Here is a 56,856-nt window from a genome sequence, read left to right on the forward strand (position 1 = left end):
CGGCTCGGACTCGACGACGCTGTCGAGCGCTGGCTGCCGAACATGGTGCGGGGCAACGGAAACGACGGCAGAACCGTGACCGTGCGGCAACTTGTGCAGCACCGCAGCGGTATTCACGACGGCCTCCCCACATACGACACCGCGGATCGATATCTCGCCGATCGGTACCGGACCCGGACGCCGCGGGAGGTAGTGGATTCCGCGATGCGCTATCCGCCGGATTTCCCGCCGGGGACCGATTGGGGTTACAGCAATACGAACTATCTGCTGCTCGGGATGATCATCGAGCGCATTACCGGTCGGCCGTGGTACGCGGAGCTCGGTTCGCGAATCCTGACGCCACTCGGGCTGCGGCATACGATCTGGCCCGGAGATTCGCCGGACCTGCCGACGCCGCATGCGCGCGGCTACCAGCAGTTCGACGCCGATGGTCCACTCGTGGACGTAACCGAGCTGATCGATGCCGACGCATCGGGCGGCCTCGTCTCGACGTCTGCCGATGTGGGCGTCTTCTTGCGGGCACTGATGTCAGGGCGACTACTCGGCGAGGCACAGCTCGAAGAAATGAAGCGATCGGTCCCGGTGCGCGCCGACATTCAACGCATCTGGCCCGGTGCCCGTTACGGATTGGGGCTGTTCGGTGTGCCGCTGTCGTGCGGTGGTGTCTACTGGATGCACAACGGTGGCCAACTCGGCTTCATCACCGAGAACGGAGTTTCCGACGACGGTCATCGGAGCGCGGTGGTATCGCTGTCGACCGCATTGGCCGTCACCGAACCGCTCGAGCGCAGTGCGGCGTTCAAGGCGCAGCGCGGCGCGACGGTCCTCGTCGATCACGCCCTGTGCGGGCAGTAGACCCGGATTCCGTCATCCCGGCGGATGCGCTCGGACCATCGTGTCGGCGGTATGCGGTGATGGATAGCCGAGGCGACCCCGGGTGGTCAGCAGCACGACGATGGCCACGGCTCCGTAGCCGATCGCGCTCGCCAGGAGGATGTCACGGGATCTGTCGAGGTCGGGAAAGATCTCCGGCCACACCACGGACAGTAGATTGTTGTTGCTGGTGTGGATGAGTACGGCTACCGGCAGGCTTTCCCGCGTGTGGTTGAAGACCCAGGTGATGAGGATGCTGAGTTCGATGCCAACCACGGTGAATACCGCGATTGTCGGTAAGTCGTTGCGGCGCAGTGCCCAATCGGTGACGAAGAGCGGTAGGTGCCATCCCGACCAGAGCACACCCAGAACGAGCGTGCCGGTCAGCGGTCCCCGCCGTTGTTGTAGACGCGGTAGCGCGAAGTCACGCCAGCCCGGTTCCTCGGCGACCCCGGTCGTCAGCACCTGCACGAGCATCATCAGCAGATAGAGCGGCGAATAGAACAGCGCCGCCGCTACGTGCGTTCCCCGCAGACCCGATACCGCACCCGGCAGCACCAGCGTGCCCGCGACCAGAATCGCCGGCACTCCGGCCAACGCCAGTGCGTACCAACGACACCCGACCCGCCAGCGAGTCAGCCGGGCCCGCCATCGGCGCAGGCCGGTCCGGCCCTCGGTCATGGAGGTGATCAAGAACGCGGAGCCCAGCGGCCCCAGATAGGCGCCCGGCAGTAAGCCGCCGAGCTCCTCGTCCCCGAGAATCCGTGGAAAATGGACCGACCATATCCCCAAACCATTGCCGGACAACACATATGGGATCCACAACAACCAGCTCACTCCGTACGTCAGCCCGAAGAAGCACAGCAGATCGTGACGGCGCATGAATCCCGCGAATCCGTGATTGCCCATATTCGAATCCCCCTTGTCCTCCCCGAAACGTAGACACGTGCTGACCGGCTTGTCGCGACACTCGTTTCACCAGATGACCCACTTTTTCGCGGCTGCCGAGTGCGCGGTCGCGTACCGGATACTGATCCGGTGTCGATGCGTGAATCGGCCGAATCCGCGGACCGATGGCGGCAATCCGCGCGCGATGCATCTGGGGGGCGCCGTTGGTAGCGGGAATGGAAAGCGCGTCCCGGGCCGCTCATCCGGCGCTGCGGCATGTGGTGTCCGGATACTCCGGCTACCGGTTTCGCGGCGGCACCATCGCGGCGGCCCGGCGTTTGATTCCCGACCGGTCGATCACGCTGGTGATCAGTCTGGCCAACCCCTTACGGGTTCTCGACGGCTCCGCACCTTCCGCGGTATGTGCCCGGGCGCCGGTGCACGGACTGCGGATGGCGCCATTGCTGATCGCGAACGACCTTCAGCAGTACGCGTTCGAGCTCCGGCTGCATCCGATGGCGCTGCCCGCGTTATTCGGTCTACCCGCCGCCGAAATCACCGGTGCCGTGGTCGATTTGGCTGATCTCCCGGTGCCGTTGGCCGGATCTCTCCCGGAACGGCTTGCCGCGCAGCCCGATTGGGATGCTCAATTCGATGTGCTCGATACCTGTCTGCTGACGGCGTTGCGCGAGCACCAGGTCGTCCCCGAACTCGCCTGGTCGTGGCGCCGGATCGTCCACACCCGCGGTAAGGTCGGAATCGAACAGTTGGCGACCGAAATAGGGTGGAGCAGAAGGTATCTCACCCGTCGCTTCCGCAATGAGGTCGGCCTCGGTCCGAAGCAGCTGTCCCGACTGGTCCGTTTCGAACACTGCGCCGGAATGCTGCGCGCCACACCGGGTGGCCCGATTTCGGATATCGCGGCGGCCGGCGGTTACAGCGATCACGCGCATATGAGCAACGAATGGCGAGCGCTCGCCGGATGCGCACCCACCGAATATCTGGGCATGCTGACCGGAAGCTGCGGCGGTCCGGCCGAAATCGCGTAGCGCCAGCCCTGCTACCTGCGGAGATTCCTTTTACTCAAGACATCGCGGCGCATGACCGGCACCGTCGTCCGGGTGAGTGAACTTCCGTTATCGCCGATGGGCGAACTCGATGACGCCGAGCTCTGTGACGCAGGGGCCGGTGACCGTACGGTGGTCGGTCGCGCGGTGCGCATTCTCGATGCGGTGGCAACGGGCACCCCTCCGGTATCGCTCGCCCGGCTGACGATCCGCACCGGCCTGCCAAAGGCGACGGTGCGGCGAATCGCCAACGGGTTGGCGCGGCGCGGGATGCTCACCGCGACATCGATGGGTTACCGTATCGGCCCGCGACTGCTGTGGCAGGGCATGAGATCCCGGGACCGGCAGCGCGAAACCATTACCGTGCAACCGTATTTGCAGGAGTTGTATGCCTGTTCCGACGCGCAAATCGCATGGTACGCCATCCGCTGTCACGGTGAACTGGCCATCGCGGCAACCGCTTTCGGGCTGGCCGACCGTGCGATCGTCCAGGCGACGTCCCGGCTCGACCTTTCCGCTTTCGGCCCGAGCCTCGTGCTGACCGCCGCGGGGCGACTGCACATCGCCCACGACGACGAGCTCATCGACCGGATATCCACGACCAGTTGTCCGCCGCTGACGAACCATTCGGTCACCGACCCGAAACGGCTACGCGCCCTGCTCGACGCGGCGCGCGCAACCGGATCGGCGCTGGAATACGAACAGGTGTTGCGCGGTTGGAGCTGTGCCGCGGAGGCGGTGTACGACACATCCGGCGACCTCATCGGGGTGCTCGGGGTGCTCGGCCGGGGCTTCAGCGTGGCCCGGCGCGGACTGCGCCCCAAAATCCACCGGCTCGTGACCGAGCTCCAGACAGAGCTGACAGGATTGCGGCCATGAGGATTTCGGTGCTCGACCATTCACCGGTCGCATCGGGGGCGACCGCCGCCGATGCGTTGGCCAACACCGTCGCCCTGGCCAGGCACGCCGATCGCCTCGGCTACCACCGGTTCTGGCTCGCCGAGCATCACGGATTGCCCTCACACGCCGGCCCGGCGCCCGAGATCATGATCGGGCGGGTCGCGGCCGAAACCTCCGGTATCCGAATCGGATCCGGCGGCATACTGCTTACGCTTTACAGTCCGTTGAAGGTCGCGGAGGTGTTCCGGACGCTGCACGCGCTCTATCCGGGGCGCATCGATCTGGGGATCGGGCGATCGACCGGGGCGTTGCCCCTGGAGGTCCGCGCCCTCGGCCGCGATCCGGACCGGCCGCCCACCGAAGCCGAATTCCAGTCCCAGCTGAGCGAATTACTCGGTTTCCTGAGTGACAGCCTGCCCGCCGACCACCCATACGAACCGATCGTGGTCATGCCCGCGACACCGGACGCACCGCCGGTCTGGTTGCTCGGATCGAGCCCGGCCAGCGCGATCATGGCCGCCCGCAACGGATTACCGTACTCCTACGCACACTTCATCAACCCCGCCGCCACCGAGACCGCGCTGGACGCATACCGCCGCGAATTCGCGTCCGCCGCATCCGGAACCACGCCGCGTGTACTCCTCGGTGTCGGAATATATTGCGCGGAAACCGAATCCGAAGCCCACCGGCTGTACGCCAGCCACCGCGCGCTGCGTGGCCGGATGGTCCGGTCGCGGTTCGCGCCGGTCCCCGACCCCGATACCGCGCTCGCGGAACTGGCGTCGGCGCCCGACCTGTTGGCCGACGACGAATCACCCTGGCCCCGTTGCCTCGTCGGCACCCCGGACCAGATCCGCGCGCTGATCATCAAGATGACAGCGGAACTGTCCGTCGACGAACTGATCGTCATGTCGATCGTCCACGATCACGCGGCGCGCGTCCGGTCGTACGAATTACTGGCCGAAGCAATGGAACTCACGCCCCGGGCCTGAGCTTCAGCCCGCACGGAGTCACGCACCCGCGAGCGGCAGGAATGTCAGTTCGGCCGACCCGCACCGCAATCGCGGTTGAACGCGGTGGGCTCATAGGAGACACGATCGTCACGGATGAAGCCGGTGTGCTTGTTGCCGTGGTCGTACAGCATGATCCAGCGCGTATTGTCGACGCGCACATAGCACGCCGCCGACAGCTCGTGCGCATTGAAGGCCTGCCCCTGATTGCATCCCTCCCAAGGGCATTGGTAAATGATCTCCGAATCCTGTTGGGTCAGGCGCACATTGTTGCCGATCCCCGGCTGTGAACCATCACCGTCGCATGGGCCGGGCGGCGCAGTTCCTTCGATGAAGCCCTCGTGGCTGTTGGCCGTGTTGTAGACCCAGTACCACATGTTCTCGCTCGTGCGGACGAGACAGAAGAGATGCAGCCAGTCGCCCTGGTGGGTCTGCCCTACATTGCAGTTGTTGGCCGGACACTGATGGATCGGCCAATCGCTCAGCATCTGGTACCACACATCCTGGGTCTGGGCGTGCGCCGGTGCGATCGACGTCCCCAGCACGGTGACGGTGGCGATCAGCAATGAGCGCACGATTCCTGGTCTGTACATTGCTTGCCTCCCACTGCCGCTCGCGAATTCGTCAACCAGCATGCGGTAACTGTGGGGCGCGACACTCCGCAGTGAATTCTCCGCTGCTTTCGATCTATTGACCGACCTGCGGCCACAAACCACTGACCTAGCGAAAGAGTAACCGTGTCGGATTTCGACCGCATCTATGACCACGTCCGGGAAATGAACAGAGATTGGAACCGGACCGTACAAAATATCCGTGACGGACGACCAGAATTATCCGACCGGCTGTATCGACTCGAGATCACCGGCGCGGATACGAGGTTCGGAACCGTCGAGATCGATGGCCGCGGAATCCTGCGATCCATCGATCTCGATGCGCACCGGGCAGCCGGTGTCTATGAGGCCGATGTGATCGGATCCGTGATAATCGCCGCCAACGCCGCGCTCGAGCGGGCTCGTTCGGCCGATGGGGCAGGTGGCGACCGATGACCGACTTTCGCGTCGTACCCAGAGCGTTGCGCAGACGGTCCGACGCAATCGTCGAATGCTCGAACCGATACGGCACCGCGGTCGGGCTGATCGCGTCGAAAAGTATGGGTGACAAAGTGCTGGGGAGGTTCGGTGAGGGCATTCCAGCGATTTTCAACGAGGCGGCCCGAAGCGTGGTAGAAGCGCTTGGCAAGAGTGGGGAAGCTGTGCATTCCGCCGGTGTCGGTATCGGTGAATGCGCGAATATTTACGAGCGGATGGATGCCGAGTTCTACCGTCGGTTCGGATATCTGGCCGAGAAATAGAGGTGAGCGAAAATGGGTGGTAAGACCGCCAAGGGGTATCCGGTACCGGTCGAGCGCAATCCCGACGATCTGCCGGCCCAGCAGGTCTTTCCGTGGGATCAGGCGGCGGCTGTCGTCACCGCCGGCGATCGGATGGATATGCCGATAGTGCGAACTTATGTCGATATGATCCAAGATATGCTGGGCCACCCGGGGGCCGTCGCGAGTATTCGGGACAGTTGGCAGGATGCGGTCGGTCATCTCACCAAGGCCACGGACGGCGGCGCCGGCGGCAACAGCTTGCCGACCACGATGGCGGATCTCGGTTTCTATTGGGATGGGCGTGGCTTCAATGCCGCCAAAGAATATGTAACCTATGTTACCTCCACCACGAAGGAGGTGACGGACATCATTGTCAAGATTGCCAAGGAGATCGATAAATTCAGGTCCCAGATCATGAATTGCTATGGTCAGGCGATCGAGCATATCGCGAATTGTGCGGCGATTGTCGTCAGGCTCGCCGGAGATGTGATCACCGATTTCTTTACGGCGAATTTTTCCGGTATATGCACCGCTCTCGTCGACGCGCTCACGGAGTTCATCAAAGAAGCCGGGAAGGTGATCAGGGATATCATTGGATACCGGAGTGACGCCGAGACGGCGGTCAATAATCTGAAAACCGACGCGAAGAATCTCAGAACCGTCGCACCGATCGCCGAGAGCGCTCTCCAGAGCCGGAACTGGAGTCCGAAGCCGGCCGGCTAGTGGCGGGCGCCGCCGAACCGGAGTGCGCCCCAGCTCGCCGATCACGCCGAGTGACCACCACGATCCGGGGAACAGCGATACATCTGTCCGATGCGCGGGCAGAATGTTACTGTCGGTTGTGTCAACGCCCGTTCACAGAATGTGAGTGTTTTGTTGGGTCGGATCAGCGGCGTCTTGTGTGTTCTGGCGCTCGTGACAGGTGTTTGCGGCTGGGGTGCGGCTACGTCCACTGCGGATCCGGCCAGCGAAACATTCACTCTCCCATTGGTTTCCGATGCGGCGAAGAGTCTCGCATCGGGGCTGCATCTGTCAGTGTCCATCGCCGGCGGCTCGGACAAGATCGTCGAGGTCGACACCGGGTCGCGGGGCGTGGTGGTGGCTCGCTCGGCGATCGGATCCCAAGCCGTCGATACCGGGCAGAAGGGTTGGCTCGAATACACCAGTGACGGGCTGATTCTTTCCGGAGAGTACTTCCTCGCTCCCATCACGTTCCACACCGCTCGAGCGACGGTGGAGACGATTCCCGTGCGCGTCCTAGGTGTCGAATCAAGCAGCTGCGACAGCAAATATCCGCACTGCACACCCGACGCGAACATCGACCACATCGGCATGCTCGGCGTCGGCTACGGCGAGTATGCCAAGACCAGCGATACTCCCACGACCGAAGTCAATCCATTCCTGGAGTTGCGGGCCATGCAGTCGGGCGCTGCCCGACGCGGCTATGTCATTACGCGCAACGGCATCACGCTCGGCCCAACGGCGGACGACCTGGCCTCGTTCAGGCAGATCGCTCTGCCGAAGGACGGGCCGTCGGCGGGTCCGGCGGGTTTGCCCGGCAGTTGGGGACCTGCGCCAGGGTGTTTCGCCCTGCCCGAGAACGGCAACGAAAAGCGCTGCGGGACAGTCCTGTTCGATACCGGAATCGGCACGATGATCGTCGGCCTCGATGCCGCCCAGCGACCGTCGACCATGCACGACACCATTCCGAACGGCACGCGGATCCATATCGGCACACCGGACTTCACCGACCCCGCACTCGACTATTCCATCACCACCGGCGCGGCCGACGATCCTCTTGCCCCACAGGGCAATCCGGCCGCCCGCTGGTCGCGATCGGGCCCCTTCGTCAATACCGGCCGACATGTACTCGCCGGTTACGACTACCTTTTCGACGCCGACGCCGGACGCATCGGCTTCCGGAAGGATCCGGGCTGAGCCTGTTCGGTCGACGACGATCTCGAGCGGCATCGAGTGCTGATAGCGGCAGACCGGAACCGCTTTCCGACAGTCCTGGCGGAAACCGGTGCGTCCAGTTTCGTCCGGTAGCGTGGTCCGAAGGGATCATTGCTGCGGCCTTGGAGGTTCGATGCGGGCGACGTGGAACGGCGTGGTGTTGGCCGAGAGCGATGACACCGTGGTGGTGGAGGGGAACCACTACTTTCCGGTGGAGTCGTTGCGGAAGGAGTATTTCCTGGCCAGCGATACGCACACGGTGTGTCCGTGGAAGGGCGTCGCGTCGTACTACACCGTCGCGGTGGAGGGCGCGAAGAATCCGGATGCCGCGTGGTACTACCCGGATCCGAAGCCCGAGGCGGAAATGGTGCGGGACCGGGTCGCGTTCTGGCGCGGCGTCGTGATCGGCTAGCTCCGGATGCGGCATCCGGCCAGCCCGATCCTGAACGCGCTCACCTATCTGCCGGAAAAGCTGATCGTGCAGGATCCGTCGCTGCTCGGCATGGACTTTCGCGAGCTGAGCATGCGCACCACCGACGGGGAGATCGTGCACGGCTGGTGGCTGCCCGCGCGAAACCCGGTGGGGCACATCCTGTTCGCGCACGGTAACGCGGGCAATATCGGCGACCGGGTGCCGATTCTCGCGCTGCTGGTACAGGCCGGATTCGATGTGCTCGCCTTCGACTACCGCGGCTACGGGCGCAGCACCGGCAGGCCCACCGAGGCGGGCACCTATCTGGATTCCCGTGCGGCACTGCACACCCTGCGCGAGCGGCCGGGCGTCGATCCGAAACGCATTGTGTACCTGGGTAAATCGCTGGGCGGCGGAGTGATGACCGAATTGGCGGTCGCCGAACCGCCCGCCGCGCTGATCCTGATGTCCACCTTCACCGGCATCAGGGACGCCGCGCGCTCGGTGTATCCGTTCCTGCCTTCGCCGTTCGTGCCCGATGCCTATCCGAGCCTGCGCCGGATCCGGCGGCTGCGCGCACCGGTGCTGATCATGCACGGCGATCAGGACGAACTGCTGCCGCTGCGCCATGCCGAACGGCTGTACGCCGCCGCCCCCGAGCCGAGGAAACTGGTGGTGTTCCCCGGCGCGGGCCACAACGACATCATCGCGACGGCGGCCTCGGCGTGGCTGGCGCTGATCCGGGACTGGACCGCGCAGTACCTCGGAAGGGCGTGACCGCGGGTCGGATATTTCGGCCGACCCCTCGATTTCCTGGTCTGGCAACGACATTCATCTCCCGATTAGGCTCGGTGCCGCAGCCTGGTCAACCGGACTCGACGCGGTGGGCTGCGAACATGCCGAACGGGAGGGGATGGCGATGACCGAGATCAAGCGGCTCTGGTCGGGTGCTGCGGTACTGGCAGCGGCAATAGGAATTACGGTCGCGACGGCGGCGTCCGCCGCGGCAGGCGTGACGGATCCGCTGGATCCACGGGTGCTGCCGCATTCGGCGCCGACGAACGGCGTCTACGCCATCGGTTGCTGGACCACGTTCGCCCCACCGTCCCCGCAAGGAGGACGCCTGGTGCACTACTACGCGAACTGCGCAGCGGGCGGAGTTCGCGTCTGCCCGGCCGTCGACTACCAAGGCCATCGCACCATCTATTCGCAAGAGGCCACGAGCACCGGCGGATACGACGGCGTGGCCGATGGCTCGGACACGGTTGAATGGGTCTACAACGAGACCCTTCCGGCCGACGCCGCGTACACAACCGTTTCTTGCTGACTCCTATAGCGCTGGCTGACGACCCGCCCGCCGCTGCGTAGCTTGGAAGGGAACCGTGCGGCGATATCCGCACGGCCCGCAATCGAGCGGAACGAGGCAGGGGCATGAGTGATACCAGCGAGATAACCTCCCAGCTAGCCGCATTACCCGATGCCGAACTGGCGGCCGTGCTGTTCACCGCCACCTCGGGGCGTCCGGCGTTCTGGGCGGTGCGCGCCGCGCTGTCGGAATTGGCCGGCGTCGGCGGCCATGTGCACACGGGTGAGTATGTGACTCCGGACACGTCGAGGCCGCCGGGTGTCGCGCCGGAGCCGAGCCCGCCGGCATCGGGGCAGGTGGGCGGGGTCGTTCCGGTGGTCGGTGTGCCGACTTCCGAAGGGCTGGGCGGATATTCGGCGGGCGGTGTCCCTACTTTCGAGTCAGTTCGCGATAAGGTCGAGCGACGCTTCGGCACCGCGCAGGGAATGGGCGAGCTCGACCGGCAGACCCCCGTGGGCCGCAGTGCCGACGAACAGTGGCAGGCGCGGGAGCAGGCGGCCCGCGAGCGTCTGGAACAGATTCGGAAGTCGGTGCACGGCAAGGATATCGGCGCCACCGAACCGTAATCTGGCCGGGCGCGCCGGATTACGAGGTGGGATTTATGAGCACTGCATCGACGGGTGGGCGCGAACCCCGCGAGATTGCCGAACGGCTGCTGGACGCCCAGGTGGAGTTCATCATCGGCGAGGTCACCGGGGACCGCTTCGCCGAGGTGGTCGCCCGGGACGTGGCCCAGACCATCGAGGTGGCCGACACCCTGATCTTCCGCGACGTGGTGCGGGTGGATCAGGCCAAACAAACCGTGGCCACCATCATCGATCTGATCGGCGGCAGCCCGGTGCTCGCGGATATGGCCGGGGTTTTCGCCGACGCGATCTACGACAACATCGCGGCGAACAACGAGTACACGCTGGGCCAGGTGGTCGACCGGGAGCCGGTGGAGGCCCTGCTGGAGAAGATCTTCGGCATGCATCAGGCCCAGGAGCGGATTCTGGACCGGCTCACCGAGAGCCCGCTGGTCGCCACCGTCGCCTCGAAATTCGTCGATAAGCTGATCTCCGATTTCATGGAGGCGAACAAGCAGATCGCCGGCAAGATCCCGGGCGTATCGTCGCTGATCTCGATGGGGCAGAGCGCGGCGAAGACCGCGCGCAAGGCCACCGAGAGCACCTTCATCGGCGATATGGCCGGTAAGGGCGCGCTGTTCGCGCTCAAGCGCACCAACAATGCCATCCGGGAGATGTTGCGGGACGCGCCGGTGCACGACGCGGCGATGGAGTTCTGGGATCTGCACGCCGACGAGCCGGTGAGCGGCCTGCGGGACTACCTGTCCCAGCGGGATCTGCGCGAACTGGTGCTCATCTGCTATGAGATCGCCGTCACCACAAGGGAAAAGGAATTCCTCGGCGTGCTCGTCGACGAATGCGTCGAGGTGTTCTTCGCCAAGTACGGTGACTACACCCTCGGTGCCATGCTGCCCGAGCTGGGGCTGACCGGCGAGGATATCGGGGCGGAGATCCTGCGTTACGGTCCCGCGGTGGTCGAGGGCGCCAAGCGGAACGGCGTGCTGGCCAAGCTGATTCGGGAGCGGCTGGAGCCGTTCTACTACTCCGAGGCCGTGCTCGGCATCCTCGGCGGGGCCTGAGCGATCGGTCGCGACGATCACCCGCCGCCGAATCCCGTTCGGCGGCGGGTGATTTCGTGTGTCCACGATGTTTCGGTAACGGTTCGGTAGCGGGTCACGGATAGCTGGAAACTGACCAGTCGGTTGCTGATTGTTTCAATCCGATTGAAAAGTATGAACAAAGGCTTATATGTCCGGTTCTCGAGTTGACGGGGGAACGGGCATATGGGATTTTGCTCCGTGACTTCCCGTGCGCTCGTCGTGGAGCTGTCACGGCTGGCTTTTCGGAGGAGTAGCAGGTTCGTGCCACAACGTCTACGGCAACAGAAGTCCGGGGACATAACCGTTCTCGAGCCTGCGGCCTCCCCAGGGCCCAAGCGAGTATCGGCGGGTAGCGTGCTGCGACCCCGCACGATCGCGGGTCAGCTGGCCCGAATCCTGGTGCTGGCGCTCGCGCTCGCGCTGGTGCTGCTCACGGTGACGGTCTACAACGAGTATTCCGACTATCGCGAGGCCGACAACGCGGTGAGCGGTGTCTCGCTCGCGCTGACCGCGCAGGACCTCATCCACGAGGTGCAGCGCGAACGCGGGCTCAGCAGCGGTCTGCTCGGCGGCGACAACCGGATGCAGCAGCCGCTCATCGAATCCCGCGGCCGGGTCGACCAGCGGCTGGAAGAGCTGCGCAAGGCCGCGTCCGGCGGTACGCCCGGTTCGGATCAGGTGAACACCGCGCTCACCCAGTTCAATGTGCTGAAGAGCACTCGGGCCCAGGTGGATTCGCGCCGCACCAGCAGGCAGGCGTCCTTCCAGGCGTACACCGACGCGATCGGCGCGCTGAACAACCTGAACCTGGGTCTCGACCAGGCGAGCGACAATTCGGTCCGGCGTGGGCTGCAGGCGCTGTACGCGCTCGGCACCGCGAAGGAGCAGGCGGCGCAGGAGCGCGGCTTCCTCGCGGGTATCTTCGCCTCCGAGGGCTTCAACGGCGGGGAATACCTGCAGTTCATGGAGATTCGCGCGGCGAAGCTTTCGGCGCTGGCCAGCTTCGCGCAGTACGCGACCAAGAGCGAGCGGGCCCAGCTCGACGTCTCGACGCTGAGCGATAACGCGACGAAGGCCGAACAGGCCGAGAACGTCGCCCTCACCTCCAGCGAGGGGCAGCTGGCGCGCCGGGTCGACTCGATGGCCTGGTTCAACCAGATGACCGGCGTCATCGACAATCAGCGCGCGGTGCAGCAGACCGTCGGCAACGACGTGAAGACGCGCGCCGACGATCTGCGCGGCACCGCGCTGTTCAACCTCATCGCCTTCCTCATCGGCGCCGGTCTCGCGATCATCGCGATGATCGTGCTGGTGGTGATCTCGGTGCGCGGTATCCAGCGCCCGCTGGCCATCGTCGCGACCGAGGCCGAGGACGTGGCCGAGCGGCGACTGCCCGAGGTCATCGACGCGTGGCTGAAATCCGGTGACAGCTACCCGGATCCGCCCGCGCCGGTGCGCACCCCGGCGGGTTCCAGCGTCGAGATCGAAGCCGTGGCGAGCGCACTGGACAACGTGCAGACCACCGCGTTCGAACTCGCCTCGCAGCAGGCGCTGATCCGGCGCAACACCACCGAATCCATGGCGAACCTGGCCCGGCGCAACCAGAACCTGGTGCGCCGCCAGCTGAACCTGATCTCCGAATTCGAGCGCGAGGAACTCGATCCGAAGGGTCTGGCCAAGCTGTTCGAGCTGGACCACCTCGCGACCCGCATGCGCCGCAACGCCGAAAGCCTGCTGGTGCTCACCGGTGAGGGCAGCCCGCGGCGGTGGGCCCAGCCGATCCCGCTGACCGACGTGATCCGGGCCGGCCTTTCCGAGGTCGACGACTACCGCCGGGTCGCGCTGCGCCGGGTGGACGACGTCGAGATCCAGGGCGCGGTGGTCAGCGAGCTGGCCCACCTGTTCGCCGAGCTCATCGAGAACGCGCTCGCCTTCTCGCCGCCGGATCTGGAGGTCGAGATCTACGGCCGCAAGGTGCCGGGCGGCTATCTGCTCGCGGTGGTCGACCACGGTGTCGGCATGCCGCCGGACCAGCTGGCGACGGCCAACGCCAGGCTGCGCGGCGAGCAGGACTTCATCGTTTCGCCGTCGCGTTACCTCGGCCACTACGTGGTCGGCCGGCTGGCGCAGCGGCTCGGCGTCGAGGTCGAGCTGAACGTCTCGCCGGTCAGCGGCATCGTGGCCCGGGTCTTCATGCCGACCGCGGTGCTCGCCGTGGATCAGGATCCGTTGGCGCCCAAGCAGACCGCGGTGTCGGCGGGGCCGTCGCCCGCGCTGCCGTCGCCGCCTCCGCCGAAGGTCGCCCGTCCCGCCGAGCCGTCGTACTCCGAGCCCGCGCTCGCGGTGCGCGGTGACGCGGTCGAGGTGCACGAGGTGCCGGGCCTGGCCGGGGCCACCGGACCGGCAGGCGGTTCGGTGCGCAACGGACACGATCCCGAATTCGTCCGTGCCGCAGAGCATTCCGGCGCATACCCGATCGTTCCGGAGCGCCGCACCCCGGCGCATGCCGCGCACCGCGACGAACCCGGCTACGAAACCGGCGAGCTGCCAAGGCTTTCGGATTCGGCCTTCGACACCTCGGCGTACTCGCATTTCGTCTCGCCGGTCGATCCGCCGACCGGCGCGCAACCGGTGCTGCCGAACGACAGTTCGCAGTGGCGCATCCCGCAGTCGGACAGCGCGACGGCAAGATCGGGTGTAAATTCATCGAACGACATGGGGGTGCAGCGCACCCGCAACGGACTCGTCAAGCGCAACAAGCGATCTCGCGGCTCCGGACCGGACACCGAGGTCTCCGGGACGACCCGCCCGGCCGCGTCGGGGGCGCACGCGGATCGCGGGCCAGCTCCCGATCGCACACCGAACGACGTCCGCAGCATGCTCTCGTCCTTCCGGGCCGGTCATGAGCGTGGTGGGACCACCCCAGACACCGACAGCAGCGCCACGGATTTGGCGCAGAACTGGCCCGAGCCGTGATCGCAGGAGGAGAATCGGTGACCCCCCATTTACAGAGTGCCGACCCGCACACGTTCAACTGGTTGCTCGCCAACTTCGTGCGCAACACCGACGGTGTCCGCGACACCGTCGCCGTCTCCTCCGACGGGCTGCTGATCGCCATGTCCGAGGGTTTGGACCGCACCGGCGCGGACCGGCTGGCCGCCATGGTGTCCGGCCTGGCCAGCCTGGCCAAGAGCGCATCGCGCAGCTATCAGTTCGACGGGCTGAAGCTGATCATGATCGAGATGAAGCGCGGCTTCCTGCTGGTCTCCGCGCTCGGTGACGGCAGCTGCCTCGGCGTGATCGCCGACGGCGGTTGCGATGTCGGGCTGGTCGGCTACGAGATGGCCGTGCTCGCCGAACGGGCCGGTGCGCTGCTCGATCCGGCGCTGATCTCGGAACTGAGAGAGACGTTACGCAGATGAGAGATCCAGACCGGCCACGGACGCCGGATCCGCGGATGATCCCCCCGCCGCCGCGTTTCGGCTGGTTCGGCGGCGATCAGCCGGTGCAGCGCAACGAGGAGCCGGAACCGGTCGACGATCCCGCCGACCGGTTCGTCCGGCCCTTCGTCGTGACGGCAGGCCGCACCATCCCGCTGATGGACGGGTTGCGGATCGAAACCCTGGTGCACGCGCCGCCCGCGGCGCTGTCGGCACCGCTGCAGTTCGAGCAGCGGACCGTGGTGCAGCTGTGCCAGAAACCGCATTCCATCGCCGAAATCGGTACGGCGCTTCATGTTCCGGTCGGCGTCGCGAAAGTGATCGTGAGCGATCTCGCGGCGGCCGGGCACGTGACGGTGCGCGACGCGCCGGAGCTATCCACCGCAGCCATCGAGAGGATCAGGGACCTTGTACGGGCACTCTGAATATCGCACGCCCGAGGTCGAACGCCCCATGCCTTCTTCGGTGAAGATCGTGGTGAGCGGGGGTTTCGGCGTCGGGAAGACGACATTCATCGGGGCCATCTCCGAGATCGAGCCGCTGGTCACCGAGGCGGCGATGACCGAGGTCGCGCTCGGCATCGACAATCCGGGCAGGCGCGCCGAGAAGACCGAGACGACGGTCGCGCTCGACTTCGGTCGTATCACCCTGGACAGCTCGCTGATCATGTACCTGTTCGGCACGCCGGGCCAGGACCGGTTCGTCTTCCTGTGGGACGACCTGGTGGACGGCGCGCTCGGCGCGGTGATCGTGGTGGACACCAGCCGGGTGGAGGACTGCTACCCGGTGCTCGACTACTTCGAGGAGAAGAACACCCCGTTCGTGGTGGTGGTCAACCGTTTCGACGGTATGGCCCAGTTCGACCTGAACGAGGTGCGCGAGGCGCTCGATCTCGACGAGTGGATCCCGGTGCTGGATTGCGATGCCCGGCAACGGGAATCGGTGAAGGATGTGCTGGTCGCGCTGCTGGAACAGGTGCTGTTCCACCGGCTCTCGGCCGAACACCGGGTCGTCAGCTAGTGCGGGGGTGACGGCGGATTCGGTAGCGCCGCCGTCACTTTCGTCGAAGCCTCGTGGCGTTTCGGCGCTATACGCTGGGCGCGGTGGGTGAACAGAAGGCGCGGATGCTCCGCGGGGAGTTGTACCGGGACAGCGATCCGGAGTTGGTGGCCGAGCGGCTGCGTGCGCAGGAGTTGTGCGACGAGTTCAACCGGTTGGGGCCGGCGGAGACCGAGCGGCGCGATGCCGTATTGCGGGGCCTGCTGGGCAAATTGGGTGACGGATCGTGGATCATGCCCCGATTCCAGTGCGACTACGGGTATCTCATCGAGATCGGGTCGAACAGTTTCCTCAATTACGATGCGATCCTGATGGATTGCGCGCCGATCGTCATCGGTGACGACGTATCGATCGGGCCGCGCTGTCAGCTGCTCACCGCGCTGCATCCGCTGGCGGAGCACGAGTTGCGCAGGCAGCGTTGGGAGTCGGCGGCGCCGATCCGGATCGGGAACAACGTGTGGTTCGGCGGCGGGGTGATCGTCTGTCCCGGGGTGACCGTCGGCGACGATACGGTGGTCGGCGCGGGCAGCGTGGTGACAAGGGACCTTCCGCCCCGAACATTTGCTGCGGGTAATCCGGCGCGGGTGCTGCGGGAGCTGTGAACCGGCGGATTGTCATAGCTCGCGGATAGCCTGGGGCCATGCTCACCACCCTCGCCGTGCAGAACTATCGGTCGTTGCGGCAGTTGGTGGTGCCGCTCGGGCAGTTGACGGTCGTCACCGGGGCGAACGGCAGCGGTAAATCGAGTATGTACCGGGTGCTGCGGCTGCTGGCGAACTGCGCCGGGAACGGCGCGGTGGCCACGCTGGCCCGGGAGGGTGGGCTGGATTCCACGCTGTGGGCCGGGCCCGGCCGTACGGCGCGCAACGAATCGCTCGGGCTCCGGGTGGGTTTCGGCGGCGAGGACTTCGGTTACGCGGTCGATCTCGGAATTCCGGTCCCGACCAGCGACGGGGTCGGCCTGCCGTCGATGTTCAACCGGGATCCGGAGATCAAGGCCGAGGCGGTGTGGGCCGGTCCGGTGCTGCGGCCGTCGACGCTGCTGGCCGAGCGCGGCGGGCCGGTGGTCCGGTTGCGCGGCGGTGAGGGCGGCTGGTCGATGGTGCCGCATCCGATGAAGTCGTTCGACAGCATGCTCAGCGAACTCGCCGACCCGCAGAATGCACCCGACCTGCTGGTGCTGCGGGAACGGATGCGTTCATGGCGCTTCTACGATCATCTGCGCACCGATGCCGACGCGCCGGCCCGCTCGCCGCAGGTCGGCACCCGCACCATGGCGCTGGCGCACGACGGCGCGGATCTGGCCGCCGCATTGCAGACCATCCGCGAGATCGGTGATGCCGACGGCATGCGGCAGGCGATCGATAACGCGTTTCCGGGCAGCGAGGTCGATATCGTCAACCAGGACGGCCGGTTCGCGGTGGCCCTGCATCAGCCGGGTCTGCACCGCCCGCTGGAGAGCGCCGAATTATCCGATGGCACACTGCGATACCTGCTGCTGGTCGCCGCGCTGTGCACACCCCGCCCGCCCGAGTTGCTGGTACTGAACGAGCCGGAGACCAGCCTGCATCCGGAATTGCTGATTCCGCTCGGCATACTCATCGCCGCGGCGGCCCGCGAGACACAGATCGTGGTGGTGACGCATTCGCAGCCGTTGATCAACGCGATGGCGCACGGCGAGGTCGAACCGCACACCGTCGAACTCGTCAAGGAGAACGGCGCGACAACCGTTGCCGACCAAGGAATTCTGGACGCGCCCGCATGGCATTGGCCAAAGCGATAGCCGGATGTGGGCGGGGTCGCATACCAAGCGTGGCGGGCCCGCAATAGGGTCTGTTACATGGGCGAATCGAGAATCGAGACCGAGCAGGACGCGATCCGGCCGCTGCGCGACGATATCCGCTTCCTCGGCGGCGTACTCGGCGACACCATCCGCGACCACGAGGGCCCCGAGGTATTCGACCTGATCGAGCGGGTGCGGATCGAGGCGTTCCGGGTGCGCCGGGAGGAGGTCGGGCGCAGCGCGGTGGCGCGAATGCTCGACGGCGTCGATATCGCGGTCGCGCTGCCGCTGATCCGCGCGTTCAGCCATTTCGTGCTGCTGGCGAATCTGGCCGAGGACATCCAGCGCGACCGCAGGCGGGCCGCGCACATCGCCGCGGGAGAGCCGCCGCAGGATTCCTCGCTGGCCGCCACCTACCGCAAACTCGACGCGGCCGAACTCGACGGCGATGCGGTGGCCGATCTGCTCACCGACGCACTGGTGTCGCCGGTGATCACCGCGCACCCCACCGAGACCCGCCGCCGCAGCGTCTTCGACGTGCAGACCAGGATCACCGAGCTGATGCGGCAGCGCCAGCGGTATCCGGAGGGCGAGCGCGACGAGCTGGAATCGCGGATCCGCGGGCAGGTGCTGACGCTGTGGCGAACGGCGCTGATCCGGTTGGCGCGCTTGCGGATCCAGGACGAGATCGCCGTTGGGCTGCGCTACTACGATCTCACGCTGCTCGAGGTGATCCCGCGGATCAACGCCGAGGTGCGCGCGGCGCTGCGGTCCCGCTGGCCCGGCGTGGAGCTGCTGCCGCGGCCGATACTGCGGCCCGGCTCCTGGATCGGCGGTGACCGTGACGGAAACCCGTATGTGACACCCGAAGTGGTGCGGCAGGCCGCGTATTCCGCATCGGCGGTGGCATTCGGGCACTATCTGCACGAGCTGGTCGAGCTGGAGAAATCGCTGGCGCTGTCGGCGCGTCTGGTGCCGGTGACGCTCGAGGTCGCGGCGCTGGCGGCCGCCGGATACACCGATCCGGCGCCGCACGCGGACGAACCGTATCGCCGTGCGCTGCACGGGATCCGGTCGAAGTTGACGGCGACGGCGCAGCGGGCGCTCGGCGGCATCCCGATGCCGGGAGCCGAGCGCACCGGCGGCGGAAAGGGTTTCGTCGTGCCGACGACAGGTTCCGGTGGCCTGCCGGACGCGCCTGCCGCCCAACCGTATTCGGATCCGCAGGCGCTGCTCGACGACCTGGACGCGATCGACGCCTCGCTGCGGGCCAGCGGTGACGGCCTGCTCGCCGACGATCGCCTTGCGGCACTGCGGCATTCGATCGAAACCTTCGGCTTCCACCTGCAGAGCCTCGATATGCGGCAGAACTCGGAGGTGCACGAGCAGGTCGTGGCCGAGCTGCTGGCCTGGGCGGGCGTGCACGACGACTACGCCGGACTGCCGGAAGCGCAACGGGTGGAACTGCTTTCGAACGAGCTGCGCACTCGTCGCCCACTGCTCGGTCCGCACGCCCGGCTCAGCGAGCTGGCGGCCAAGGAACTCGGCATCGTCCGCGCCGCGAAGGAGGTGGTGGACACCCTCGGCGCCGCCGCGGTGCCGAACTACATCATCAGCATGTGCACCTCGGTCAGCGACATGCTGGAGGCCGCACTGCTGTTGAAGGAGGGCGGGCTGCTCGATCCGGGCAGCGGGCCGGACGCGTCGCCGAGCTGTCCGGTCGGCATCGTGCCGCTCTTCGAAACCATCGAGGATCTCCGTGCGGGCGCCGCGACGCTGGCCGCGACACTCGAGCTGCCGGTGTATCGAGATCTGGTGGCGGCCAAGGGAATGCGTCAAGAGGTGATGCTCGGCTACTCCGATTCCAACAAGGACGGTGGCTATCTGGCCGCCAACTGGGCGCTGTACCGGGCCGAACTGGATCTGGTGGAGATGGCCCGCAAGATCGGCCTTCGGCTGCGGCTGTTCCACGGTCGCGGCGGTACGGTCGGTCGCGGCGGCGGACGCAGCTACGACGCCATCCTGGCGCAACCCGCCGGGGCGGTACGCGGATCGCTGCGGCTCACCGAACAGGGTGAGGTGATCGCCGCCAAATACGCCGAACCCGGTGCGGCACTTCGCAATCTGGAATCGCTGATCGCGGGGACACTGGAATCGACACTGCTCGACGTCGAGGGTCTCGGCGCGGACGCCGAACCGTCCTACGAGCTGATGGACGAGCTGGCCGCCCGCGCCCGCGCCGCATACGCCCGCCTGGTGCACGAAACACCCGGATTCGTCGAGTATTTCCGGCAGTCCACCCCGGTGGCCGAGGTCGGCGACCTCAATATCGGCAGCCGCCCGGCCTCCCGCAAACCCACCAGTTCGGTATCCGATCTGCGCGCCATTCCGTGGGTGATGGCCTGGAGTCAGGCCAGGGTGATGCTGCCCGGCTGGTACGGCACCGGAACCGCGCTCGAGGAGTGGGTCGGCGGCGATCCGGAGCGGCTGGCCCGGCTGTCCGAGCTGTACCGCCGCTGGCCGTTTTTCCGCACCGTGCTCTCGAACCTGGCGCAGGTGATGGCGAAATCCGACCTCGACATCGCCGCCCGCTACGCCGAACTGGTCGACGATATCGCCTTGCGCGAGCACATCTTCGGCATGATCCGCGACGAACACGCCCGCACCGTCCGCATGCACGCCGCCATCACCGGCAACGACCACCTCCTCGCCGACAACCCATCCCTCGCCGAATCCATCCACAACCGCTTCCCCTACCTGGAACCCCTGAACCAAATGCAGGTGGAGCTGTTGAAACGACTCCGCGCGGGAGACGATTCGGAACTGGTCAAGCGCGGAATCCTACTGACCATGAACGGTTTGGCCACGGCCCTGCGCAATTCCGGTTAGCAGCAAGGGTTTTCGCATGGTGGTAGCCCTGCTCCACAGCGGGCTACCACCGTTCAGCCACAAGGGCTGAACTCGCCGTGACCGGTCTCGTCTCGTCGCTCGCGCAGGACCCGGCCCGGCTGTCGTCGCGCCAATGTCGAGGGTTCGGGTTCATCGTCGCTGGTCATCGCATCTCGTTGTGAAATGAGTGGAATGGCATCTTGAATCGAATAAATCCCGAATCAGGTGCGACTCGCATCTTGGGGCTTTGCACAGCTTCGGAGGCCATCACCATGATCGCGATGCTGGGCAGCGGGTACTCCACGAGATGTTGCACCGGCGAGTCACCCTGGGGCCCATCGTTTTTCACCTTCAATCTCATCGACGGTCGTTTCTGTGGAGACCAGACCTCCCCGAGGGTGTGGATCTGTCGGCGGAACTGTTGCACCTGAACATCGAGATCGTTCCCGTGGGCGGCGAGATCTCGTTGCTGTCGCCCATGACGCCGCGACCGGATACCGGCGCTGGATCATCCCGCCACGGGACAAATTTCGCCCCTTAGGAATTGTCGTACTCGACGCCGCACGCTTGTGCCGGGCATGAGCGCCATGGTGGTGACCGGTCTGGTTCCTTCGAAACATCAACTGCTGCAAGCATGTCGAGGCGAGGTCTCCGGCGAGCACCCGATGCTGGGATGCGCACGTGAGCTCACCGACCTACACGAGCGAACATTGGCGGGCCGCTCGCGCAACCCGCGCCGACCGCGACGCCATCGACGAAATCGACTCTCGCCGTGTAACTTTGATGCGTGAACTCGATCGATGGGTCAGTGCTAATCTCCCACCGAGGCATGGGTGATCACATGTACACACGGAAGCGCTGGCTGCCGTCGTGGACCGTCGTGGCGAAATTCATCGCTCGCGCGTACGCCGCATTGGCAAGCCGCGTGGAGCGGGAGCTCGGCGATGCGTGGGAACGACTCGCGGAGCTGACCGTCGGTTACGCAGATTTGGTGGCCGAGATGAGTGCGGGGCGTCGGCGGTTGCGCGGAGGGCCGTGATCAGCGCTCGGTCGAAATGTCGGCGGAAGGTGCTTCCAGCCCGTAATATTAGCGCCAACAGTGCGCGAGTTGTTTAGTTTTGCGCAGGTAGCGGGGGTTTGTGCATCGCGCTGCGTATGGCTGTGGATATCAGTAAGGGGTCTGATGACTGGCAGGGTGGGGAGATCGCGATATTCGCTGGTCCGGCGATCGATGCCCGCCCAGCGTTCGGGCTCGGCTTCTGGTGGGTGGACTACCCGGATAGCCGCTACTGCGCCAAAACCGGAGACCCGATCATTGCCAGGCCGATCGACCAGGTGGCCATGGTCTCCGAAATCAACCGCCTCACCACCCTCACCCAACGCTTTTACCGCGAGAATCAACAGCATGATGAATACCTGCGGCGCCACAAATTAGGAAAGTGACAAAGTGACTACAACACTGATTGGTATCGGCCTATTCGAGATGACTCTCGACGATGGTCGACTGCCAACGCGGATCGATGTGAACGGCAGCCTGCATGCCCAGCTGGAATCATGTAACTTTTCCGCCGCTGCAATGACCGGCTACTACAATGCCCTATGGAAGCATGACGCGGCTGTGATCGCAACTGGCAACTTTTCCGCCCTGAGTGTCCGCCCATCCAGGCGTGCAGAGATGATCGCGCTACTCAACTCGAAGTCCCTGGCGGAATATGAATTGATCGAACGAGCCGCACAAGGGTACTGCGAGTTCATCGGCACTGGGCCTACAACAGATTTCGAATTGCCATCGGTAACTGTCACTGCAAATATGTCGCGCCTGCTCGACATCAAGATCGATGTTAGGTGGGCGGCATCTACTCAACCGTCGTATATCGGCTACGACATCATCGAGTGCGCAAATCAAGTTCGCCGACAGCGTCCGCGCTTCGATGAGGATGGCTCTTGGGCGCAGCGTGATGATGAGGAGCTCGAACACGAGCTCAACGAATATAGGAACTACTTGACGAGGAACCCTCAATGACAGAGTTGCAGGTCGACTTGGATCATCTTCGTGCTGCCGCAAAGGCGTGGCGTGATGCGAGCCGAGCGCTCGGTGAAGGCGCTGAGCTGGCGCAGAAGCTCAAGGACGAACACCGGGATGTGAACTGGTCTGTCTTCGAGTCTATCTGGCATGCGCATATTATCGCAGCGAAGTACATGAACGAAAGGCTGACGGAGGGAAAGAACGAAGCGTATTCGATCGGCTCTGTCCTGCTTCATGTCGCCAATGTATACCATGAAAAAGATAAGCGATTTGCAAATACCTTGATAAAGCTCGAAGGGGTGTAGCAATGGGCGCAAACAAGACCCTCGATGATATCAATGAGGTGATACAAAAATTTGCGGACAAGGTTGAGGATCTGCGGAAACAGCCCGATAAGGTCGAAGATGCCTTCAATAAAGCGGCGGTAATCGCTGCGGCGCAAGAAGCAAACGGAGCTTTTCCAGGTCTCGGTGCAGTAGTGGGCGGTGCTTATGGAAAAATTACGCACAATGACCTGACTGGTAATATGCAAAGGAATAAGGAAGAAATCAAACAAAAGATTCGTGATCTTCTCGAGGACCTTCACGATGCCATTGAGGCTACCAAGGCGCCGATCGCAATGCTGCAAACCAGCGGAGAGTGGCTGGATCTCAAGGGCACGATAGGTGCGGCGCAGAACGATGAGATCAATAGTGGCAACCTGACCGGCTATTGGAAAGGAACGTCCGCCGATCGGTATCTGAACAAGCGTCTTATCCAGGACACTGCCATGGATTCGGTGAAAACGATCTGTGACACACTGAATTCGAGTCTCGTAGCGGCTTCCAATGCGGCCTGGCAGTACTATACTGATCTTGCTGCCCAATTGACCAGTTTCCTGGCGTCCCTAGGGGCGGCTCTCGTCAAGATTGCTACCTACTTCTCGGCTCCTTGGGGAATTTCGGATGTGATAGACCTGATCAAAGTTGTTTCTAATAATTTCGTTACATATGCTAAAAATCTTACTGTAGCCCTAAGGGCTGAGGTTGATAGCATAAATAAAGTCTATGCCGCGATAAGTAACCCAAAAGGGATCTACAATAACAAATGGCCGCAAAGCGCATCCACGGAATTCGATGCCAATGATCCTACTCCAGCATGGACGGCGGCGGAATGAGGAAACTGCTCGGACCCGTTCTGGTTCTGGTATCGGTGACTTTGTTGTCTGGTTGCAGGTCGCCGGGAACGAACTCGCCTGCCGATAAGTCCGAAGTTCGGCAGAGTAACCATACTATTCAGGAGCTTTGTGACTTTCCGAAGAAATTCTACACGGACCAATTTCGGGTCGACAAGTTGCAGGTCGAAGTTATAGCTACGAAACCTGTGACCGAAAAGATCGGAGCCGGAAACGGATGCGACTATCATCCTGCCGACTCTGATTACGAATATCTTGGATATATATCCCTTGATGCGCCATCGGCGACGTGGAGTCCGTCCTCAACGCCATCACCGACTGCAACCTTTCCGGCACGGGTGTTGGTCGTCGACGGTATCTCGATCATTGCAACTCCGAGCCCTGCAAAGACAGTGCCGCCCGGTACAACAACCTCAGCTCAATATGTGTTGCTTACGGCAACCATCGATGGATGGCGGGGAGAGTTCGAATTCATTGGCCGCGATGATCGGACAACGGAGACCGGTGCGCGAGTACTGGTGGGCATGATTCGATCCCTGAAGAACTGATCCAGAACCTATGTTTCGCAACTTCCGGTAGACGGGGCTAGCAGGTGATGCCTGCTACCGCAATCATTGCGATTTCTACCCCGTCGATGAGCGTGGCCGAACGGCGTGGTTTGGACTAAAGGATCTTGCGCTGCGAGCTCAACCGGGCGTGCAGTGCAAGATGCTCAGAAATGGTCAAGTGAGGAACCGTGTTGATCATGAACAGTTTGGCCACGGCCTTGCGCAATTCGGGTTAGCACGGGGCCTCTCGGCGGTCTTGATGCCGGGCATCAACTGCGACATCGCATGGACGATTGAAGGAATGTCGGTATGGCAGAACAGAACACCGATCGCCCGCTGTGCCCGCAGTGCGGCATGGCGATGACGCCTATCGAGTACGGCAAGGCCACATATGCCGCGTACGAGAGTGCCGAACGGGGCGAAATCATCTTGGGCGGTTGTGTGGTGAGCCCGGACTCCCCGGACTGGGGATGCAGGATGTGTCGCACGGATGCGGACGACGCCGACGTCCCCAGCTTCATGCGCGGGCGATCAGGGTGAATCCCGGACCGGAGACCCGTGCTTGCGGCGCTTATCGGCCACAGGTGAGCTCGACGGCTGGCCTCGAACCCGGGCAGCGAGTGATCACCGATGCGCATCGACGCCTCGCGGAGGTGTTCGCCGCGGTTGATTCTCCCCGGTGGTCCGAGCGTGCTGTTTCCGCATGCCTGAGTTGGCTCATGACCAGCACCGCCACCGAGGGGTGGCGCATCGCCGTCGAGGATGCGTGGATCGAGGATGAGTGGACGTTCGTTGTCGTCTACCGATCCCCGTATTTCGATGGCCGCCTGGCGTTGCGAAGGTCGACTTACGATCCTGCTGACGACACCTTCGCGAGTATGTATTCCCCGCGGCTGCCCACTGCGCCGAATCCGGTGGATTACGGTCGCGACGTTGCCGACTACGACATCGGTGAACCGCTCGGATCCGTGCGGGACCACCTGCGAGTCGACGACAACGGAATGCATTGGTGGGGAAGCACTCCGACGCCGCCTACCGGAGGTCATGCGTCGAGGTGATGCCACTCGGGGAATACGGCCTTGTCGGCCAGCGGTTGCGGCACATCCGGCGCGCGTGCGGCTTGGGCGTGCGTTGGGCCGTCGGGCCGGATAGTGTTGCCGGACAACCGATCAGTGGAACCGAACTATGAAAAATGCGCAGTACGAAGGGCTGAGCCGACGTCAGTTCTTGGGGGGAGCGGCGGTGGTGGCGGCGAGCCTGTCAGGTGGTCGGGCGGCCGTCGAATCCGCGCAGACCCTGCCTGATTTCGCCCGCTGGCTCGGGCGGGCGGCGCAGGTGACGATCACCCGCGATGACTGGGGGATCGCGCATATCTATGGCAGGACCGATGCCGATGCGGTGTTCGGGATGATGTATGCCCAGGCCGAGGACGATTTCAACCGGATCGAAACCAACTATCTGACCAACCTCGGCCGGCTCGCCGAGGCCGATGGCGAGGGTGCGATCTGGCAGGACCTGCGCCAGCGGCTGTTCATCGATCCCGAGGCGCTGAAGAACGATCTCTATCCGAGTTGCCCGGCCTGGTTACGCGAGCTGATGGAGGCTTGGGCGGACGGGCTGAACTATTACCTCGCGACGCACCCTGATGTACATCCGCGCGTGATAACGAGATTCGAGCCGTGGATGGCGCTGAGCTTCACCGAGGGCAGTATCGGCGGCGACATCACGCGAGCGTCGCTCACCCGGCTGCAGGCCTTCTACGAGAACCGAACGGCGCCCACCGATGCGGGCCCCGGGCTGCCGCGCGAACCCACGGGCTCGAACGGCATCGCGATCGCGCCGAGCCGCACGCAGGACGGCAATGCGCTGCTGCTGATCAACCCGCACACCACTTTCTACTTCCGCTCGGAACAACAGGTGACCAGCGGTGAAGGGCTCAACGCCTACGGTGCGGCCACCTGGGGGCAGTTCTTCATCTACCAGGGCTTCAACGAGCACACGGGCTGGATGCACACCTCGACCGGCGCCGATAACGTCGACGAGTTCGCCGAGACGATCGTGACAGCGGCGGATGGCGGCCTTTCCTACCGGTACGGCGCCGAGTCGCGGCCGGTGACCACGAAGACGATCACCCTGACCTATCGCACGGCCGACGGCGGGCAGGCCGATCGCAGTTTCACCACCTTCGCGACGCATCACGGACCGATAGTTGGTGAGGCGGACGGCAAATGGATCGCGTTCGCGCTGATGAACAAGCCCGTGGCGGCGCTGCAGCAAAGCTACTTGCGCACCAAGGCAAGGGATTACGCGGAATATCTTCGGGTGGCGGAATTCAAGGCCAACAGCTCGAACAACACGATATTCGCGGATTCGAGGGGCACTATCGCCTTCCTGATGCCGCAGTTCATGCCGATCCGTGACGACCGCTTCGACTATCGCAAGCCCGTCGACGGCAGCGATCCGGCGACCGACTGGCAGGGGCTGCACGATCTCGCGGACATGCCGCAGGCGGTGAATCCGCGCAACGGTTGGGTGTTCAACACGAACAACTGGCCCTGGACCTGCGCGGGCCCGGCGAGTCCCGAATCCACCAAGTATCCGCGGTATTTCGATCAGGTCGGCGAGACCGAACGCGGGCCGCATGCTGTCGAGCTGCTGAGCGCGCAGCAGGTCTTCACCCCACAGACGTTGCGCGACACCGCCTTTGATTCCCATATCCCCGCCTTCGCCCCCGATGCGGGTAACGGGGAGCCGGTGCACGGGCTCATACAGCAGCTCGTCGCGGCGTGGGACCAACTGCCCGAGGGCAATTCGCGGAAGGCGAAGCTCGCCGACCCGATCGGCCTGCTGCGCGGCTGGGACTATCGGTGGGGCACGGATTCGACCGCGACTTCGCTGGCCATATTCTGCGCCGAGGGGCCGCGCGGCACCGATGAGCAGCGACTCGCATCGCTGGAGGCGGCGATGGAGCGGCTCACGCGCGATTTCGGCAGCTGGCAGGTGCCCTGGGGCGAGATCAACCGCTTTCAGCGCCTCGACGACGCGATCGACCAGACCTTCGACGATGAGAAGCCGAGCACCCCGGTGCCTTTCGTCTCCGCGACGTGGGGGTCCCTCGCCTCGTACGGTGCGAAGCGCCAACCGACACCGGACGGTGGCACAACCAAGCGCTACTACGGCACCAGCGGCAATACCTTCGTCGCGGTCGTGGAATTCGGGCCGAGGCTGCGTGCCATGGCGGTGCGAGAGGGCGGCCAGAGCGGCCACCCCGACTCGCCACACTTCACCGACCAGGTCGAACGCTACGCGAGCGGCAACCTCCGGCCCGTCTATTTCTACCCTGAGGACCTCGACGGCCACATCGAGCGGAGCTACCGCCCGGGCATGTGATCGAACGCCGAAAAGCCGACGGGGGCCGCCCGGAGAAACCTACTCCGCGACGATGGCGACGGCGTCGATTTCGACGAGCATTTCGGCACGCGGGAGGCCGGTGAAAACTGTTGTGCGGCAGGGGAGTACGTCGCCGGTGGTGTTGGCGGCGACGAATTCGCCGTATGCGTCGTTCATGGCGGCGAAGTCGTCGCGGGTGGTGAGGTAGACGCGCAGCATCACGATATCGTCGAAGGTGGCGCCGGACGCCTCGACGATCGCCTTGACGTTCTGGAGGGTCCGGATCGTCTGTGCCGCAACGTCACCGGGGAACAGGTACTGGTTGGTGGCGGGATCCACCGGACCCTGACCGGAGACCTGGACGAATGGGCCCTTGCGCACACCCTGGGAGAACGTGTGCGCGGGTGCGGGCGCGAGTTCGGTACGGACAGCGATCTTTTCCGACATGGTCAGCCTTTCGTGTTGGTGTCCCGGCCTGCGGTCCAGCCGAGTTCGATGGAGATGGCGTCGGCGGCCGCGCGCACCTGGGGGAGTGCGGCGAGCACCTGGTCGTGGTCGAGCAGCATGTCCGGCACCGACATGGACACCGCCGCGATCACCGCGCCGGTGCCGTTGCGCACCGGGACGCCGATGCAGTTGACGAAGGTCTCGTGCTCCTCGTGATCCTCCGCATAACCTTGTGCGGCAACCATTTCCAGCTCCGCCAGATATCGCTCGGGGGTCCGGATGGTGCGCTCGGTGAACGGGTGATAGTCGATCCGGTCGGCGATGGCCCTGCGCTCGGCGGGCGGTTGCGCCGCGACGAGCACCTTGCCGACGGCCGTGCAGTGCAGCGGAGCGGGCCGCCCGATCCTGGAATACATTCGCACGCTGTGGATCGCATCGATCTTGTCGATGTAGATGACATCGCCGGATTCGTAGGTGGCCAGATGGATGGTCTGCCCGGTCTGGGCGTTCAGCTTGGCCAGATGCGGGCGGGCGAGCGCGCGGACATCGCGGTGCTCCAGCGCCTGATTCGCCAGTTCGAACAGCCGGGAGCCGAGTGCGTAGCGATGCTGGCTGTCGTGGGTGACGAAGCGCTCGGACTCCATGGTCTGCAGCAGCCGCAGCACGGTGGATTTGTGGACGCCGAGTTGGGCGGCGAGCTGATCCAGCGACTGGGTGTCCGTGCCCAGTGAGACGAGGATGGTGAGTGCGCGCAGCAGACTTTGACTCATATCTCAGCCTTATCGCATGCCGGGTCGGAAAGCACGGCGCCACCCGTTACGGCGGCGGCGTAATCGATACTGGTCCATTGCTTTTCGTCGACGGCCGCCAGCGCGGCCAGCACTTCCGGCGCGGGTAGCCTCGCGGCGTCTCCGGTTCCGGTGAGCGCCGCCGCCGCGCACAGGTGGCCGTAGCGCAGGCGCTGTTCGAGCGGACGGCCGTGCAGCAGTGCGGCGAGGTAACCGCCGGCGAAGGCATCGCCCGCGCCGATCCGCTCGGCCACCTCCACCCGCAGTGCGGGCACCGAAACGCGCTGTGCGCCTTCGTATCCGATAACGGCGTTGGCGTCGTCCTTGATGACGAGGCTGCCCGGTTCCGGGAACAGCGCGCGCAGCCGGTCCGGATCGTCGGTGCCGAATACCTCGCCCGCCTCGTCGGTGCCGATGAACACCACATCGCTGCCGCGCACCTGGCGGGCCAGTACATCGGCGGCCTGCTCGCGGCGGCCCGCCCACAGACGCGGCCGGTAGTTGAGGTCGAAGCTCACCAGCCTGCCGCGGCGCGGGAGGGCGATGAGCGCGTCGGTGAGTTCGGTGGCCGAGGCCGAAAGCGCCGTGGTGATACCGCTGAAATGCACCAGGTGGCAGCGGTCGAGCAGGTGCGCGGCGGCGGGTGCGGCCAAATCGGCGGCGGACAGCGCGCTGGCCGCGGATCCGGTGCGGTAGTACAGCATTCGGCTCTGCTGCTCGGCCAGATCGGTGGCCTTGCCGGAGCCGCTGCCGCGCTCTTTGACGTACACCGCGGTGGCGCGGGCCGGATCGGTGACCACCGCGGAGACGTCGACGCCCTGTGCCGCGAGATTTCCGACGAGGTACCGGCCGAAGCCGTCGTCGCCGACCCGGGAGATCCAGGCGGTCTCGACGCCGAGCTGGGCCAGGACGGCGGCGACATTGGCCTCCGCGCCGCCCGCCGTGCGCTCGAAGGTCTCGGAATCCTCCAGCGGGCCGGGATGCGCCACCAGCACCGCGAGGCCCTCGCCCACGGTCACCGCGATCCGTCTCTCGGACCCGTCGACGTCGCCGCCTGCCATCCCCGGGGGCCGTAGCGACGTATGCCGCGTCACACCGAACTCCTTCCGTCGCTTGCGGTAATCGGACAGTACGTGCAGAATAACCACACCAAACACGATGTGCAACACTGATTGCATATTGTGCAATGCAAGGAGGCTATAGCTCGGCGGGTGTATATCCGCGGGAAGGATCGGCCGTGGCGATCGACAAGGAAGTCGTTGCAGCACTGGACAGTCGGACGCTGGGTCCGGAGCACAAGGGGCTCCCGCCCGCGGCCTGGGGTCGCACCGTGCGCGAATTCCTGGCCACGGCACCGCATTTGGCTGATCTGGTCACCCCGGTATTCACCATCGACCGGGCCGCCGTCGCAAATAATGTCGCGGTATACGCGGATTGGACGCGGGCCAATGGCGTCCGGCTCGCACCGCACGGGAAAACCACCATGGCACCGCAACTTTGGGCCCAGCAGCTGGACGCGGGCGCCTGGGGTATCGCCCTGGCCACACCCTGGCAGGTGCAGGTGGCCCGCTCCTTCGGGGTGCGGCGCGTCCTGCTGGCCAACGCGCTGGTCGACCCGGTCGGATTGCGTTGGGTGGCAGCGGAATCGGCGCGCGATCCGGAATTCGAATTCGTGAGCTGGGTGGACTCGGTCGATACCGTGCGATGGATGGACCAGCACCTGGGCGATACTTCGTCCCGGGTGCGGGTGCTCGTGGAACTCGGTGGGCCGCACGGCCGTACGGGTGCGCGCAGCGTCGAGTCCGCGCTCGAGGTGGCCGGGGCGGTCACCGAATCCGCGCGGCTGGAGCTGGCCGGGATCGCGGGCTACGAGGGTGCGCTCGGCCACGACCGCGGTACCGCCGCGATCGACACCATCCGCCACTACCTCGGCGAAATGGCGCGCCTGCACCGCGAACTCGCGGCGCGCGGCTGGTACGGCGCGGCCGCCGTCGTCACCGCGGGCGGCAGCTCCTATCCGGACCTGGTGGTACAGGGTTTGGCGGAACTGGCCGACGAGGAAGGCGCACAGGGCGTTCCGACCACGGTGGTGCTGCGCTCCGGCGCGTACATCATCCACGACGACGGCTTCTACGCCGGTATCTCGCCGCTGGCCGGACGGCTGCGCTCGGCCATGCACGGCTGGGCCCGCACGGTCTCCCGGCCCGAGCCGGAACTCGCGCTGCTCGACGCGGGAAAGCGCGACTTTCCGTTCGACGAGGGTCTGCCCGCGCCGCAGCTGCTCGTGGGAGCTGGAACGGCGGGGCTGAATCCGGCCGCGACCGTGAGCGCGCTCAACGATCAGCACACCTTTCTGCGGCTGCCGGGTGGTGACGCCGCCGACGTTCCGATAGGCAGCGTGCTGCGACTCGGACTTTCGCATCCGTGTACCGCCTTCGACAAATGGCGGCTCATCCCGGTCATCGATGACGCGAGCGCCGCGGATCCGCGCGTCGTCGACCTCGTGCACACCTTCTTCTGAGCCGGAATGCCATGACCGACCTATTGATTCGCGATATCGACATCATCGACGGTACCGGTGCGCCCGGATTCCGCGGCGATGTGCGCGTGAGCGGCGACCGGATCGCCGAGCTCGCCGCACCCGGAACCTTGGACGCCGCAGGGCGATCCGTCGTCGCGGCGCCGCCGGGAACCGTGCTCGCCCCCGGCTTCATCGATATGCACGCGCATTCCGACCTGCACCTGCTCACCGAACCCGGGCATCTGCCGAAGATCAGCCAGGGCGTCACCACCGAGGTGATCGGGCAGGACGGACTGTCCTACGCACCCATCGATGCGGCGGCGCTCGCCGTGCTGCGCCGCCAGATCGCCGGGTGGAACGGCAATCCCGCCGGACTCGACTTCTCCTGGCGCACCGTCGCCGAATACCTGGACCGGCTCGACGAGGGCATCACCCCGAACGCGGCCTACCTGGTACCGCAGGGCACATTGCGCCTGATGGTGGTGGGCCCCGAGCAGCGTCCGGCGACGACGGCCGAAATCGACCGCATGCGTGAGCTTTTGGCGCAGGGACTGCGCGACGGCGCGGTCGGCATGTCCAGCGGGCTCACCTATACCCCCGGAATGTACGCCGACACCGGCGAATTGGCCGCGCTGTGCGAGGTGGTGGCCGAATACGGCGGCTTCTACGCCCCGCACACCCGCTCGTACGGCAAGGGCGCGCTGGACGCGTACGCCGAAATGATCGGGCTGGCCCGCGCGACCGGCTGCGCACTGCACCTGACCCACGCCACCATGAACTTCGGCGTGAACCGCGGGCGCGCACCGGAATTCCTCGCGCTGCTGGCGGCGGCCCGCGCCGACGGCTGCGATATCACCCTCGACACCTACCCGTATCTGCCCGGCTCCACCACACTTTCGGCGCTGCTGCCGAGCTGGGCGATGTCCGGCGGCCCGGACGCCGCGCTGGCCCGGCTCGCCGATCCGGCCGAGCGTGCGCGAATCACCCTGGACGTCAACGTGAACGGATCGGACGGCTGCCACGGGGTGACCGTCGAATGGGACACCATCCAGATCAGCGGCGTCGGTAATGACGAGTTGCGCTCCGCCGTCGGCAAGACCGTCGCGGAGCTGGCGGCCGAGCGCGGGGCCGAACCGGTGGCGATCTTCTTCGACCTGCTGCGCCGGGATCAGTTGGCCACCACCATCCTTCAGCACGTCGGCCACGAGGAGAACGTGCGCGCCATCATGGCCGACCCCGGCCATATGGGCGGCAGCGACGCGCTGCTGGTCGGCGACCGGCCGCACCCGCGGGCGTGGGGCACCTTTCCCCGCTACCTCGCGCGGTACGTGCGCGAACTCGGCGTGCTCGGGCTGGCGGAATGCGTGCACCATCTGACCGGCCGCCCCGCCCGACGACTCCGGCTGCGCGAGCGCGGGCTGATCCGCGCCGGATACGCGGCCGATCTCGTGCTGTTCGATCCGGCGACGATCACCGACACCGCCACCTTCGAGAATCCGAAACAGCGGGCGCGCGGTATCGCGCACGTCCTGGTCAACGGCCGGTTCGCCATCGAAAACGGCACGCCGACCGGCATTCTGGCAGGCCGCTCGCTGCGTATGGACGCCTCGCGAAAGGAGACCAGATGACCGCCGGAACGACGGCGCTGGACATCATCCGCGCCGACCGGGTGCTGACCGTGGTCCGCGCCCCGCACATCCCGGATCCGGTCGCGCTCGCGGAAGCTTTGGCGCACTCCGGGATTCGCACCCTGGAACTCACCTTCACCACGCCGGGCGTGCTGGACTACCTGAAGCGGGCGGGCGCGGCGGCCGATGCGCTGCTCGGCGTCGGCACCGTGCTCACCGGTGAGCAGGCCCGCGCGGCCATCGACAACGGCGCACGGTTCCTGGTCACCCCAGGGCTGCGGGCCGAGGTGGCCGAGGTCGCCGTCGCCCGCGAAATCCCGGTCATCATGGGCGCTTTCACGCCCACCGAGGTGCTGCAGGCGCTCGATCTCGGCGCGGCCGCGGTGAAGATCTTCCCGGCCCGCGCGCTCGGGCCCGGATACCTGAAGGACCTGCGCGGGCCCTTCCCTGATGTGGCGCTCATCCCCTCGGGTGGCGTCAACGCGGGCAATGCCGCCGACTTCCTCGCCAACGGGGCGGTCGCCGTCACCGCGGGCACCGATGTCGTGGCGCCCGCCGATGTCGCCGCGGGCCGATGGTCCGATATCGCCTCGCGCGCGGCCGCTTTCGTTCGATCCATGAAGTAAGGGGTACCCGATGGGGACCACTGTCGACTGGCTGCGCACCTCGACCCCCGGGTTGCTTGTGCTCTGCGGGCTGGCGATCGCCGTACTGCTGCTGGCCATCATCAAGATCAAGCTCGAGCCGTTCATCGCGCTGCTGCTGACCGGTCTCGCGCTCGCGCTGGCCGCCGGGCTACCGGTGAACAAGATCGTCGGCACGGCGATCAAGAGCGGGGATTCGCTGCTGGAGACCGGCTTCGGCGGCATCCTCGGCCATATCGCCGTGATCATCGGCCTCGGCACGGTGCTCGGCGCCATCCTCGAAAGGTCCGGCGGCGCCGATGTTCTCACCGGCAAGCTGCTGAACCTGTTCGGGCCCAAGGGCGCTCCGATCGCGATGGGTCTGCTCGGTCTCATCTTCGGCATTCCGGTGTTCTTCGACATCGGCATCTTCGTGCTGGCCCCGCTGATCTACGTGGCGGCCAAGCGCGGCGGGCGCTCGCTGGTGCTCTACGCCATGCCGATGCTGGCCGGCCTGTCGATGACGCACGCCTTCCTGCCGCCGCATCCGGGTCCGGTGGCCATCGGCGGCCTGCTCGAGGTGAGCCTCGGCTGGCTGATCCTGATGGGATTCATCTGCGGCATACCGGGATTCATCGCGGCAGGCCTGGTGTGGGGCGCCTGGATCGGCAAGCGGATCCAGGTCGAGGTGCCCGAGGAATTCCTGGTGCGCAAGGAGGGCAACGGTGAGGGGCCCGGCGCGGCGACCGCGCCGACGCGGACCGCCGAACGCGGCGCGCCCTCGGTGTGGACCATCGGCGGGATCATCGCGGTGCCGCTGGTGCTCATCCTCGGCGCCACCTTCGGAACTCAACTGCTGGACAAGAATTCGCGGCTGCTGCAGGTGCTGACCTTCCTCGGCACCCCGGCGGTGGCGCTGCTCATCGCGGTGCTCATCGCCTTCTACCTGCTCGGCGTGCGGCGCGGCTCCAGCGTGCAGGAGTTGAGCGCGCTCACCGCCGAATCGCTGCGGCCCGTCGGCATGCTGCTGCTGGTGGTCGGTGCGGGCGCCTTCTTCGGAAAGATCATCGCCGCAACGGGTATCGGCACCGCGCTCGCGAATACCATGTCGGACGCCGGACTTCCGGTGATGCTGCTCGCCTACCTCATCAGCTGCGGGCTGCGCATCGCGCAGGGGTCGGCGACGGTGGCCATCGTGACCACCGGTGGTATCGTCGCGCCGCTGGTGGCCGGGCACGGCTACTCGCAGGCCTCGATCGCCTTGATCGCCATGGCGATCGCGGCCGGTTCGATCATCCTCAGCCACGTCAACGACGGCGGATTCTGGATCATCCAGAAATACTTCAACCTGACGGTCAAACAGACGCTGCAGAGCTGGACCGTGCTCGAAACGGTGCTGTCCGTCGTGAGCTTCGCGGTGGCCGCCGTGCTGTTCGCGATCGTCAGCTGAGCAGCGCCCGGACCATCCGGGTCACCGCATCGGCGACGTCGAAATCCGTTGTCGGGCTGGTGAGCTGGTGCAGGATCATGCCGTCCAGATAATCGATCAACTGTTTGGCGGCGATGCGGGGCTCGGCGACGCCGAATTCGCCGAGCAATGCCGCCGCCCAGTCGACGATGCGCTCGTGCCCGCGCCGCAGTGCGAGCAGCGGCTCGGGCATCTGCCGTACCTCGAGCAGCAGCGCGTAGCGGGCCAGGGTTCTGGCCTGATTCGCGCCGATCATATCCTCGGCGAAAGTGGTTGCGGCGTGCGCTAATTGATCGACGGTGTGCGGAGCGGGCGCATTGCCGTCCACCTCCCAGTAGGCGTAGTCGTACTGCTCCAGCCGTTCCACGATGCCGATGAGCAGCGCCTCGCGGGTGCGGAAATAGTTCGACGTAGACCCGGCGGGCAGGCCCGCGAGTTCGTCGACGGCGCGATGGGTGAGGGCGCGCGGACCCCTGGTGCCGAGGAGTTCGATCGCGGCGTCCAGGGCGATGTCGCGTTTGGTCGGCATCCACCGATACTACATAAGTAGTGATCCGTACTACAGATGTAGTAATGCGATGCTCGCGCGAGTAGCGTCGGCGGCAGGAGCGAGTTCACCGGGAGGGTGCGATGCCGAAGGCGATAATCGTCGGTGCTGGGATCGGTGGCTTGGCCACCGCTGTCGCGTTCATCAGACAGGGCTGGGATGTGGAGGTGCTGGAGCGGGCGCCGCGGATCCGCGAGGTCGGTGCGGGATTGTCGGTGTGGCCCAACGGACTTCGCGCGCTGGCCGCGCTCGGACTCGCGGATGCGGTGCCCGCGCGGGAGTCCGGCTCGGCGGGGATCCGGGATACCGACGGGCACTGGCTCAGCCGGTCGGACGTGGCACTGTTCAGATCGAAGTACGGCCTGCCGCAGATGATGCACCGCGCCGAGCTGCACGAGGTCTTGCGCGCCGCCGTACCGGAATCCGTACTGCGCACGGGAATCACGGTGACGCGGGCGCATCCCGACGGCACCGTGGAACATTCCGCGGGCACCTCGGCAGGCGAGGTGATCGTCGGCGCGGACGGTATCCGGAGCGCGGTTCGGCGCGCGGTGTGCGGTGTGATCGAGCCCCGCTACAGCGGCTATGTGACATGGCGGATGGTGGTCACGCCGACCGAGCCGGTGGGTGAGATAGCCGAGATCTGGGGCACCGGTGAGCGATTCGGCTATGGCGTGCTGCACGATGGCCGGGTTTACTGCTTCGCCGTAGCGAATAAGGCGGCGGGCTCCGAGGATGGCGGGCTCGGCGAGCTCCGGCGGCGCTTCGCCGACTGGCCCGCGCCGGTGCCCGCGCTGGTCGCGGCGGCCACCGAGGAAGACCTGCTCAAACACGAGATCTACGATCTGCCCGCGCTGAAAACATATGTGGCCGAACGCATCGCGCTCGTCGGCGATGCGGCGCACGCGATGACGCCGAATCTCGGGCAGGGCGCCTGTCAGGCGCTGGAGGACGCGGTGGTACTGGCACGGATCGCGGCCGAGGGGAACGGACTGGCGCGATACGACGCCGAACGCGTGCGGCGCACGCAGATGATTCGTGTTCGTTCGCGACAGATCGGAGCCATCGCGCAGTTGTCCTGGCGGCCCGCGGTCGCGGTGCGCAATGCGGTGATGCGGCGGTTGCCTGCCGAGGCCCAGGCGAAAACGGCGGCGGCAGTGCTGGATTGGCAGCCCTGAGGGGGCCGGAGTGAAGGTGCCGGGCGCTCACGATTGGGTCAGCGCTGCGGTACGTCCGGCGGCACGTTCCGCACCGCGGCCGCGCAGCGGTCCGCATGCGTCCGCAGCGCCGTCGCCAATTCCGGTGGGCCGCTTACCATTTCGAAGTCGAGATCCACCGAGGTGATCATCCACACCAGCGACCACGGCGTATCCGCGCCGACGCGCAGCAGACAACCGTGTTCGTCGATCGCCTCCAACACACCGGTGCCCGGCCAGACGCGTTCGGCGGCCGCCTCGGCCGATACCGGCAGCCGAACGGTCGCCTGGAACGGCCAGGCGTGTACCGAGAGCCTGCGCGAAAGATATTCCGCCACATCACCTTCGGGAATCTCCCTGGGCGAGAAGCGGGGTCCGGTCGGTACCTTCGGCGTCATCCGGTCGACGCGGAAGGTGCGCCAATCGGCGCGGTCGGTATCCCACGCGACCAGATACCACTGGCGGTCGAAGTTGACGAGGTGGTGCGGTTCCACTGTGCGCCTTGCGGTTCGGCCGTTGTGGTCGCGATAGTCGAAGCGGAGTCGCTCGTGCCGCCGCACCGTCTCGGCGATCGCCATCAGCACCTCGGCGTCCACCGCGGCTCCCGGCGCCGCGACCCGGACGGTCGCCGCCCGCAACGTCTGGACCCGATGGCGCAGGCGCGGCGGCAATACCTGTTCGAGTTTGGTCAGCGCGCGCAGCGACGCCTCCTCGATGCCGGTCGAGCCGCCGGACGCGCCGCGCAGCCCGACCGCCACCGCGACTGCCTCCTCGTCGTCCAGGAGCAGTGGCGGCAGCGCCGCGCCCGCGCCCAGCCGGTAGCCCGCCGTGCCCTGGGTCGCGTGCACCGGATAGCCCAGGTCGCGCAGGCGGTCGATATCCCGGCGCACGGTGCGACCGGTGACGCCGAGCCGCTCGGCCAGCTCCGCACCGGACCAATCGCGATGCGTCTGAAGTAGGGCGAGCAGTTTGAGCAGTCGCGCGGAGGTCTCCAACACGATCTCGATCCTGCCAAACCTCAGGTGGCGAACCCGCTGTCACGTAGACAGAGGAAGAAATACCCCTCGAAGCCGTCACCGCGGCTCGGATCGCCCTGGCCGCCGCAGATCGCCCACTGGTGGCGCACGTTGGTGGGCAGCACCAGCAGTCGCGACGCGGCGTCGGCGAACTTCCGCAACTCGCCGATGGTGTGCACCGCTCCCTGCGAATCGCGTAGGGAGAACGCGGCGAAACCGGATACCTCGACCGCCGAAACTCCGTTCATCGGCACTGTCTTGGCAGGCGTATCCGCCAGCGCGACGGTCACCGTGGAAGCCGTTCCGGCATCGGTGAATACGATGCCGGACCGACTGGTCAGCGGTGAGCTCGCGGGTGTCACCGCGAGCCCGGGCGGGGTCGCCGGATAGGTGCTCCGGTCGCGCGGGTGGGCCGGATCGGGCGGCACCTGGAATGCCCAACCGTAGATCGAGCCCGGCGTGCGGCCGGTGAAGAAGGCCACCTCGCCGGGCCTGCACCAGACCCGCGGCGGCGGATTCTTCGCCGGATCCTGATCCGCCTTGGCCAGCTTGTCCGGCCAACCGGCGTCGACGGCGGTGGCCAGGGCGAGCGCCTGGCGTAGGTGCAACGCGCCGGTCATGCGGATGACCCGGGTGTGGTCGCGATCCAGCCAGTCCCGGACCGTCCGCGGGTCTCGCACCAAGGTGTCGATATCGTTCGCGTCGAACAGGTAGAGCTCCGAACACCGCCCTCGCACGGTTGGATCCAGCCACGCACGGATCGCCGTGCCGCCGCCGAGACTGAAGCCGGCGATGCCGAGCCGTCCGACGGAGACACCCAGCTGATTCGCCGTTCCGATAATGCCGCGTGAATATGCGGCCAGCACAAGGCTTTCCAGCAGCTTCGGCAGTTGGCTCGTGCCGGCGGGTCCGTAGTTGCCCTGGCTCGGCCACGGAAATACCGACAGCACCCGTTTTCCGCTGCGCGCGAGCTGTTCTTGCAGGCCGATCGCCGGAAAGCTGTGCCAGAAGGGTGGATTCGGTGTCGCGAAGAACGGCGCGAACACCGGTGGGTCGACGAAGTACCGGCCGATGCGCCCGCTCACCGGTGTCTGCTCGACCCGGCTGTAGGTGGTGCCCGTGCTCGGCCGGAAAAACGTGAGCACATCGAACTTCCGCGCCGTCAGCGCGTCGATATCCGGTACCGCGGCATGCTTGGGCGCCGGGTTGAACGGATTGGCAGGCTGTGTCGAGACCTTCGGTGGGACCAGCATGAACCATGTCTTCGGCGTCGGCGCACGGGTTAATTCGAAGGCGTAGCAAAGACATCCGTGATGCGGGTCGTCGCGTCCCGGATTCCGCGGGTCGGCCAGGTGCGGCCGGTTGTACTCCTCGAACGAGCCGGGCTGGCTCGCCACCACCGAGGTCATATCGACGAAGGTGAGGTCGAGCCGCAGCCGCACCACCCCGCCCGCATCCGGTGCCAGACCGCCGGTCAGCCTCGGATGCAGGCGGTGCGTCCAAAGCACCGCGCCGTTGGTCGCGGCGAACGCCGCCACGAGCGCGCCCGCGGCGGTGATCGTGAAGCCTTGCGTTATCAGCTCGACCACGGTGCTCCGATCCGGTGCGAGCACCTCGACGGTCACCGTGAAATCGCCCGCACCCGGTAACGGCAGCCGGAACTCGTCGCCGCCGACGCTACCGGCCTGCGTGTCGGCGGACGCGCGCACCCGCTGCTTGAAAGCCGGATCGGTATCCGCCTGGTGCAACCGAATACGTAACTCTGACATGGTAATTCGCTACAGCTGCCGGCCGGACTTCGGGTCGTAGGCCACCTCGACCGCCACGATCTGATCGGTGGGCAGCACCTCCACCCACTGGTCGAATATCTGCAACGGCGCCGGCGGCCGGAATCCACCGTCCAACGGATCGAATCCGGTCTGGAAGACCTTTTCCGCGGCCAGTGTGCTGCCGATATCGGTGTTCGTGGCCTGTAGCCGTGTGGCCACCTCGGTCAACACCTGGCCGATTGTCTTACCGTTGAAGTCGGGCGGATCGCCCGGCTGCACCTGGTACGGCTGGTCCAGTGCCGCCTCGCCCTCGACGTTCGATTTCCGCAACCAATCCAACGCCTCCAGTTCGTGTCCGGGCCGGATCGGCAGCACCACCTTGACCCAGGCGGCATTGAGGAATTCGTTGCGGCGTTCGTCGCCGTCCGCCTGTATCAGCCAGCCCAGCGAACTGCCCATGGGAGCGGGTTGCGTTTCCTCGGTGATGAGATAGTTGACGCGGAATTCGTCGGCGATGCCCGCGGTATCGCTGCGAGCCGAATTCTCCTTGCCGGTATGGGAATACCAGCTCACCACCGTCTCGCCGTGGACCGGGTCCGTCTGGTTCGGATCGGCCGTGAATACCGCGGGCGGCACCGGATAGCGCCCGACGGTATTCGACACCGGTGGGTCGACCGGATAGTCGGGACGCCAGAAGTCCGGCGCCACGAAGTACAACATCTCGTCGACGTCGAACAGCTGGCGAATCGTCTCGGCGCCGAAATGCGGGTTGTCCTTGAACAATTGGATCTTCTTGATCAGCTCGCCGAACACCGCCTCGCGCTCCTCCTTGCGCAGATCGTCGGCCGAGCGGGTGCGGGTACCGCTGAGCAGCCGCAACCGGTCGCGGACCGCGTTCGCGTATTCCTTGCGCTCGAGCTCGGCGACGGCGGCGTTGTAATCCGCCAGCTGGCGTTCGAACTCCGCCTGCGCCGGATCGACGGCCGGCGGATTCCAGAACAAGGTGAAATTCAGCGTAATGGTCCCGCCGCCACCGAAATTCACCTGATCGGCCTGCACTCGAAACGCGCCGGAGGCGGCGTCCTCGACCACGATCTGATTCGCTGGGGCGACGAACAGCGCGTCCTCTCCGGTATGCGTCTTGGCCGAGACCAGGAAGATGCTCGTCAGCTGATAGCCCGGCGCGGGCGGCGACGCGGTGAAATGCGCTGTCGCGATGATGTGATCGTCGTTGTCGTCGCTGTTCATCTCGTCGGTGGTACCCGCGCGCGTGTAATTGACATCATTGTGCGGCGCGTTCGTCGTGCCGGGAAAACGGCGAATGGGAAAGACACCGGGGAACGCGGTATGCAATTGCTGCAGCGGCGTCGGCGGTTCCGGCTTGTGCAATGAGGTCAGATCCGGGGCGGGCACCACATGCACCATTTCACCGAGGCCGAGCAGCCGTCCCGGCGCGGTGGTGATCGCGCCCGGCGTCGCGGTGTTCGGGCCGGACCCCAGGAAGACCTGCCAGCTCAATTGACTGCCGATGTGCTGCAACTGCACGCCGACCTTGCGCATCTTCCTGCGCAGTTCGTAGTTCACCAGTCGGTCGGTGGTGTTCTGCACGACGTAGCGCCTGCTGGAGGTGTCCGTCGATTCCGTCACCGTCTTGAATGTCGTCTTGAAATTCCGGACGATCTCGCTGGTCACCTTCGAGCTCTGCGCCCGAGTTTGCTTGTGCGACTGTTCCGCCGCCTTTTTGGTGGTATTCGTGGATTCGAAACTGGTGCTGACGTCACCGTGATAGATGCCGGCGAAATTCGCGCCCGCCTTCGCACTCGCGCCCAGCTTGGTATCGTTCGCGTTCTCCTCCTTGACGGCGTCGGCGATATCGGTCTGATCGGTCAGCGACTCCTCCGACTTGCGGGTCGTCTGGACCGATTGTTCCGCGGACTGCTCGACCAAGGTGCGTCGCGTGCTGGTCTCGACCACCTCGACGGTGCCGCCGGGGCTGAGCCACAAATGTCCGGCGGGCGGTCCGAGGAAGGTATCGAATTCGAAGAAGTATTCGCGGAACAGATCCACCACACCGACCGGTGACAGAATCCCGGCGGTCGACGGCGGCGCGTCCGCGGGAGCGGGTGCGAACATCTGTGTGCTCTGTGCGCCCTGCCAGCCCTTGAGCGGCTGGTATACGCCGAAAATCTCGGCGGCGTAGGGAAAGGTGCCGGTGAAATCGGCGAGCGGGCGTCCCGTGAAGACCTGGCTCGATCCGGCGGGCGCGGGCATTATCTGAGTATTCGCGACCGCCGCACCCGCGGTGAGTGCGAATGGCAGCACCGTCCAGCCGTCACCGTTGCCCGAACTCATCAGCAGTAGTTCGCGGTTTTCCTGCGTGGCCGGTGCGACGAACGAAATCGTCTGGGTGAGTGAAAGGGGTTGAGTGAGCACCTTTCCCGCGAATTGGCGGGTGACACCGGGGTCGATCTCCAGGAACGCGCCGTTGAGCGCGGGAATATTCGGGAATTTACGCGGGTCCTGGATCTCGATATCGGCGGGCAATGCCAGCGCTATGCGCTTGGTGGCGGACAGATCCAGCGGTGACGATGCCTGCACGGTATACGTCCAAACCTGAAGTCCGGCATTCGGACCGGTTGCCGCAACCGGCTGGCGGTCGGTGAAGGTTACGACGATGGACATGATGAATCTCCTGATCCGGCGCGCGATCTCGGGCCAGTGGCTCGCGCTGCGAGCCGAAGAGTTTTATATGTGTTCGTATGCCAGGCTAGGTCGTCGTCGAATATGCTCTCGTGCTTCAGTCCATTCAGTGGACCGCTATTTGTGGGAACCGATTCGCAACCACCGTGACGATATTTCGATCCTGACTTCGGTCATGGCGTCGGGATGCGTGCTCATCCGTCCTGGCATGGGTCGTGATCTCGAAGTTTGCGAGTTAGGAACGAGACTGTCCTAAGCGGAGTCTAGCGTCGTACTCATGAGCAACGAGAACATCCGACCCTTCCGCATCGAGATCCCACAGGCCCGGCTGGACGACCTGCGCGCACGGCTCGGCGGTGTCCGCTGGCCGGATGAATTGCCCGGCGTCGGTTGGGATTACGGTATGCCGGTGTCGTATCTGCGTTCGCTGGCCGAATATTGGCGCGATCAATACGACTGGCGTGCCGTGGAAAAGGAACTCAACGAGCTACCGCAGTTCGTCACCGAAATAGACGGGCAGCGAATGCATTTCGTACACGTGCGGTCGCCGGAACCGGATGCGTTACCGCTGGTGCTGAGCCACGGCTGGGGGAGCACCTTCACCGAATTCCTGGAGGTCATCGGTCCGCTGAGCGATCCGCGCGGGCACGGCGGTGATCCGAAAGACGCCTTCCACCTGGTGATTCCATCACTTCCCGGCTTCGCCTTCTCCGGTCCGACGCATCGTGCCGGGCACGCGGGCACGGAGAACGGTGCGCGGCTGATCGCGCAGCTGATGACCCGGCTCGGCTATGAGCGTTACGGTGCGCAGGGTGGCGACGCCGGGCAGTTCGTCTGCGCCGAACTCGGGCGGATCGCGCCGGACCGGGTCGCGGGCATCCACCTCAACGGCCCGATAACGTTGCCGTCCTGGGACGGCGATGAATCCGATACGGAATACAGCGAATCCGACCTCGAGCGGCTGGCCGAACTCAACGGCTCGAACAGTCAGACGAGATACGACTACGCGATGGTGCATTCCGGGCACCCGCAGACCCTGGCCATCGGCATGCACGATTCCCCGGTCGGCATGCTGGCCTGGATGACGGATATCTACCAGCGTTTCACGAATCCGGACATCGAATTCCCCGATGCCGCGGTCGGCCGCGACGCGCTGCTCACCACCGTCGCGATCTATTGGTTCACCGAGACTTTCGCCTCCTCGATCCGGGTGTACCGGGAATCGAACGTGTGGGGTGTACGGCTGCCGAAATCCGGAGTGCCAACGGCCGCAGCGAATTTCGCGGGTGAACGCCCGATCCGCGCCATCGCCGAACAGGAACACGACATCGTCCGCTGGACCGAATACGACCGCGGCGGGCATTTCGCACCGCTCGAAGCGCCCGATCTGCTGATCGAGGATGTGCGGGAGTTCTTCCGCACGGTCCGGTAGCTCCGGTGGCACATGGTGGCGGCAAACATCGCGAGTGGCCCGCCACCATGTGCCACTCATCGCCGGAGGTTTGTGTTCGAACCCTCGGCAATCGACGCCGCTGATGCGCGGCAACTCCGAGTTGGTCGAGGCTGTGCAATGGGTCCATTCAACGGAACCGCGGGTGCCGGACCCCGGTTGTCGGCGGGAGCCTGGTGTAGGGCTCGGCCTCCGCCGGTAGCGCGGAGGGGATCGTTTCCAGCTCGAAAGGCGAGATCATGGGTTCGGTAATCGACAAGGTGACATGGAACGAGAGCAGCATCGCCGGTCCGGCCGTCACCGTCGTATTCGGTACGCCGATCGTCGCGTGGTGCGGCGATCGCAACAGCGCCAACATCTCGGTGGCGAATGTATCGGAGTCCACGTCGGGACAATTGGCGGGCAGTACGTTGCGGAAAACCACTCTCACGGATACGTCGAATTTCGCCCCGGCATTGGCAACCGATGGCAACAACATCTTGTTGGCATGGACGGGGACCAACGGCAGCCGGACGACGAATATCGCGACCCTCGGAGTCGACGGCAATGGGCAGTTCAATGGTGCGGTACTCGGCCGCGCATTCGTCAACGGCACGTCGATCAGTGGCAATAGTTCTCCGTCGATCGGCTTGTCCGGGGGCCAGAGCTCAACGGTGCATGTGGATGTGGTCGATCAAAATGGGCGGATCAGTGAGTCACAGGCGAACGCCGGTCAGCCGCTCGCGTTCAATCCGGCGTTCGAATTGAATTGGATCGGAGCTACCCGAGGGGTAGCGCACCCGGAACAACTGGACGATCCGTTATCGCTGGTGTGGGCGTGGACCGGCTCCGATGGATTCCTCCGGTTCGCGCAAACCGGTGTCGATGCGCAGGGCACGCCGCCGGTTGTCGTATCCGCTCAGCAAAGCGGCTTTCAACCGGCCTTGAAGAACACTGGAGGTGATGAACTCATCGTGGCGTGGACGGGAATCGACGGCGCGGGACGGCTCAATTTGGCGGAGGTCGATACCTCGGCGCTGGCCGCCGGTCGCGATCCCATCACCAGGGTGACGACGCTCGACGAGTTCAGCATCGCGGGACCGGCGCTGATCCACCGATTCGACGGCGGCGGCAACCGGCCGACGATTCTCTGGACCGGCACCGACGGCGTCGGGCTGCTCAACGCCGCCACCGTGCAGCTGAACTAGCTCGCCGGACAGCGCCTCAACGCGAATAGCGCGAGTGCATCTGAGCCGCGGTTTCGGCGAGCCGGGTCCGTAACTCCGGCGGGTCCAGCACCTCGGCGTACTCGCCCAGCGGCAGAATCCCGTGTGCCAGAACCTCATACGATTCCGACGGCAGCACGATCTCCACCCAGCCCTCGGCATCCGGCTCGGTCGTCGTGGCCAGCGCCGCGGTGACCGCCGCCGGATCGTTGGACAGCCGGAGGAACCGCAGATGGGTTGCCGCGATGCGGATCCGGGCCCGCACTCGCAACATCGACCGGGCGAATTCGTCCGCCGCGACGGCCCAGTGCGCGGCGAGATCGAAATCCGATGGACGCGTGAATATTTCGTCAGTCGGGATGGCTTCGATGATCCGGCCCACCCGGTACGAGCGGATATCGGTGTCCTGCCGGGCCACCAGGTACCAGTTACCCGCTTTCAAGACGAGTCCGAGCGGGTCGATCGTGCGCCGCACCTCTTTGTCCTTGCGGCCGTAGCGAATCGAGAGCCTGCGGTCGTGCCAGAGGGCCTCGGCCACCACCGCCAGGGTGGGTGTCTCGTCGGGGCGATGGAACCAGCCGGGCGCGTCGATGTGCACCCGGTCCGCGATACGCGTTGCGCGGCCACGCAATTCGGGTGGCAGCGCGGCGAGCACCTTGAGCTGTGCGGTGGCCAGCACTGTGCCGAGGCCCAAATCCGCTGCCGCGCCGGGTAATCCGGCCAGCAGCACGGCGTCCGCCTCCTCGGTGGTCAGGCCGGTGAGCCGGGTCCGGTAACCGTCGACCAGCCGGACGCCGCCCGTGCGCCCCTGCTCGCAGTAGACCGGGACGCCCGCCTCCGACAGCGCGTCGATATCCCGGTAAACGGTGCGCACCGAAACCTCGAGTTCGGCGGCCAGCTGCGCGGCCGTGGTCCGGCCGCGCGTCTGCAACAGCAGCAGCAACCGCACCAACCGACTCGCTCGCATATCGGCCAGCCTATTCGAAAAACCTGACAGAAGATGTCCAGTATCGGCGCTACCGTCGAGGTCATGACCACCTGGACCCAATTCACCGTGGAAGCGCCGCATATCGCCGCGATCTTCGAGCGCAGGCACAAGGCCGCAGGCAACCTGTGCCTGCTCGGCACCGTGCGCGCCGACGGTTCACCGCGGATCAGCCCCATCGAGCCGCGCGTATTCGAGGGCATGCTGGTGATCGGGGGTATGCCGAACACCACCAAATTCGCCGATCTGGCCCGCGATCCACGGTTCTGTCTGCACACCGCGACCGTCGACACGCACGTCGGCGACGGTGACGCCAAACTGTTCGGCGCCGTCACCAACCGCCCGGACCGCGAGCTACACGTACGATTCGCCGAAAACCTGTACCAGGAAACCGGATTCGATATCCGCGGCCGGGAGTTCGACCACTTCTACGTCGCCGACCTGACCGGCGCGTCCACCGTGGAGGTGATCGATGACCACCTCGACATCACCATTTGGAAACCGGGCCGGGGCGAACGAGTCGTCCGCAAGCACTAACGGGATATGGACGCTTCCGCGGGAACCTTGCCGGACATCACGGCGTGCAGCCCGGCCGTGAAGCGCCGGTCGCGGTCGCCGGTCATGATGGCGATGATGTCACCGGATTCGTCGGCCCGCGCGGTGCCGTCGGCCGAAATGCCGTGCACCAGATCGTCCCATTCGTCCGCGCCGACCAGTTCCAGATAGGCTTGTTCCTCGATGACGAAACCCGTTATGTAGGAACGCAATACCAGTGCGATCTCGCCCGGATCGAATTCCGGCACGGTGACGGCTCGCAGCAGGGCGAACAGCGTGGCCGATACCCGCACGGTCGCGGCGGACGGCGAATACGAGCCGGCGACGATGCGCCCGCCGTCCCGGAATTGCAGCATTGCCGCGCGAATCCGCTCACAGCACGCGATCACCTTGTCCGCGTCGGGGTCGCCGGCCTCGAGGCCGGCGAGGTCGACGGCGCCGAAAATCGTGTCGGCCATTGCCCGCTGCAGATCCTTCCGGTCGCGCACATGCTTGTAGAGCGCGCCCGGTGTCACCTCCGCCGCGGCCGCCAGCCGGCGCATGGTGAGCGCGTCGAGTCCGTATTCCGAGACGTATTCGTGAGCGATGGCGGCCAGCCGGTCTCGGGTCAATCCGCGCCTGATCGTCGCCATCGGTTCCAATCCCTTTGTGCCTGACTGAATTACGCGGCCCAACCGGTATCGCATCGGTTGGCCGCGCGCTGCCGCGCGGCCCAACCGATGCGATGCATCAGACCAGCGTCATCGCCCGGTCCGCCGCCTTGGCCTCGATGGCGGCGATGATGCGCGGCCGCAGTTCGGCGGCGCGGACCACGGCGTCGACCGAACCGACCTCGACGGCGCGCTGAATGCTGTGCACGCGGTCGAATTCGGCGGCCACATCGGCGAGCTTCTCGGTGCGCACCGACGCCCGCAGCTCGTCGAGTTCGGCGGTGAGCGCGGCCCGGTCGGCGCCGGCGGCGGCCGCGGCGCGGGCCTCCAGCTCCCGCACCCGTGGATCGGATGCGGTGCGGGCAGCCACGTCGGCGGCGAAGACCACCGCCGCGGCGGGAGCGCCGCCGAGCACCGAGGCGAACGCACCCTCCACCGCGAGCACCGTCATCTCCGGGTTGAGCGTCTTGGAGAACACCACGAACGCGCCGCCGTGGTATCGCGAAAGTACGCAGAACACGATGGGTCCGCGGAAATTCACGATGGCGCGGCCGATTTCGGCGCCGTACTCCAGCTGCAGCTTCCGCAGCGACTCCGGCGATCCGTCGAAGCCGGACAGGTTCGCCAGCACCACCAGCGGCCGGTTGCCGCTGGCCGCGTTGATCGCCCGCGCGGCCTTCTTCGACGACTGCGGGAAGAGCGTGCCCGCGGTGTAGGTGTCGGGGCCGTCGGTGGGCGGGAAGCCGCGCCGCGCCACCGGCCGCGACTCGATCCCCAACGCGCACACCGGAATACCGCCGAGGTGCAGATCCTGCACCACCGCGGTCTCCGCGTCGGCCATACCCGCCCAGCGCTCCAGCACGGGATGGTCCTGATCGGCCAGCGCCCGCATGACGGTGCGGATGTCGAACGGCTTCTTGCGGTCCGGATTCGCGGTGGCGGAGAAGATTTCGCCGACGGTGGTGAAATCGCTGTCCGCGACCAGGTGCGGGTAGTCGCAGATGTCGCGGTCGATGGGGTCGGTCGTCGTGACGCGGCGCGGACCCTGTTCGCCGGGCGCCACATAGGTGTGCTCGTAGTGCGACATCAGAATGTCGCGCGCCGCGGTCAAATTCGGCGCCCAGTACTGCGCCTGGCCGTTCGGCCCCATGACCCGCTCGTAGCCGCCGATGCCGAAATTGTCCTCGGCCGAAACACCGCCGGAGAAGTCGAGCGCCTGTTTACCGGTGAGCACCATCGCCGATTCCGGCGTCATCACCAGAATGCCCTTGGTGTGCATGAGCATTGTCGCCTCGGCGTTCCAGTACGGCTGCGCCCCGACGTTGATGCCCGCGACGACGATATTGATCTCCCCACCGTCCTGGGTGAATTCGACGATGCGCTTCAGCGCGGCGGCCACCCAGTCCATATTCTCGGTGCCCGACTGCATGGAGATCCTGGCGCCGGACGAGAGCGCGTACCACTCCAGCGGCACGCCCAACCGTTCGGCGAGATCGAGTGCGGCGATGATTCGGCGGCACTCCGGTTCCGACAGCGCGCCAAGGGATTTCGTCGGATCGCCGAGCAGCGCCACCCGGCTGACACCCTCCGGATGCCGCCTGGTCGCGGTGGTGACGACACCCGCGACGATCGCCGCGGAATTGCGGCCCTTCGGCCGGTCCACCGGTACCAGCGCGTGCTTGTCGTCGAGGTCGTATTCGGTGAATTCGCCCAGCAGGTCGGTCAATTCGTACGGGTACACGGTATTGCGGATGCTGGCGCGCAGCACCTTCAACCGGTAGTCGTCGAGCGGTTCGATCTCCTCGGCCGACGGCTCGCCGAGCACGAGTTCGGTGCCGCCGGTGGGGTCGAACCGGAAATGCACCGAAATCTTGTGCAGCTCACCGGTTTTCCGGTCGCGCTGGCGCGCGATGAACTGGATCTCCTCCAGGCCCGCGCCCGCGGCGGTCGGCAGGATGCGCGCGGCGATGATATCCATTTCCGCGCGGGTGATCTCGCTCGGCGGCCACACGTACACGACGATCCTGTTGGTGTTGAACCGCTTTGCCGTCGGCCGCTGCGACTGCGCGCGCCGGATCGAGTCGAGGCAGGTGGCGAGCGTGTTCTCCGCGGTCGGCAGCGCGACCAGCTGTCCGTCGTGATCGCGCAGCTCGGTCAGGTCACGGACCTGCGCGAACGCGATGAGCCGGTCGTCGGACGGGTTGTCCTTCGCGACGGCGCGGAACAGGTAGACCTCGTCGTCGTCGGAGGACGAGACCCGGGTGAGGTCGAATTTGCTCAGCCGCTGCATCTGCATGCGCTGCGCGATGTACGGGTGCAGGCCGCGGATCAGCCGATCCTCGGCGAATCCGGCATCGGACGGCTGGAAGGTGAAGTGGTGGTGCATCACCGCGGCCTTACTTCCGGCGACGGCGATGGTGACCCGGCCGACCTGTTTCGGCAGCGGCACCGATCGCACCACCTCGTGCAGCGCGGCGGCCATCGCGTCGAAATCCTCCGGCTGCTGTTCCCAGCGCAGGTAGATATCGACGACCACCGGATGTTCGACGGTGATCAGATCGGTGAGCGCGCGCAGCGCGTCCCCGAGTTCGGCCATGCCGACCGCGCACGAAACCACCAGCGAATCGGCGCGTTCGGCGATGACGAAGGTGCAGCCGGAGATCTCGCTCGCGCGCAGGCTGGTGAGGCCCTTGTTGCCGTAGTAGCGGCGGGTGAGCACCTCGAGCAGCACGGCGCTGTTCAGATCGGGCCGGGCCAACCGCTGGCCGAGTAGGCGCACCAGAGGTTCGGTGCTGCGCACCATTTCGGCGATGCGTTCTGCGCGATCGGCCGCGTCGGGCTGAATATCCAAGTGCCGCAGGTGCCTACGCACATCGGTGTAGACGCGGGCCCGGTTGCGGCGCAGCAGCGGCTGACCGAACCAGGCGTAGGCGACCCCGCGGGCGAGGTCGGCGACGACCGGGAAACGCACCTGGGTGGCGGCGACCAGCCGGGCCAGCGCCAGGCCGATGGGCTCGCGCAGGGACTTCTCGGGCACCGGCTCGCGCAGCCATTCGCGCAGCAGCGCGGCGAGCAGCGTGGCATGCGCCGACGCGCGCTGCTGCGCCAGGAAGATGCGGAACACCGCGGCCTCCAGCTCCGGCGAGCGCGGCAATTCGGTGACGCCGTAACGGCGCAGCGCGTTCCCGAGTTTCGTCTGGAACGATTCGGGCAGCCCGGCCCGGTCGACATCGAGGCTCTGCAGGTAGACGTGGAAATATTCGCGGGCGCTGTGGATGTGGCCGCCGACGTGTTCGTCCGCGGGCCGGTTGTGGCTCAGCTCGGCGAGGTCGGTGAAGATGTCGATGAGCTCGAGCTCCTCGGCGAGCGTCCGCTCGCCGTTCGCGCCGAGCACCCGGCGCGCGCCGACATAGTCGTCGAGCACCCGGCGTTCGTCGTGCGGGTCGACGTCGAAGCCGAGCAGCAGGCTGCGCAGATCCTCCTGACCCTGCCGGGCCCGCTGCGCGGCGGGTACGGAATCGGGGCCCGCGGGCAGATCCAGCTCGACCGGCGCGGCGGTCGCCTGGTCTTCCTCGTCGTCGGTGGCGAGCGGTTCCAGGCGCAGCAGCGGCGCGCCGGTCTCGACCTGGGTGCCGACCGATACGTGGGATTCCTTGAGGCGCGCGGCGAACGGCGCACGCAGCACCGTCTCCATCTTCATGCTCTCCAGGACGAGCACGGGCGCACCGGCCTCGACCTCGGCGCCGACCGCCAGGGGAGTGGCGACGACGAGGGCGGGCGCGGGCGCGCGGACGACACCGCCGTCGTCCCGGTTGACCCGGTGCGTCACACCGTCGACCTCGACCAGGTGGGTGGGGCCGAAGGTGCTGGTGAGCAACCGGTACCGGGTGCCGTTGACGATGATCTGCCCGGTGTTGCGGTCGAAGCGGTTCAATTCGATATCGGCCGTGCGGATTTCGCCGCCCGCCTCGATGACGACCCGGAACCGGTTCGCGCCGACTCTGGCGACCCGCACGCGATAGCCGACGCCGCGCAGCTGCAGATCCAGCGGCCTGCCGCTGTCGTGCTGCACCTGCGGGCGGCCACCGAACGCGGTGGTCAGCAGCCGCTGCTGTTCCGCGCGCTCGGCCTCCTCATATGTTTCGATGGCCGCGGCGGCGAGGGCGACGGCGGTGTGCCGATGCGATATCAGCCTGCCCGCGGCGCGGGCGCGGTCGATCCAGCCGGTGTCGGCGGTGGCGTCGATGATCTCGGGCTGGTCGAGCAGGTCGAGGACGAAACTCTTGTTCGTGACGCCGCCCTCGATGACGACCGTCGTCTGGTTCATGGCCTGGCGCAGCCTGCTCAGGGCCTCGGTCCGGTCGCGGCCGTGCGCGATGATCTTCGCGATCATGGAGTCGAAATCGGCCGGGATGGTGTCACCCTCGCCGACACCGGTGTCGACGCGGATACCGGGCCCCGCGGGCATGACCAGCCGGGCGATCCGGCCGGGCGCGGGCGCGAAATCGCGGTCCGGATCCTCGGCGTTGAGCCTGGCCTCGACGGCGTGCCCGCGCTCGACGGGCGGCTCGCCCTGCAGACGGTTGCCGGACGCCACCCACAGCTGGGCCTTGACCAGGTCGAATCCGGTGGTGGACTCGGTGATCGGATGTTCGACCTGCAGGCGGGTATTGACCTCGAGGAAGGCGAACTGCCGCTCACCCGGGTGGTAGAGGAATTCCACCGTCGCCGCGCCGCGGTAGCCGACCGCGAGCGCGAGCCGTTCCGCGGACGCCTTCAGCTCGGCCGCCTGTTCGGCGCTGAGCACCGGCGAGGCCGACTCCTCGATGATCTTCTGGTTGCGCCGCTGCACCGAGCAGTCCCGGACGCCGAGCGCCCACGCGGTTTCCTGGCCGTCGGCGATCACCTGCACCTCGACGTGCCGCGCGCCGGTGACGAGGCGTTCCAGGAATACGACGCCGCTGCCGAAGGCCCGCGCGGCCTCCTGGCTGGTGCGTTCGTACGCGTCGATCAGCTCGGCCTCGCTGGTGATCACCCGGATGCCGCGACCGCCGCCGCCCGCGGTCGCCTTCAGCATCAACGGATAACCGATCTCGGCCGCGGCCGCCTTTGCGGCGTCGAGGGTTTCGACCGCGCCCCGGCTCCACGGGGCGACCGGCACGCCGACCTCCTCGGCGATCAGTTTGGCGCCGATCTTGTCGCCGAGTTTGCGCATGGCCTCGGCGCTGGGTCCGACGAAGGTGACGCCGGTTTCGGCGCACAGCTCCGCGAACGCCGGATCTTCGGCGACGAAACCCCAACCGACCCATGCGGCGTCGCATTTCGTCTCGACCAGCGCGCGGCGCAGCGCGTTCAGGTCGAGATAGGGGCGCGCGGACGCGGGGCCGAGGTTGTAGGCGATATCAGCCTGGCGCACGAATGCGGCCGTGCTGTCCACGTCGGTGTATAAAGCGACGGTTTCGATCGGGGTCGCGGTCTCGGCGGCGAGTTCCCGCACCGCGCGGATGAGCCGCATCGCGGACTCTCCCCGGTTGACGATTCCGATACGTTCGAACACTCGAAGGTCCTTCTCTCCAAGGCACCGGCCTGGCCGACTGGATGGCTCGTTGCTCACAATTCCGCGTATGTTCCGTTGCCGCGCATCGCCTTTTGGTTCACGAGGCGGGACGGCGGATGCGGTGCCGCGAGGTGCGGCGGGCGGCGACCGTGTCGAGCGGGACGGCTGGTCGCACCATCACCAAGTGGTGAGCACTGTTCACCGGATGGAGGCTAAACCTCCACCCGATGCCCGTCAACCGGTGGGGAAGCTACTTCCGAGTTGGGTTTTTCCGGTGTCGCGGTGCCAGTTCAGGCGTGCGGCCGACTGCGCGAGTTCCATTGTCGGCGAAGGCTTTTGGCGTCGGGTTCGACCTACTGGCCGGTAACGAATCCTTCGCTCTCGACTCCCCGCCCGACAATGGATCTCGCTATGGTGCGATCGGAAACCGGTGATCCGCAGGCTTTTCAGAAAGCGAATCTCGAGATCAGGCGGCACGCGCCGCGCGGCGGGCGGCGATCAGCAGCAGGATATCGGCGATGAGCAGGATCGGCCACGGTGACGGCGTGAGGATCACGGCGACGGTGATCGTCCAGATTCCCAGCGTCCACGCGATGAACGGGGGTGGGGTGATGCCGCGGCGGTCCAGCCACAGCACGGCGAGGCCGAGGATGACCAGCGGTATGCCGAAGCTGTTCAGCGTCAACCAATATGCGCTGTTCGCCGGGCTCATCGCGCTGAGGTCGTCGCTCCAGAGTCCGCCGCTGAACCACGTTCCGGCATAGCGCGCGGCGCGTAAGAGCGTCAGGGCGAGGATCGTGTGCGCGGCGCCGAACAACACGATGAGTCCGCCTGCCCACTTGATCATCGGTCCGCCCCGTTCCGAGACACGGGACCGCGGTTGAGCCACGCGCGTTCCCATTGGCGGGTCAGGGCCGGGTAGACGATCAGGAATCGGAACGGTCCGATCCCTGTCATATATAACCGTCCGAATAGTCCATTCGGTTTGACCAGCACCGCCATTCGGAGCTCGTATTCACCGTCGGCGGCCGGAACCCAACCGAGGTGCATGACCGTGTGGACCGTCATATTCGCCATCTCGTTGGCGGCTTCGTCGTGGAGTTCGTACATGGTGGTGAACGGGGTGTCCGGCAGCGGGCCGCCGTCCGTGGTCGCGCGCAGGTCCTGCGGTAACCGGTCGCGCAGTGCCGGAATTCGCCGTCCGATGGCCGCGTCCGGATCGTCCCAGCCGAACAGCGCGCCCAGTCGCCAGCGCACGGCGAACAGCAACCGGACCAGTGGGGGTTGATCGCCCGGCCCGCCGGTCGCCCGCAGCGCGGCGAGCATTGCCGGGAAGTCGTCGGGTCCGGCGCCGGGGGTGCGGAACGACCACACGTCATAGACCTGGAAGTCGGGTGCGATCTCGTGGATCCGCCACGGGCGGCCGGTGTGCTCGGTTACGGGGAGTCTCATCGTTGTCACTGCCCTCTGTAGTTATACGGTAACGTATAACCTGAGGTTAGACCTGTTATACGGACCCGTACAACGGGTTCGGGGAGTGAGGTGGACCACGTATGGGCGCACTGCGCACACCGCGCGAAGCATGGGTCGAGGCGGGGCTGCGGGCACTGGCCGACGGCGGTGTCGACGCGGTACGGGTCGAGGCGTTGGCCAAGGCGCTCGGAGTGACGAAGGGCGGGTTCTACGGCTACTTCGCCGACCGCGACGCGCTGCTGACCGCGATGCTCGACGTGTGGGAGCGGGAGAGCACCTTCGATGTCGTCGACCGCGTCGAACAGGCGGGCGGCGACGTGCTGGACAAGGCGCGACTGGCCGGCAAACTCACCTTCTCCGGCGACCGCCTGCTCCCCATCGACCTGGCCATCCGCGACTGGGCCCGCCGCGACCCGGCCGTCGCCGAACGCCTGCGCCGCGTCGACAACCGGCGCATGCAGTTGCTCCGTGACGCGATCGGCACCATCTGCGCCGACCCCGACGAGGTCGAGGCGCGCAGCCTGCTCGCCTTCTGCGCGGCCATCGGCAGCCATTTCCTGGCCGCCGACCATCCCGGCCGCACTCGCGCCGAGGTCATCGCCCGCGCGGGCGATTTCCTCCTCGACCGCTCGCCGGGCGAGGTCGGACCCCGCATCGGAAACCCTTGATTTCGGGTCGCCGTTCTGTCGACGGGTCGAGATACCGTGCGACGCACGGACATTCGATGCTATGAAGCGACCGGTTCGAGGGTGTCCAGCTCGACGGGTTCGGGTTTTCGGTTGGGGCGCAAGGTGATCGCCAGGATGACCGCCGCGGACAGTGCGATGAGCATGGTCCAGGCCGAGCAGACGTGCATGGCGTGGATGAACGCGTTGTCGGCGGCGTCGGCGAGGGCCGGGCGGTTCAGCGCGGTGGCGGCGTGGCGGGCCTGTTCGGCGGAGGTCCGCGCGCGATCCTGAACAGGGGCGGGCAGATCGGGGAGGGCGGCCTCGATGGCGTGGCGGTAGACGATCGCCATGATCGTTCCGCCGATGGCGATTCCGAGCACGCTGCCGGTCTGTCGCACGGTATTGATGACCGCCGATGCGGCGCCGGCGCGCTCGAGCGGTTGGGTGCTCATCAGCGCCGCACTCACCGAGCCGATCACGATGCCGATCGACAGGCCCTGTACCAGCACGACGATCTCGTTCCAGAGCAGTGGGGTGGTCAAGCCGAACCGCGTGAAGGAGCCCATCGACAGTGCGGTGACGATCAGCGCGATCACCGTGACCGGGCGCAGCGACCAGCGGCGGACCAGGCGAATGCCGAGCGGTCCGCCGACGATGACGCCGACCGCGGCGGGAGAACTGGCCGAACCCGCCGCCAACGCCGAAAAGCCGCGTGCGCCTTGTAGATAGAAGGCACTGTAGAAACCGGCCGAGGTCATGGCGAACAGCAGTAGTCCGAGCGCGGCGGCGCCGCCGCCGAAGGAGCGCTGTGCGAGGAGTCTCGGGTCGAAGCTCGGCTGCGGGATGCGCAGTTCGACGAATACGAAGGCGGCGAGCAGCGCCGCTCCCGCGACGAGCGGTCCCACGATATCGATACGGCCCCACTCGGCGACCTGTCCGGCGCGAATCAAGCCGTAGGCCAGCGCACCGAGTCCGCCGATCGAGAGCAGCAGCCCGGCCGGATCGAGGGCGCGCCGGGTGGGACTGCGAAAGTTGGGTACCAGCAAGGCGATTCCGGCCAGCGCCACCGCGACGATCGGGACGTTGACGAGAAATACCGAGCCCCACCAGAAATGGGCGAGCAGCACACCGGCGAGCAGGGGTCCGGCCGCGATCCCGACCCCGGCCGACGCGGAGGTGAGCCCGATCGCCGACGCACGTGCCGGACCGGTGAAAGTCCAAGTGATGGTTGCCATTACGGCGGGCATGAGCAGGGCGCTGCCGATGCCCATCACGGCCCGCGCGGCGATGAGATGGTCGGCGTCGCCCGCGTAGGCGGCCCATACCGACGCCGCGGCGAAGATCGCCAGCCCGGTGCCCAGCATGCGCCGGTGGCCGAAGCGATCGCCGAGCGCGCCCGCGGTGAACATCAGCGCGGCGAAGACGAGCGTGTAAGAGCCCGTGGCCCACTGCAATTGGGCCGGATCGGCGCCGAGGCCGCGGACCGGGTCGGCCAGCGTCTCGAACGCGGTGCCGAGGATGGTGTTGTCGATCCAGATCAGCAAGGAGGCCAACAGGAGTACGGCGAGGATCAAGCGCTGCCGGGACTTCGGCAACGTCGGGGGCGTGGTCATCGAAACCTTCGCTATGATTGACAGGAACCTGACGAGAGGATTGTGCAGACTTGTCAGGAACCTGTCAATCTACTTATGAGGTCGAGTGTGGATTCCTGCCGGGACGATTCGGGTTCGCTGACCTTCGCGGTCCGCAAGGCGTGGCTCGCCATGCGTTCGGCGATCGGTGAGGAGCTCA

At 66.0% G+C, this 56,856-nt stretch carries 54 protein-coding genes (2 of these 54 only partly in view); 38 read left to right on the forward strand and 16 right to left on the reverse strand.

Annotated features, from left to right (window positions below):
• On the forward strand, positions 1-855 hold the 3' portion of the coding sequence (locus tag F5544_RS16480; RefSeq protein WP_167474000.1) for a serine hydrolase domain-containing protein. It extends 300 nt beyond the left edge of the window; only the last 855 of its 1,155 coding nucleotides appear in the window; the start codon falls outside the window, past its left edge; the stop codon is at positions 853-855.
• 12 nt (positions 856-867) lie between these two features.
• Here the strand turns inward: F5544_RS16480 and F5544_RS16485 are convergent, their stop codons facing one another.
• Complete coding sequence (locus F5544_RS16485; RefSeq protein ID WP_167474001.1) at positions 868-1,782, reverse strand: CPBP family intramembrane glutamic endopeptidase; 915 nt, start codon at positions 1,780-1,782, stop codon at positions 868-870.
• A gap of 215 nt (positions 1,783-1,997) precedes the next feature.
• Here F5544_RS16485 and F5544_RS16490 point away from each other — a divergent pair, with 215 nt between their 5' ends.
• The 3 genes from F5544_RS16490 to F5544_RS16500 all read left to right on the forward strand — a co-directional run bounded on the left by F5544_RS16490 (position 1,998) and on the right by F5544_RS16500 (position 4,720).
• Positions 1,998-2,810, forward strand: coding sequence for a helix-turn-helix domain-containing protein (locus tag F5544_RS16490; protein WP_167474002.1), 813 nt, complete (start codon positions 1,998-2,000; stop codon positions 2,808-2,810).
• Positions 2,811-2,882: 72 nt separating this feature from the next.
• Complete coding sequence (locus tag F5544_RS16495; protein WP_167474003.1) at positions 2,883-3,707, forward strand: IclR family transcriptional regulator; 825 nt, start codon at positions 2,883-2,885, stop codon at positions 3,705-3,707.
• The gene (locus tag F5544_RS16500) at positions 3,704-4,720 is read left to right on the forward strand and encodes an LLM class flavin-dependent oxidoreductase (protein WP_167474004.1); all 1,017 of its coding nucleotides are present in this window, start codon (positions 3,704-3,706) and stop codon (positions 4,718-4,720) included. The genes F5544_RS16495 and F5544_RS16500 overlap by 4 nt, the downstream gene beginning before the upstream one ends.
• A gap of 44 nt (positions 4,721-4,764) precedes the next feature.
• Here the strand turns inward: F5544_RS16500 and F5544_RS16505 are convergent, their stop codons facing one another.
• Entirely contained in the window at positions 4,765-5,373 is a 609-nt protein-coding gene (locus tag F5544_RS16505; RefSeq protein WP_167474005.1) for a hypothetical protein, read from the reverse strand.
• A 407-nt stretch (positions 5,374-5,780) separates the two neighbouring features.
• Between F5544_RS16505 and F5544_RS16510 the strand changes: the two genes are divergently transcribed.
• The 23 genes from F5544_RS16510 (at position 5,781) to F5544_RS16620 (ending at position 25,487) form a co-directional block, all read left to right on the forward strand.
• The gene (locus F5544_RS16510) at positions 5,781-6,089 is read left to right on the forward strand and encodes a hypothetical protein (protein ID WP_238847276.1); all 309 of its coding nucleotides are present in this window, start codon (positions 5,781-5,783) and stop codon (positions 6,087-6,089) included.
• Between the two features lie 12 nt (positions 6,090-6,101).
• Positions 6,102-6,833, forward strand: coding sequence for a hypothetical protein (locus F5544_RS16515; RefSeq protein ID WP_167474007.1), 732 nt, complete (start codon positions 6,102-6,104; stop codon positions 6,831-6,833).
• A gap of 312 nt (positions 6,834-7,145) precedes the next feature.
• Positions 7,146-8,048, forward strand: a complete 903-nt coding sequence (locus F5544_RS16520) for a hypothetical protein (RefSeq protein ID WP_167474008.1) — start codon at positions 7,146-7,148, stop codon at positions 8,046-8,048.
• A gap of 151 nt (positions 8,049-8,199) precedes the next feature.
• Positions 8,200-8,478 carry a DUF427 domain-containing protein gene (locus F5544_RS16525; RefSeq protein WP_167474009.1) on the forward strand — a complete coding sequence of 93 codons (279 nt, stop codon included), beginning with the start codon at positions 8,200-8,202 and terminating at the stop codon, positions 8,476-8,478.
• 6 nt (positions 8,479-8,484) lie between these two features.
• Entirely contained in the window at positions 8,485-9,255 is a 771-nt protein-coding gene (locus tag F5544_RS16530) for an alpha/beta hydrolase (RefSeq protein ID WP_167474010.1), read from the forward strand.
• A 142-nt stretch (positions 9,256-9,397) separates the two neighbouring features.
• On the forward strand, positions 9,398-9,805 hold the full coding sequence (locus tag F5544_RS16535; RefSeq protein WP_167474011.1) for a hypothetical protein: 408 nt from the start codon (positions 9,398-9,400) through the stop codon (positions 9,803-9,805).
• Positions 9,806-9,909: 104 nt separating this feature from the next.
• On the forward strand, positions 9,910-10,410 hold the full coding sequence (locus tag F5544_RS16540; protein ID WP_167474012.1) for a hypothetical protein: 501 nt from the start codon (positions 9,910-9,912) through the stop codon (positions 10,408-10,410).
• A 35-nt stretch (positions 10,411-10,445) separates the two neighbouring features.
• Positions 10,446-11,489: a hypothetical protein gene (locus F5544_RS16545; RefSeq protein WP_167474013.1), complete on the forward strand. Its 1,044-nt coding sequence runs from the start codon at positions 10,446-10,448 to the stop codon at positions 11,487-11,489.
• 375 nt (positions 11,490-11,864) lie between these two features.
• Positions 11,865-14,486 carry a sensor histidine kinase gene (locus F5544_RS16550; protein ID WP_238847277.1) on the forward strand — a complete coding sequence of 874 codons (2,622 nt, stop codon included), beginning with the start codon at positions 11,865-11,867 and terminating at the stop codon, positions 14,484-14,486.
• Between the two features lie 17 nt (positions 14,487-14,503).
• Complete coding sequence (locus F5544_RS16555; protein ID WP_120044852.1) at positions 14,504-14,932, forward strand: roadblock/LC7 domain-containing protein; 429 nt, start codon at positions 14,504-14,506, stop codon at positions 14,930-14,932.
• Positions 14,929-15,375: a DUF742 domain-containing protein gene (locus F5544_RS16560; RefSeq protein ID WP_167474015.1), complete on the forward strand. Its 447-nt coding sequence runs from the start codon at positions 14,929-14,931 to the stop codon at positions 15,373-15,375. The genes F5544_RS16555 and F5544_RS16560 overlap by 4 nt, the downstream gene beginning before the upstream one ends.
• Before the next feature lie 28 nt (positions 15,376-15,403).
• Positions 15,404-15,970 carry a GTP-binding protein gene (locus F5544_RS16565; RefSeq protein WP_167474016.1) on the forward strand — a complete coding sequence of 189 codons (567 nt, stop codon included), beginning with the start codon at positions 15,404-15,406 and terminating at the stop codon, positions 15,968-15,970.
• A gap of 83 nt (positions 15,971-16,053) precedes the next feature.
• On the forward strand, positions 16,054-16,611 hold the full coding sequence (locus F5544_RS16570; protein WP_167474017.1) for a sugar O-acetyltransferase: 558 nt from the start codon (positions 16,054-16,056) through the stop codon (positions 16,609-16,611).
• Positions 16,612-16,649: 38 nt separating this feature from the next.
• Positions 16,650-17,792 carry an AAA family ATPase gene (locus F5544_RS16575; protein WP_167474018.1) on the forward strand — a complete coding sequence of 381 codons (1,143 nt, stop codon included), beginning with the start codon at positions 16,650-16,652 and terminating at the stop codon, positions 17,790-17,792.
• Positions 17,793-17,849: 57 nt separating this feature from the next.
• Entirely contained in the window at positions 17,850-20,681 is a 2,832-nt protein-coding gene (gene ppc, locus F5544_RS16580; RefSeq protein ID WP_167474019.1) for a phosphoenolpyruvate carboxylase, read from the forward strand.
• An 841-nt stretch (positions 20,682-21,522) separates the two neighbouring features.
• Positions 21,523-21,720 (forward strand): hypothetical protein, encoded by a 198-nt coding sequence (locus F5544_RS46360; protein WP_238847278.1) that lies wholly within the window; start codon positions 21,523-21,525, stop codon positions 21,718-21,720.
• A gap of 116 nt (positions 21,721-21,836) precedes the next feature.
• Positions 21,837-22,124, forward strand: a complete 288-nt coding sequence (locus F5544_RS16590) for a hypothetical protein (RefSeq protein WP_167474020.1) — start codon at positions 21,837-21,839, stop codon at positions 22,122-22,124.
• Between the two features lie 4 nt (positions 22,125-22,128).
• A complete protein-coding gene (locus F5544_RS16595; protein WP_167474021.1) occupies positions 22,129-22,704 on the forward strand; it encodes a hypothetical protein in 576 nt (191 codons plus the stop codon).
• Positions 22,701-23,012 carry a hypothetical protein gene (locus F5544_RS16600; RefSeq protein ID WP_167474022.1) on the forward strand — a complete coding sequence of 104 codons (312 nt, stop codon included), beginning with the start codon at positions 22,701-22,703 and terminating at the stop codon, positions 23,010-23,012. Before F5544_RS16595 ends, F5544_RS16600 begins: the two co-directional genes overlap by 4 nt.
• Positions 23,013-23,014: 2 nt before the next feature.
• Positions 23,015-23,863, forward strand: coding sequence for a hypothetical protein (locus F5544_RS16605; protein ID WP_167474023.1), 849 nt, complete (start codon positions 23,015-23,017; stop codon positions 23,861-23,863).
• Complete coding sequence (locus F5544_RS16610; RefSeq protein ID WP_167474024.1) at positions 23,845-24,429, forward strand: hypothetical protein; 585 nt, start codon at positions 23,845-23,847, stop codon at positions 24,427-24,429. The genes F5544_RS16605 and F5544_RS16610 overlap by 19 nt, the downstream gene beginning before the upstream one ends.
• A 309-nt stretch (positions 24,430-24,738) precedes the next feature.
• Positions 24,739-24,969 (forward strand): hypothetical protein, encoded by a 231-nt coding sequence (locus tag F5544_RS16615; RefSeq protein ID WP_167471233.1) that lies wholly within the window; start codon positions 24,739-24,741, stop codon positions 24,967-24,969.
• 179 nt (positions 24,970-25,148) lie between these two features.
• On the forward strand, positions 25,149-25,487 hold the full coding sequence (locus tag F5544_RS16620) for a hypothetical protein (protein WP_167474025.1): 339 nt from the start codon (positions 25,149-25,151) through the stop codon (positions 25,485-25,487).
• Here the strand turns inward: F5544_RS16620 and F5544_RS47070 are convergent.
• A complete protein-coding gene (locus F5544_RS47070) occupies positions 25,472-25,594 on the reverse strand; it encodes a hypothetical protein (RefSeq protein WP_275107037.1) in 123 nt (40 codons plus the stop codon). The two genes, F5544_RS16620 and F5544_RS47070, sit on opposite strands and share 16 nt — an antisense overlap.
• Positions 25,595-25,614: 20 nt before the next feature.
• Here F5544_RS47070 and F5544_RS16625 point away from each other — a divergent pair, with 20 nt between their 5' ends.
• The gene (locus F5544_RS16625) at positions 25,615-27,819 is read left to right on the forward strand and encodes a penicillin acylase family protein (protein WP_167474026.1); all 2,205 of its coding nucleotides are present in this window, start codon (positions 25,615-25,617) and stop codon (positions 27,817-27,819) included.
• Between the two features lie 39 nt (positions 27,820-27,858).
• On the opposite strand, the gene F5544_RS16630 is transcribed toward F5544_RS16625, so the two are convergent.
• From F5544_RS16630 to F5544_RS16640, 3 genes are read right to left on the reverse strand one after another with little or no spacing between them, the layout of a single operon-like run.
• The gene (locus F5544_RS16630; protein ID WP_167474027.1) at positions 27,859-28,266 is read right to left on the reverse strand and encodes a RidA family protein; all 408 of its coding nucleotides are present in this window, start codon (positions 28,264-28,266) and stop codon (positions 27,859-27,861) included.
• A gap of 2 nt (positions 28,267-28,268) precedes the next feature.
• Positions 28,269-29,036: an IclR family transcriptional regulator gene (locus tag F5544_RS16635; protein ID WP_167474028.1), complete on the reverse strand. Its 768-nt coding sequence runs from the start codon at positions 29,034-29,036 to the stop codon at positions 28,269-28,271.
• Entirely contained in the window at positions 29,033-30,073 is a 1,041-nt protein-coding gene (locus F5544_RS16640) for a sugar kinase (RefSeq protein ID WP_238847279.1), read from the reverse strand. Before F5544_RS16640 ends, F5544_RS16635 begins: the two co-directional genes overlap by 4 nt.
• Before the next feature lie 167 nt (positions 30,074-30,240).
• Between F5544_RS16640 and F5544_RS16645 the strand changes: the two genes are divergently transcribed.
• The 4 genes from F5544_RS16645 to F5544_RS16660 are packed head-to-tail and all read left to right on the forward strand — an operon-like array spanning position 30,241 to position 35,276.
• Complete coding sequence (locus F5544_RS16645; RefSeq protein WP_167474029.1) at positions 30,241-31,575, forward strand: alanine racemase; 1,335 nt, start codon at positions 30,241-30,243, stop codon at positions 31,573-31,575.
• Between the two features lie 11 nt (positions 31,576-31,586).
• Positions 31,587-33,203, forward strand: a complete 1,617-nt coding sequence (locus F5544_RS16650; RefSeq protein WP_167474030.1) for an N-acyl-D-amino-acid deacylase family protein — start codon at positions 31,587-31,589, stop codon at positions 33,201-33,203.
• On the forward strand, positions 33,200-33,829 hold the full coding sequence (locus tag F5544_RS16655) for a bifunctional 4-hydroxy-2-oxoglutarate aldolase/2-dehydro-3-deoxy-phosphogluconate aldolase (RefSeq protein ID WP_167474031.1): 630 nt from the start codon (positions 33,200-33,202) through the stop codon (positions 33,827-33,829). Before F5544_RS16650 ends, F5544_RS16655 begins: the two co-directional genes overlap by 4 nt.
• Positions 33,830-33,839: 10 nt before the next feature.
• Positions 33,840-35,276 carry a GntP family permease gene (locus F5544_RS16660; RefSeq protein ID WP_167474032.1) on the forward strand — a complete coding sequence of 479 codons (1,437 nt, stop codon included), beginning with the start codon at positions 33,840-33,842 and terminating at the stop codon, positions 35,274-35,276.
• Here the strand turns inward: F5544_RS16660 and F5544_RS16665 are convergent.
• The gene (locus F5544_RS16665; RefSeq protein ID WP_167474033.1) at positions 35,269-35,823 is read right to left on the reverse strand and encodes a TetR/AcrR family transcriptional regulator; all 555 of its coding nucleotides are present in this window, start codon (positions 35,821-35,823) and stop codon (positions 35,269-35,271) included. The two genes, F5544_RS16660 and F5544_RS16665, sit on opposite strands and share 8 nt — an antisense overlap.
• Before the next feature lie 101 nt (positions 35,824-35,924).
• Here F5544_RS16665 and F5544_RS16670 point away from each other — a divergent pair, with 101 nt between their 5' ends.
• The gene (locus F5544_RS16670; protein WP_167474034.1) at positions 35,925-37,019 is read left to right on the forward strand and encodes an FAD-dependent monooxygenase; all 1,095 of its coding nucleotides are present in this window, start codon (positions 35,925-35,927) and stop codon (positions 37,017-37,019) included.
• Positions 37,020-37,057: 38 nt separating this feature from the next.
• On the opposite strand, the gene F5544_RS16675 is transcribed toward F5544_RS16670, so the two are convergent.
• The 3 genes from F5544_RS16675 to F5544_RS16685 are packed head-to-tail and all read right to left on the reverse strand — an operon-like array spanning position 37,058 to position 42,504.
• Complete coding sequence (locus tag F5544_RS16675) at positions 37,058-38,035, reverse strand: helix-turn-helix transcriptional regulator (RefSeq protein WP_167474035.1); 978 nt, start codon at positions 38,033-38,035, stop codon at positions 37,058-37,060.
• 20 nt (positions 38,036-38,055) lie between these two features.
• Entirely contained in the window at positions 38,056-39,822 is a 1,767-nt protein-coding gene (locus F5544_RS16680; protein WP_167474036.1) for a hypothetical protein, read from the reverse strand.
• Between the two features lie 9 nt (positions 39,823-39,831).
• On the reverse strand, positions 39,832-42,504 hold the full coding sequence (locus F5544_RS16685) for a hypothetical protein (RefSeq protein ID WP_167474037.1): 2,673 nt from the start codon (positions 42,502-42,504) through the stop codon (positions 39,832-39,834).
• Between the two features lie 295 nt (positions 42,505-42,799).
• Here F5544_RS16685 and F5544_RS16690 point away from each other — a divergent pair, with 295 nt between their 5' ends.
• Complete coding sequence (locus F5544_RS16690; protein ID WP_167474038.1) at positions 42,800-43,954, forward strand: epoxide hydrolase family protein; 1,155 nt, start codon at positions 42,800-42,802, stop codon at positions 43,952-43,954.
• A gap of 257 nt (positions 43,955-44,211) precedes the next feature.
• Positions 44,212-45,159, forward strand: a complete 948-nt coding sequence (locus F5544_RS16695; protein WP_167474039.1) for a hypothetical protein — start codon at positions 44,212-44,214, stop codon at positions 45,157-45,159.
• A gap of 16 nt (positions 45,160-45,175) precedes the next feature.
• Here F5544_RS16695 and F5544_RS16700 read toward each other — a convergent pair whose 3' ends face one another.
• Positions 45,176-46,144, reverse strand: coding sequence for a helix-turn-helix transcriptional regulator (locus F5544_RS16700; protein ID WP_167474040.1), 969 nt, complete (start codon positions 46,142-46,144; stop codon positions 45,176-45,178).
• Positions 46,145-46,207: 63 nt separating this feature from the next.
• Between F5544_RS16700 and F5544_RS16705 the strand changes: the two genes are divergently transcribed.
• Positions 46,208-46,699 (forward strand): pyridoxamine 5'-phosphate oxidase family protein, encoded by a 492-nt coding sequence (locus F5544_RS16705; protein WP_167474041.1) that lies wholly within the window; start codon positions 46,208-46,210, stop codon positions 46,697-46,699.
• Here F5544_RS16705 and F5544_RS16710 read toward each other — a convergent pair.
• The 4 genes from F5544_RS16710 to F5544_RS16725 all read right to left on the reverse strand — a co-directional run bounded on the left by F5544_RS16710 (position 46,696) and on the right by F5544_RS16725 (position 54,376).
• Complete coding sequence (locus F5544_RS16710) at positions 46,696-47,349, reverse strand: TetR/AcrR family transcriptional regulator (protein WP_167474042.1); 654 nt, start codon at positions 47,347-47,349, stop codon at positions 46,696-46,698. The genes F5544_RS16705 and F5544_RS16710 overlap by 4 nt on opposite strands.
• A gap of 97 nt (positions 47,350-47,446) precedes the next feature.
• Positions 47,447-52,924, reverse strand: a complete 5,478-nt coding sequence (locus tag F5544_RS16715) for a carboxyl transferase domain-containing protein (protein ID WP_167474043.1) — start codon at positions 52,922-52,924, stop codon at positions 47,447-47,449.
• Positions 52,925-53,390: 466 nt separating this feature from the next.
• The gene (locus F5544_RS16720) at positions 53,391-53,771 is read right to left on the reverse strand and encodes a DUF6463 family protein (protein WP_167474044.1); all 381 of its coding nucleotides are present in this window, start codon (positions 53,769-53,771) and stop codon (positions 53,391-53,393) included.
• Positions 53,768-54,376 carry a DUF2867 domain-containing protein gene (locus F5544_RS16725; protein ID WP_167474045.1) on the reverse strand — a complete coding sequence of 203 codons (609 nt, stop codon included), beginning with the start codon at positions 54,374-54,376 and terminating at the stop codon, positions 53,768-53,770. The genes F5544_RS16720 and F5544_RS16725 overlap by 4 nt, the downstream gene beginning before the upstream one ends.
• 101 nt (positions 54,377-54,477) lie before the next feature.
• Between F5544_RS16725 and F5544_RS16730 the strand changes: the two genes are divergently transcribed.
• The gene (locus F5544_RS16730) at positions 54,478-55,065 is read left to right on the forward strand and encodes a TetR/AcrR family transcriptional regulator (protein WP_167474046.1); all 588 of its coding nucleotides are present in this window, start codon (positions 54,478-54,480) and stop codon (positions 55,063-55,065) included.
• Positions 55,066-55,124: 59 nt separating this feature from the next.
• Here F5544_RS16730 and F5544_RS16735 read toward each other — a convergent pair whose 3' ends face one another.
• The gene (locus tag F5544_RS16735) at positions 55,125-56,678 is read right to left on the reverse strand and encodes an MFS transporter (protein ID WP_167474047.1); all 1,554 of its coding nucleotides are present in this window, start codon (positions 56,676-56,678) and stop codon (positions 55,125-55,127) included.
• Between the two features lie 75 nt (positions 56,679-56,753).
• Here F5544_RS16735 and F5544_RS16740 point away from each other — a divergent pair, with 75 nt between their 5' ends.
• On the forward strand, positions 56,754-56,856 hold the 5' portion of the coding sequence (locus tag F5544_RS16740) for a MarR family winged helix-turn-helix transcriptional regulator (protein WP_167474048.1). 341 nt of this gene lie beyond the right edge of the window; the window shows 103 of its 444 coding nt (coding positions 1-103); it begins with the start codon at positions 56,754-56,756; its stop codon lies off the right edge, out of view.

Origin of the sequence: Nocardia arthritidis, assembly GCF_011801145.1 — a bacterium.
GTDB classification, from domain to species: domain Bacteria; phylum Actinomycetota; class Actinomycetes; order Mycobacteriales; family Mycobacteriaceae; genus Nocardia; species Nocardia arthritidis_A.

What these genes read in the sequence shown, in the direction of transcription:
- F5544_RS16485 (WP_167474001.1), bottom strand. Translation starts at nt 1,782, where the DNA reads ATGGGCAATCACGGATTCGCGGGATTCATGCGCCGTCACGATCTGCTG.
- F5544_RS16490 (WP_167474002.1), top strand. Translation starts at nt 1,998, where the DNA reads ATGGAAAGCGCGTCCCGGGCCGCTCATCCGGCGCTGCGGCATGTGGTG.
- F5544_RS16500 (WP_167474004.1), top strand. Translation starts at nt 3,704, where the DNA reads ATGAGGATTTCGGTGCTCGACCATTCACCGGTCGCATCGGGGGCGACC.
- F5544_RS16505 (WP_167474005.1), bottom strand. Translation starts at nt 5,373, where the DNA reads ATGCTGGTTGACGAATTCGCGAGCGGCAGTGGGAGGCAAGCAATGTAC.
- F5544_RS16510 (WP_238847276.1), top strand. Translation starts at nt 5,781, where the DNA reads ATGACCGACTTTCGCGTCGTACCCAGAGCGTTGCGCAGACGGTCCGAC.
- F5544_RS16515 (WP_167474007.1), top strand. Translation starts at nt 6,102, where the DNA reads ATGGGTGGTAAGACCGCCAAGGGGTATCCGGTACCGGTCGAGCGCAAT.
- F5544_RS16525 (WP_167474009.1), top strand. Translation starts at nt 8,200, where the DNA reads ATGCGGGCGACGTGGAACGGCGTGGTGTTGGCCGAGAGCGATGACACC.
- F5544_RS16530 (WP_167474010.1), top strand. Translation starts at nt 8,485, where the DNA reads ATGCGGCATCCGGCCAGCCCGATCCTGAACGCGCTCACCTATCTGCCG.
- F5544_RS16535 (WP_167474011.1), top strand. Translation starts at nt 9,398, where the DNA reads ATGACCGAGATCAAGCGGCTCTGGTCGGGTGCTGCGGTACTGGCAGCG.
- F5544_RS16540 (WP_167474012.1), top strand. Translation starts at nt 9,910, where the DNA reads ATGAGTGATACCAGCGAGATAACCTCCCAGCTAGCCGCATTACCCGAT.
- F5544_RS16545 (WP_167474013.1), top strand. Translation starts at nt 10,446, where the DNA reads ATGAGCACTGCATCGACGGGTGGGCGCGAACCCCGCGAGATTGCCGAA.
- F5544_RS16560 (WP_167474015.1), top strand. Translation starts at nt 14,929, where the DNA reads ATGAGAGATCCAGACCGGCCACGGACGCCGGATCCGCGGATGATCCCC.
- F5544_RS16565 (WP_167474016.1), top strand. Translation starts at nt 15,404, where the DNA reads ATGCCTTCTTCGGTGAAGATCGTGGTGAGCGGGGGTTTCGGCGTCGGG.
- F5544_RS16575 (WP_167474018.1), top strand. Translation starts at nt 16,650, where the DNA reads ATGCTCACCACCCTCGCCGTGCAGAACTATCGGTCGTTGCGGCAGTTG.
- ppc (WP_167474019.1), top strand. Translation starts at nt 17,850, where the DNA reads ATGGGCGAATCGAGAATCGAGACCGAGCAGGACGCGATCCGGCCGCTG.
- F5544_RS46360 (WP_238847278.1), top strand. Translation starts at nt 21,523, where the DNA reads ATGTACACACGGAAGCGCTGGCTGCCGTCGTGGACCGTCGTGGCGAAA.
- F5544_RS16590 (WP_167474020.1), top strand. Translation starts at nt 21,837, where the DNA reads ATGGCTGTGGATATCAGTAAGGGGTCTGATGACTGGCAGGGTGGGGAG.
- F5544_RS16600 (WP_167474022.1), top strand. Translation starts at nt 22,701, where the DNA reads ATGACAGAGTTGCAGGTCGACTTGGATCATCTTCGTGCTGCCGCAAAG.
- F5544_RS16605 (WP_167474023.1), top strand. Translation starts at nt 23,015, where the DNA reads ATGGGCGCAAACAAGACCCTCGATGATATCAATGAGGTGATACAAAAA.
- F5544_RS16610 (WP_167474024.1), top strand. Translation starts at nt 23,845, where the DNA reads ATGGACGGCGGCGGAATGAGGAAACTGCTCGGACCCGTTCTGGTTCTG.
- F5544_RS16615 (WP_167471233.1), top strand. Translation starts at nt 24,739, where the DNA reads ATGGCAGAACAGAACACCGATCGCCCGCTGTGCCCGCAGTGCGGCATG.
- F5544_RS16620 (WP_167474025.1), top strand. Translation starts at nt 25,149, where the DNA reads ATGACCAGCACCGCCACCGAGGGGTGGCGCATCGCCGTCGAGGATGCG.
- F5544_RS16625 (WP_167474026.1), top strand. Translation starts at nt 25,615, where the DNA reads ATGAAAAATGCGCAGTACGAAGGGCTGAGCCGACGTCAGTTCTTGGGG.
- F5544_RS16630 (WP_167474027.1), bottom strand. Translation starts at nt 28,266, where the DNA reads ATGTCGGAAAAGATCGCTGTCCGTACCGAACTCGCGCCCGCACCCGCG.
- F5544_RS16635 (WP_167474028.1), bottom strand. Translation starts at nt 29,036, where the DNA reads ATGAGTCAAAGTCTGCTGCGCGCACTCACCATCCTCGTCTCACTGGGC.
- F5544_RS16645 (WP_167474029.1), top strand. Translation starts at nt 30,241, where the DNA reads ATGCAAGGAGGCTATAGCTCGGCGGGTGTATATCCGCGGGAAGGATCG.
- F5544_RS16650 (WP_167474030.1), top strand. Translation starts at nt 31,587, where the DNA reads ATGACCGACCTATTGATTCGCGATATCGACATCATCGACGGTACCGGT.
- F5544_RS16655 (WP_167474031.1), top strand. Translation starts at nt 33,200, where the DNA reads ATGACCGCCGGAACGACGGCGCTGGACATCATCCGCGCCGACCGGGTG.
- F5544_RS16660 (WP_167474032.1), top strand. Translation starts at nt 33,840, where the DNA reads ATGGGGACCACTGTCGACTGGCTGCGCACCTCGACCCCCGGGTTGCTT.
- F5544_RS16665 (WP_167474033.1), bottom strand. Translation starts at nt 35,823, where the DNA reads ATGCCGACCAAACGCGACATCGCCCTGGACGCCGCGATCGAACTCCTC.
- F5544_RS16670 (WP_167474034.1), top strand. Translation starts at nt 35,925, where the DNA reads ATGCCGAAGGCGATAATCGTCGGTGCTGGGATCGGTGGCTTGGCCACC.
- F5544_RS16680 (WP_167474036.1), bottom strand. Translation starts at nt 39,822, where the DNA reads ATGTCAGAGTTACGTATTCGGTTGCACCAGGCGGATACCGATCCGGCT.
- F5544_RS16685 (WP_167474037.1), bottom strand. Translation starts at nt 42,504, where the DNA reads ATGTCCATCGTCGTAACCTTCACCGACCGCCAGCCGGTTGCGGCAACC.
- F5544_RS16690 (WP_167474038.1), top strand. Translation starts at nt 42,800, where the DNA reads ATGAGCAACGAGAACATCCGACCCTTCCGCATCGAGATCCCACAGGCC.
- F5544_RS16695 (WP_167474039.1), top strand. Translation starts at nt 44,212, where the DNA reads ATGGGTTCGGTAATCGACAAGGTGACATGGAACGAGAGCAGCATCGCC.
- F5544_RS16700 (WP_167474040.1), bottom strand. Translation starts at nt 46,144, where the DNA reads ATGCGAGCGAGTCGGTTGGTGCGGTTGCTGCTGCTGTTGCAGACGCGC.
- F5544_RS16705 (WP_167474041.1), top strand. Translation starts at nt 46,208, where the DNA reads ATGACCACCTGGACCCAATTCACCGTGGAAGCGCCGCATATCGCCGCG.
- F5544_RS16710 (WP_167474042.1), bottom strand. Translation starts at nt 47,349, where the DNA reads ATGGCGACGATCAGGCGCGGATTGACCCGAGACCGGCTGGCCGCCATC.
- F5544_RS16720 (WP_167474044.1), bottom strand. Translation starts at nt 53,771, where the DNA reads ATGATCAAGTGGGCAGGCGGACTCATCGTGTTGTTCGGCGCCGCGCAC.
- F5544_RS16725 (WP_167474045.1), bottom strand. Translation starts at nt 54,376, where the DNA reads ATGAGACTCCCCGTAACCGAGCACACCGGCCGCCCGTGGCGGATCCAC.
- F5544_RS16730 (WP_167474046.1), top strand. Translation starts at nt 54,478, where the DNA reads ATGGGCGCACTGCGCACACCGCGCGAAGCATGGGTCGAGGCGGGGCTG.
- F5544_RS16735 (WP_167474047.1), bottom strand. Translation starts at nt 56,678, where the DNA reads ATGACCACGCCCCCGACGTTGCCGAAGTCCCGGCAGCGCTTGATCCTC.